Origin of the sequence: Burkholderia sp. Ac-20392 (assembly GCF_017104585.1) — a bacterium.
Classification (GTDB): Bacteria; Pseudomonadota; Gammaproteobacteria; order Burkholderiales; family Burkholderiaceae; genus Burkholderia; species Burkholderia lata.
This window is the reverse complement of record NZ_JAAGPB010000019.1, coordinates 1-49,567: the sequence shown is the minus strand read 5'-3', so window position 1 is coordinate 49,567 and position 49,567 is coordinate 1. Positions and strand designations below refer to the sequence as shown.

Genomic DNA, 49,567 nt, shown 5'->3' with positions numbered 1-49,567 from the left:
CCGAACTGTTCGTCGAGCTGAGCCCCGTCGACAACGAACCAATCGAGCTGGTGGCTGACGACAGACCCGTCGACGTCGAAGTCGACAACGAAGTAATCGAGCTGTTAGCCGACGACAGGCCCGTCGAGGTCGAGGTAGACAGCGAAGTCACCGAACTATTCGTCGAGCTGAGCCCCGTCGACAACGAACCAATCGAGCTGGTGGCTGACGACAGCCCCGTCGACGTGGAAGTCGACAGCGAAGTGATCGAGCTGTTGGCCGACGACAAGCCCGTCGAAGTCGAGGTCGACAGCGAAGTGATCGAGCTATTCGCCGAAGACAGGCCGGTCGATGTCGAGGTAGACAGCGAAGTCACCGAACTGTTCGTCGAGCTGAGCCCCGTCGACAACGACCCAATCGAACTGGTGGCTGACGACAGACCCGTCGACGTCGAAGTCGACAACGATGTGATCGAGCTGTTCGCCGACGACAAGCCCGTCGAAGTCGAGGTCGACAACGACGTCACCGAACTATTCGTCGAGCTTAGCCCCGTCGACAACGAACCAATTGAACTGGTGGCTGACGACAGCCCTGTCGACGTGGAAGTCGACAACGAAGTAATCGAGCTATTCGCCGAAGACAAGCCCGTCGACGTCGAGGTCGACAACGACGTCACCGAACTATTCGTCGAGCTAAGCCCTGTCGACAACGAACCAATTGAGCTGGTGGCTGACGACAGCCCCGTCGACGCGGAGGTCGACAACGACGTGATCGAGCTGTTCGCCGAAGACAATCCCGTCGACGTCGAAGTCGACAACGATGTGATCGCGCTGTTCGCCGACGACAAGCCCGTCGAAGTCGAGGTCGACAGCGACGTTACCGAACTGTTCGTCGAGCTGAGCCCCGTCGACAACGAACCAATTGAACTGGTGGCTGACGACAGCCCTGTCGACGTGGAAGTCGACAGCGACGTAATCGAGCTATTCGCCGACGACAAGCCCGTCGACGTCGAGGTCGACAACGACGTTACCGAACTGTTCGTCGAGCTGAGCCCCGTTGACAACGAACCAATCGAACTGGTGGCCGACGACAGCCCCGTCGACGTGGAGGTTGACAACGAAGTAATCGAGCTGTTCGCCGACGACAGGCCCGTCGAGGTCGAGGTCGACAACGATGTGATCGAGCTGTTCGCCGACGACAAGCCCGTCGAAGTCGAGGTCGACAGCGACGTTACCGAACTGTTCGTCGAGCTGAGCCCCGTCGACAACGAACCAATTGAGCTGGTGGCTGACGACAACCCTGTCGACGTGGAGGTCGACAGCGACGTGATCGAGCTGTTCGCCGACGAGAGACCCGTCGACGTCGAAGTCGACAACGATGTGATCGAACTGTTCGCCGACGACAGGCCCGTCGATGTCGAGGTAGACAGCGAAGTCACCGAACTGTTCGTCGAGCTGAGCCCCGTCGACAACGAACCAATCGAGCTGGTGGCTGACGACAGACCCGTCGACGTCGAAGTCGACAACGAAGTAATCGAGCTGTTAGCCGACGACAGGCCCGTCGAGGTCGAGGTAGACAGCGAAGTCACCGAACTATTCGTCGAGCTGAGCCCCGTCGACAACGAACCAATCGAGCTGGTGGCTGACGACAGACCCGTCGACGTCGAAGTCGACAACGAAGTAATCGAGCTGTTGGCCGACGATAAGCCCGTCGAAGTCGAGGTCGACAGCGAAGTGACCGAACTATTCGTCGAGCTAAGCCCCGTCGACAACGAACCAATTGAGCTGGTGGCTGACGACAGCCCTGTCGACGTAGACGTCGACAGCGACGTAATCGAGCTGCTCGCCGAAGACAATCCCGTCGACGCCGACGTCGACAGGCTCGCAAGCTGGCTGCCATTCACCGCATCCGTGCTCGCCGCGGACACCGTACCAGGAGCGAGATTGGTGATTTTCTGGTTGTTGAGGCTCGCGCCGCCGTTCAATGACGCCAGGCCCGACACCTGGACGGCCCCGACGATGTTGGTGCCGTTCGTCCCACCGTTGATGTACGCGCCATTCGACAGCACATAGAAACCATATGCATTTGCAGTTGATCCGCCTGCCGTCGTCGTCCCGCCCGTCGACGTCGGCAACCCGCCGATCGCGCCCGTGCCGTTCGTTCCACCCACGATCAGGCTGCCGCTGTTCACCATGACAGCGGTCTGGCTGGCTGTGTTGCACGCGGAACTCCCGCCTGTCTGCCCGACCAGGCCTCCATCGTTAATTCGATAACACCCGGTGTCACCGTTATCGTTAACGATGAACTGTTGGGCATAGGCAGGAACAACGAAGCACGGAAAAAGAATAACGGATATACCTATTATTCTCAGCGCGTCTGATTCATATAATTTCCCAGACTTCTCAATTCCGTCATTCCGTATCGACACTCCCCCGCGAGACTTTTTTCCGCGAGATTTAACGATCTCTGCAACTGCGACCCACGTTCCGAGCGCTTCGCTCCAGATGCTCCGATAGCTGCGATTCACTGCGATTCCCCCGAGAATAAATCGCCAAACCCATGGCGGGCACGGTATTCGATTGCCTCTTCAAAATCGATTCGCAGGCCGTATTGAATCCGTCGTTGGCCTCGTGGAATTTCACAGAATTAATACACATAATTTGAAATTTTTTGTTGTCGTTTTCTTATTTTTTACAATGATTGACAATTACCGTGCCTTTATCGGGATGTTGCGTCATCGATGTAAACATGTGAACCGCGAATTCATCTGATGAAATGAAAAAATTACGCAGGATTCCGATTTATCACCCTGCCCCGGATTGCTCGCGCGCGACTTCGCTTGAATCAGCGCGACGATAAATCACAGGCAAACGTTTGCTTTTCGAATGGCAAGTCGCCAGAGAAGTGAAAATGGAGAAATCAATCGAGGGCGACGATTGCCGGCGCCCCTCACGACATCACAGCAACGGCAACGCGTTCCGGATATGCTCGGCGAACGCCGCCGTCAGATGCGACGGCCGCTTGCGATCGAACTTCAGCGTAATGCCCACGGCCGGCAACGGCGGCAGTCGCGGATCGCCGGTGACGATCGCCAGGTCGGCCGGCACCGCCGTCTGCGTCATCACCGCGAACGCCTGCCCCGAACGCACCAGCGCGATCAGCCCCGCGAGGCTGCTGCTCGCATACGCGACGCGATATTTGCGGCCCGCGCGATCCAGCGCGTCGCAGGCCGCGAGGTGATCGAGCGTGTCGCGATCGGACAGCGCGAGCGGCAACGGATCGAAATGCGCGGGTTCGAGCCCCGGATAACCGATCCACACCAGTTGCTCGCGGCGAATGATGTCGTCGTTCGCGCCGTCGTCCGGCAATGAAATCATCGCCAGATCGACCGCGCGCTTCTCCAGTTGCTCGATGAGCCGCGGCGTCGGCCCGCAGACGACTTCGACGATCGCCTGTGGATGCTGGCTCGAAAACTGCCGCAGCAGCGACGGCAGCCAGACCTCCGCGTAATCGTCCGGGCAGCCGAAGCGGATCGTCCCCGACAACCCCGTGCCGCACAGGTCGGCCATCGCCTCGTCATGCAGCCGCAGGATGCGCTGCGCATGCACGAGCAGCCGCTCGCCCGGGTGGGTCAGCACCACGCCGCGCCCGGTGCGCTGGAACAGCGGCTGGTCGACGACCTCCTCGAGCCGCTTCATCTGCTGGCTGAGCGCGGACTGGGTCCGGCCGACGCGCGCGGCCGCGCGGCTGAGCGCGCGCACCTCCGCGATCACGACGAACGAGCGCAGCAGGTCGATTTCGAGCGAAAGCGCCAAGGTATTAGCTCCTTTTCTACCTTGCATAAGAACTATTCGTTTCCATCAAACCAGACGCGCGCCTAGACTGCAAGCGACCCTTGGCACTTTGCCCCTTGCCTCTTGTCTGGAGACGCCCGATGTCCCTGAACGACGACCCGACCTTCTGGCGCAACGCCAGGCAGCACCTGGTCCGCTACGGCGGCACGTTCGAGCCGCTGATCATCGAGCGCGCGAAAGGCAGCTTCGTGTACGACGCGGACGGCCGCGCAATCCTCGATTTCACGTCGGGCCAGATGAGCGCGGTGCTCGGCCACAGCCATCCGGAGATCGTGTCCGTGATCGGCGAATACGCGGGCAAGCTCGACCATCTGTTCAGCGGGATGCTGTCGCGGCCGGTCGTCGACCTCGCGACGCGCCTCGCCGACGTCACGCCCGCCGGGCTCGATCGCGCGCTGTTGCTCAGCACCGGTGCGGAATCGAACGAAGCGGCGATCCGGATGGCGAAGCTCGTCACCGGCAAGTACGAGATCGTCGGCTTCGCGCAGTCGTGGCACGGAATGACGGGCGCGGCCGCGTCGGCCACGTACAGCGCCGGGCGCAAGGGCGTCGGCCCGGCGGCCGTCGGCTCGTTCGCGATTCCGGCGCCGTTCACGTACCGGCCGCGCTTCGAGCTCAACGGCACCTACGACTATCTGGCCGAACTCGACTACGCGTTCGACCTGATCGATCGCCAGTCGAGCGGCAACCTCGCGGCCTTCATCGCGGAGCCGATCCTCAGCTCGGGCGGGATCATCGAGTTGCCGGAAGGCTATATGGCGGCGCTCAAGCGCAAGTGCGAAGAACGCGGGATGCTGCTGATCCTCGACGAGGCGCAAACGGGCGTCGGGCGCACCGGCACGATGTTCGCGTGCCAGCGCGACGGCGTGACGCCCGACATCCTGACGCTGTCGAAGACGCTCGGCGCCGGGCTGCCGCTCGCGGCGATCGTGACGTCCGCGGCCATCGAGGAACGCGCGCACGAACTCGGCTACCTGTTCTACACGACGCACGTGTCGGACCCGCTGCCCGCGGCCGTCGGCCTGCGCGTGCTGGACGTCGTGCAGCGCGACGGGCTCGTCGCACGGGCGAACGTGATGGGCGACCGGCTCCGGCGCGGCCTGCTCGACCTGATGGAACGCTTCGACTGCATCGGCGACGTGCGCGGACGCGGGCTGCTGCTCGGCGTCGAAATCGTCAAGGATCGCCGCACGAAGGAACCGGCGGACGGGCTCGGCGCGAAGATCACGCGCGAATGCATGAACCTCGGGCTCAGCATGAACATCGTGCAGTTGCCCGGCATGGGCGGCGTGTTCCGGATCGCGCCGCCGCTGACCGTCAGTGAAGCGGAGATCGATCTCGGGTTGTCGTTGCTCGAGCAGGCGATCCGGCGCGCACTGTAACGGAGCACCAGGCGCAACGCCGGGCGCCCCGAAACCTAGTCGAGCCGCCCGGCCCGAAACACGCTGCGCAATTCGTCGTGATTGTGTACGTTGAGCCGGCGATAGATCTTGCGAACATGATCGACGACCGTGCTGTCGCGCAGCGCGAAGTCGCGCGCAATCTCGCTGTGCGAGCGGCCCAGCACGAGCTGCACACAGAGTTCGCGTTGCCGCTCGGTCAGGCCGAACGCGAAACCAAGGCGTTCGACCGTCAGCCTGAGCGGCGGAAAGTGTTCGATGTAGATCACGATCGCGGCATCGCGCTGCAGCGCGGCCACGTCGGTACATCGATAGGCCTTGAAGCGGAAACGCCCCGCCTGGTTGCGATGCTCGAGCGTCGCGGGTGGCGCCGGGTAGCCGAGCCAGATCCGGTTGAGGTTCGACCGCAGCGGCGCGAGCCAGTCCGGCAAGCGTTCGTGATGGTAGAACGCGAGCGGCTCGCCGGTCGCGAGCGACAGCATCCGAATGCTGTCCGCGTTGTGCAGCAGGAGCCGGCCATCGTCGTCGACCACCATGATCGCGGACTCGCTGCATTCCGATTCGTGCAGCGTGGGCTGCACGGGCCGCGACAGTGCATGGGCCAGATGCCGCGCCACGGGTTCGATGTCGCGATGGTTCTTTTCCGAGAACGGACGGCAACCCGGTGCACGCGACAGCAGCAGACTGCCCCAGCCGCGCGTGCCGTCCGTCGCGGTCAGCTCGAGACAGTGGCGCATCGACACCGGCCGCCACAGGTCGGCATACATGTCGCTCGACAGCAATGCACGGTCGTAGTGCGCGCTGTTGTCGAAACCGCGCCCGCGGCGCATCGCATCGGAAAACGTGATGCCCAGCACCTCCTGCCGCGACGTGTTGTGGATGTTCGCGAAATACGTCGGCAACAGCGTATAGACCACCTCGTTTTCGCTGCACACGTCCGACACGGCGTAGTGTTCGTCGGCATAGAAGAACATGCCCCAATCGGCGCCGACGATATGCCGGGTCGCCTCAATCACATGAGGAATGACGAGATGCGGCTCGACGGCAAGCGAACAGAGCCGACGAATATGACTCGCAAGCGCGACGTGTTTGTCAGACATGACTGCGCTCCTCGAACATGCACCGGATTCGCTCGCGGGCCGCGGTGAGAAGCTCGACTTCATACGTTCCGCGATGTCTGTCCAGTGTAGGCATTCCACATGACAACGACGGCAATTGCCCCCTTTCAAGAGGGCGTTAAACCGGCATGCGGGTTCTATCATTTCGCCATTCCGGCTGCATTCGCGTGCCGAACCCACTCCTGCGTTCGGCATCGGGCATTTGTCCGGCGCGATGCCATGGCGGCGGAATGATCCGATTCACGATGCGCGAATCAAACGCGCACAGGACGACTCGACACGCGCGACAGAACCATCGCGCGAATCTGCGCAGGCCGGTGCGTCGGTCGCCGTAAAACCTTGGGGAATTGCCGGGGGAGGACCGACGTGACGCGTGCGGGCAACCGCACGCATGCGGAACGTCGACGTACGCGGACGATACGGAATCCGCGTCGTGGTTGTTGCATTGCTTTTTCATGTGAGGTGTCACGATGAAGAGCATGGTCAAGGCGGCACTGGCCGTCATTTGTGTGTTGGGTGCGTCAGGGCTCGCCCGGGCACAGGACGATGGCGCCGCGTCAACGTCGAGCAAGCCGTCCGACTCGGCGATCAGCGCGACGTCGATGGGCAGCATGCCCAGCGCCGGGTCGCAGGCGGGTGGGCCGACCGGGCTCACGCGCGCGCGAGTCAAGGAGGAATACCTGCGCATGCAGAAGTCGGGGGATCTTCAGCGTCTCAACCAGTTGTACGAAGGCGGTCAGTAGCGGCACATGTCCGGCTCGGCATGGTCGCTCGTGTATCGGGTGGGGGTAGCTGGCGCGACCATGCATGGCCGACGGATGGACCGGCAGCGAGCAGAAGCGCGCCCGGCGTTCTTTCATGCCGAGCGCGACCCGTTGAAACACACGGACGGCATCCGTCCGTGATGCATGCACATACGTGCATACCACCGCGCCGCCGGCCCGTTGCAAGCCGGTGGCATCCCGCCTCACTCGCGCAAACAAACCTGCCTGATCCGGTCGTCGGCCAGCCCGTTCGCGCTCATGCTGGCGAGCCTCAACCCGCTTCGGCCGCCCACGCGATGGCATCGGCGCCCGCCGGAATGCGCATCGGGCACGAGGGATCGGTCGCCGCACGCCACACGGCTTCGGCAACGTCCTGCGCATGGGTGATCGGTGCGGACTCGTCGACCAGGCGTGCAAAGGTCGCCGCGACGAATTCCGCATAAGCCTCGTGCTCGAAGCCGTGCATGTGCGCACGCGCGTTGTCGGCGAAACGCGTGTCGGGCGCACGGCCCGGCAGCACGAGACGCGCACGCACGCCGAACGGTTCGAGTTCGAGCGCCACCGATTCGGTGTACGCATTGACCGCCGCCTTGCTGGCGCGATAGGCGGCAAGCAGCGGCAGCACCTTCAACGTGACGCTCGACGTGACGTTCACGACCACACCGGCGCCGCGCCGGCGCAACTGCGGCAGCACCGCTTCCGTCACCGCGATCGTGCCGATCGTGTTGGTCTCGAACAGCGCGCGCACGGTGTCGATCGGCATCAGTTCGGCCGGTGCGGCCGCGCCGAAACCCGCATTGTTGACGAGTACGTCGATCGGGCCGGCGGCGTCGATCGCCGAGCGGATGCTGTCGGGGTTCGTGACATCGAGCGCCAGCACGCGCAGGTGCGCCGACGGCGGCAGCACGTCTTCGCGCGGCGTACGCATCGTCGCGACGACCTGCCAGTCGCGGGCCAGGAAATAGCGGGCAATCTCGAGGCCGAAGCCGGAGGAACAGCCGGTGATCAATACGGTCTTCATGCGAACTCACTCCTGTGACGTGTTGAGCATGTGTTCGTACGATAGATGGCCGGATCCGTATTCGCTACAATCGAAAATCCGATTTTCATTTGCGAGAGTCCGGCGATGATCGACCCGTTGACCGAAGTCGTGACGCTGCTGCAACCGGGCGCGCGGCACGCCAAATACATCCGCGGCGCGAGCCCGTGGTCGATCAGCCGCACGGTCGCGGGCGAGCCGTTCTATTGCGCGATCCTCGACGGCGGGTGCCGGATCGCGATCGACGGGCATGCGCCGATCGAGCTGCTGCCCGGCGATTTCATGCTGATTCCGGCGGTGTACGGCGTCGCGATGTCCAGCCTCGAACCGCCACCGCCCGGGGTCGAAACCGCCCCGCCGGTCGAAATCGACCCCGGCGAATTCCGGATCGGCGATCCCGCCAACCTGGTCGACACGCGGATGATGGCCGGCAACTGCACCTTCGGTTCGTCGGACGCATCGCTGCTGATTTCGCTCTTGCCCCGATTCGTGCACGTACGCGGCGAACCGCGACTGACCACGCTCGTGCAACTCGTGCGCGACGAATCGCGGGCCCAGCGCCCCGCGCGCGACATCGTGCTGGCGCACCTGCTGGAAGTGCTGCTGATCGAGGCGCTGCGCTTCACGTCCGGCACGAACGCGTCGCCCGGCCTCGTGCGCGGGCTCGCCGACAGCCGGCTGGCCGCCGCGATCCGCTGCATGCACGAACGCCCCGCGCATCCGTGGACGATCGTCGAGCTGGCGAAAGAGGCCGCGCTGTCGCGCTCGACCTTTTTCGAACGCTTCAGCCGCGCAGTCGGCCTCGCGCCGATGGAATACCTGTTGACGTGGCGCATGGCGCTCGCGAAGGATCTGCTCCGCCGCAACGAGGGCCGCATCGCCGAGATCGCAGGGCGCGTGGGCTACAGTTCCGCGAGCACTTTCAGCGTCGCGTTCACGCGCCACGTCGGCCGGCCGCCCGCGCAATATGCACGCGACGAACAGGCGGCGACGAACGAAACATGATGCGCATCCGCACGCCCTGCCCCGCGACCTGCGCCCCCTGTTTCCGGATTCCCGGATCGATCGACATGCGTCGGCGCCCGAGCCCGCTGCGGGAGACGAACAGGCAGGGCGCGTCGCTCAGGTCCCCGTCGACGTATATTTGCGCACGCCGAACCGCCACGCGACGAAGCACGCGCCCAGGAACACGAACGCGACCGCCGGCGCGAGCGGCAGGAACCAGCTCGGCGCGCCGAGCGGGTCGGGCTTGCCGAGGATCGCCAGCACCGGGAAATACGCGATGCACGCGATCGGCACGACGAACGTCAGGAAATGGCGGAGCCAGCCCGCATAGAGGCTGATCGGAAACTGCGCGGCCTGCACGCCGCCATACGTGACGACATTGACGATTTCCAGGCTTTCGACGGTCCAGAACGCGAGCGTTGCCTGCAGCACCATCAGCCCGAAGAACAGCGCGACGCCGCCGGCGATCGTCCACACGGCCAGCGCGATCGACGTGGCGTTCCAGTCGAAATCGAGCGCGCGCGTCGCGACGACCAGCACGACGACGCCCTGCAGCAACCGCCCGATCACGCGCAACCGGAAGTCATGGCCGATCAGTTGCAGCGTGGCCGTGCGCGGGCGCAGCAGCAGGCGGTCGAAATCGCCGGTCCGGATGAAATCGCTGCCGAACACGTCGAACCCGCGGCTGATGAAATCGGCGATCGCGAAGCTGACGCTGACCATCCCGAAGAACATGCAGATGTCGCCGAAACGCCAGCCCTGCACGTTGCCGAAGCGGTCGAACAGCGCCCAGATGCCGGCCAGTTCGATGATGGTCGTCAGGAACGTGCCCGCGCAAAGCATCAGGCTCGACGCCGGATACTGGAGCTGGGCGCGGATCGAGGTCGCGAAGTAGCGGGACAGCAGGCGAGCGGCATTCATCGGCTCAGCCTCCCTGCACGTGAAGCCGCGACATCACGCGGTGCAGCGCGATGCGCCCCAGCGTGACGAAGGCGGCGATCCAGAACGCCTGCAGCGCGAGCCCGGCCCAGGCGGCGCCCCCGCTCAGCGTGCCGATATAGATCCGCGACGGGATGTCGAGCATCCCCGCGAACGGCTGGGCGATCAGCAGCGGCTGCAGCCAGTCCGGAAACAGGCCGAGCGGAATCAGGTTGCCCGAGAACAGGATCACGAACGCGGGCGCGAGCGTGTTGATCCCGCGATCGGTCAGCGTCGCGGCGATGCACAGGTTGAGCAGCATCACGAAGGCGGCGGCGAGCCCGATCATCAGCAACACGGACACGACGAACAGCACGGCCCGCGCGGCATCCGCCGGCGGCTGCCAGGCCCATTCGCCGAAACCGGCAAGCGGCAGCGCGATCGCCGCCGCGACGAACATCAGCACGACGCGCGGCAACGCCCGCGCGCTCATCCACGCCATCGCCCGCACGTACCACCACGTGTAGGTATCGACCGGGCGCAGCCGGTCATAGCTGACCGCGCCGGTTCGCACCGCCGCCGCGACGTCGGGGTCGCCGGCCCACGGCAGCAGCGCGAACATCGCCTGCGCGATCCATGTGTAGGTCGTCACCTGTTCGAGCGTCATCGACGCGTGCGCGTGCGCGTGCGTGGCGTGACGATAGAACGCCGCGTAGATCATCACCTTGAGCGCCCCCCACCAGCATTGCGTGGTGAAGCCCGCGAGGGCGGCCGCGCGATACTGGAGCAGGGTCTTGAAGCGTGCCGAAAAGGCCGCGGCGTACGGGCGCAGGGCGTCCATCGGCTTACGCTTCCGTCGCGCCGTGCAGGCGATAGAAGCGCGCGATGACCTCCTCGATCGCCGGCTGCTCGACACGGATATCCTCGACCGCATGCTCGGCCGCGATGCGCGCGACGAGCGCGGGTGCACCGATGACGCCCGGATCGAACGCGAGCTCGACCGTGCGCCCCTCGCGTCGCAGCAACTGCGTTCCGGCGATGTCGAGTGCCGGTGCTTCGTTGGCGAAATCGACCAGGATGCGGCGGTCGGACAGCACGCCGGCGCGCAACGCGTCGAACGGCTGGTCGGCCAGCACGCGGCCGTGCCCGATCACGATCACGCGCTCCGCGAGCGCCTCGATATCGTGCATGTCGTGCGTCGTCAGCAACACGGTCACACCACGCTCGCGATTCAGCGTCTTGACGAACTCGCGCACCGCGAGCTTCGACGGCGCATCGAGGCCGATGGTCGGTTCGTCGAGAAACAGGATCGGCGGCTCATGAAGCAGCGCCGCGGCAATTTCGGCACGCATCCGTTGCCCGAGCGACAACTGGCGTACCGGCTGGTGGAGCAGGCTGTCGAGGCGCAGCATCGCGACGAGCGCGTCGCGTGTCCGCCGGTACGCGCCGGGATCGACGCGATAGATGTCGCGCAGCAGGTCGAAGCCGTCGATGACGGGCAGATCCCACCACAACTGGCTGCGCTGCCCGAACACCGCGCCGATGCGCGCGACGTGCGCGATGCGGTCGTCGAACGGCACGCGGCCGTCGATGATCACCTTGCCGGCGGTCGGCCGCAGGATGCCGGACAGGATCTTGATGGTGGTCGACTTGCCGGCCCCGTTCGGGCCGATGAAACCGAGCAGTTCGCCGCGCTGCAGGCTGAAGCTGACGTCCTTGAGCGCTTCGACTTCACGCCAGCGGCGGCGCAACAGGCCGAGCATGCCGGGTTGCCGCTCGGCGATGCGGTAGGTCTTCGCCAGGCCTTCGACGATGATCTGGGACATGCCATCCTCGCGGGTTCGTTGACCGCCCGCGGCCGTCGGGCAGACGGTGCCGGCGCGGAAAGCGCGCGATCTTATCATGGGGCGGGACGATGGATCGACAGGATGCCGCCGCTTGGCCGACCGCGACGTGTTTCGGGCAGGCTGTGCGGAGAATCCCGACTTCGTCAGGCTGGCGTTGCACGGGCCGGAGAAGGCCGTAGGAAAGGCGGTGAAGGGGCGCGCGTTGCACGCCTGACGCAGCGCGTTTCGACTACAAGATATCGCCCGTGCTGCCGATTTTGTATCGATTCGGAAGGATTGCCCGGATATAGCCCCTTTGGCTAGGCTCGAAGCCGATCTGGCTACACATTGACTGCGATCGGCACGCCGTCCGCCATGCCCAGGCGTTGCCGGTCACGACGCAGCCCACCACGATGCACGCCGGAATCACCGATGCGCCAGCACGTTGACGAGCTTGCCGAACGGATCGCGCACATAGAACCGCCGCACGCCCCACGGCTCGTCCGCCGGCCCGTATTCGACCGGAATCCCGGCCGCCTGCACGCGTGCGAGCACTTCATCGACGTCGTCGACCTCGATCGACAGATCGGGCGTCGGCGTGCCCGCCCCACCCTCCGATGCGAAGCTGATCTGCACGTCCATCTGCTCGGCGTTGCCGTAGGTCGCGATCCAGCCGTGATCCATCAGCAGGTCAAGGCCGAAGATCCGTTGGTAGAAACGCTTTGCGTCGTCGACTGATCGGGTGTCGACATTGGCGACGATCCGTTTGACTTTCATCGGGTTCCTTCGCGGGGCATGACAGTACCGCGACGCTACACCGGAACCGCGCGCGCGACCAGTGCGTCAGCGGCCGGCCGCCTCCATGTTCGCCCGCCGCGCCCGCGCGGGCCGCTCCACGTGCTTGCCGGCCAGCCACACGCCAATCGCGACGACCACGATGCCGAGATAAGTCGTCACCTCGATGCGGTCGCCGAACATCCACGCGGCCCACATCAGCGTCACGGGCGGCTCGAGATAGACGAGGGTCGCCACGCGCGTCGCGGGCATGCGCTTGAGCAGCGCCCACAACGACAGGTAGGCGACGAAGGTCGAGAACACCGTCAGCCACACGACGGAGACCCACACGTTCGGCTGGGTCGGCACATGCAGGTTGCCCGTGGCGATCCCGCACGCCGCGAACAGCACGAGGCTCACGCAGCCCTGCACGAACAGCGGCAGGAACAATCCGTCCTCGTTGCTGCGCGCGGCCGTCAGCGCGCGGCGCCGCTGATAGATCGTCGCGATCGACAGCCCCAGCGCGGACACCAGCGGCAGCAGGTACATGACGAGCCCGACCGACCCGGCCGGCAGCGCATATTGCCCGCCGATCACGATGCCCACCCCGACGAACCCCACGACGAGCCCGGCCCACTGTCGCGCCCCGCTGCGCTCGCTGCCCTCGACCGACGTCATCGCCGCGGTGATGAGCGGCTGCAACGCGGCGACGATCGCGGCAATGCCTGGCGGCAGGCCATGCTGAATCGCGATATACACGCAGGTCAGGTAGAGAAACTGCGACAGGAAGCCGATCACCGCGTGATAGCGAAGCTTCTCCCACGTCAGGCGCCCGAGCTGCCGGTTGAGGACGATCGCAAGACACAGCGTGACGAGCAGGAACCGCCAGAACAGCAGGTTGAACGCCCCGGCCGTCTCCGCGCCGAGCTTGGCGCCGATGAAGCCGGAACTCCACGACAACACGAAAACGAGCTGGAGCAGGAATAGCTGCATGGGGCGACGGGTCTCAGTAAGTTGCCGGGGACAGGCGCTGGTCTTCCAGATCCTCGGGGCGAATCGGTTCGAGCCCGAGGCGGAGGTACTGCAGTTCGGCGTCGTCCCGGAGCGCGCGCTGCAGCGCCAGCCAGTTGACGATCGTGCGCGGGATGCCGTCGTCCGACGCGAGATGCCAGAACCCGTTGTCGTCCTCCCGCGTATACGGGCAATGAAACGACAGCACCAGCGACATGCGGCGCCCCGACTCGACCGGTTCGACGCCATGGAACAGCTTGCTGCCGTAGATGAGCAGCGCGTCGCCCGCCGTGTCCAGATTCGCGGTCTTCACATGCCGGCGCTCGCGATCGTGGCGGTCGAACGTCTCCGCGGTCGATTCGTAGAACAGAAAGTTTCCGCCCTCGTAGTCGGATCGATCCGACAGCACGATGTTCAGCACGAAGCTGGTGCCGTCGGTGTGCCACATGCCCAGCTGCTCCTTGCCGTCGCGCTGGTCCATCGGGTAGTAGTAGTTGAACTGCGACCGCGCATTGACCATCGGATATGGAATCAGCGGCACGCCGGCCAGACGCGACATCCTCAGCAGGAACGCGCGGTCGTGCATCATGTCGTCGATGAACCGCGAGCGCTCCGTCACCGCACGCACGCGCTTCGAGATGATCCAGTTGCTGCTCGACGCGCTGCACTCCAGCGCGCGGCCGATCTCGCGCAACGCATGAACCGCTTCGTCGGAAAACAATCCGCGAAGATGGCACACCGCATTGAGCGCATCCGAGCGCGTGCCGCGCATCGGTACATCGCGATAGCCGAGATCGTCGAGGTTGCGCCGGTATCGCACTTCATAGCCATCGCGCAGGCAGGCGCTGCTCCAGCGCATCGGTTCCGTCACGGCATCCAGCGTGCCGTCGACGTTCGCGCCGCCGGACAACGACGTCTGCAGCGCGAGCCTCACCCGATCGAAGCCTCGCGCAAACACCGGCAATGCATTTCCCTTGTTCATCGCGTGCCTCGCTGTCGTGGTTGCGGCATTCAGCCCTTGAACTGGGCGATCTGGTACACGACGCTGCCGTCGCCGCTGTGCAGCTCGTCGATCACGCGGCAATTGGCGTGGCTGTGGCGGACGTGGCGGAATTGCTCCGGCGTGTATTTCAGGCAGACGTTGGTGATCAGATGCCCGTCGGCCCCCGCTTTCGAAACGGGTTGCAGCGTGACCGCCACATGGAACTGGTCGCCGAGCAGATTAAGCCGGACGATCGACACATGGTGCTTGCCGAGCGGCTCGAAGCCCTGCTGCCGGCTGACGACTTCGGAGAACCGCACCATGTTCTCGTTCTGGTAGAAGTTGTAGATGGGCTCTTCGCGCCCCTCGACCAGCAACTGCATCTCCGACACGACGTAGGTCGACTTGCCGCCGAGATTGCGGATGAGCCGGCCGATCGTCACCGGCAATTCATTGCCCTCCTGGAACCCGAGCATCGTGATGAACGTCACGTCCTGGCCCACGTCGATGTGGTTCCATTGCACGTTCCGGTAATCGTCGGCGATGTAGTTGAAACAGCCGGGCGTTTTCAGGAACGGCATGATCGCGTGCCGCATCGCGTCTTCCGACGACTCGTTGATGTCGACGGCCGTGTAGCGCAGATGGTCCGGGCCGCCACCGCTGACGGCCTTCACGAGTTCGGTCGTCTTGACCGGCTCCGGCCCGAGCTCGATGTAATGCACATCGCGGCCGCGCGACAACGTCGCGAGCCGCTCGCTCAACTTGCCGATCGCTTCGCGCAACGACCCGTTGCCGTCGCGGTCCGCGCACAGCGCGGGGCTCCGCACGCCCAGCTCGTTCAGGTTCCGCATCAGCGAAAACACCTCGCGCCCTGCTTCCCTTCTCCTCGCGTCATCGTCGCCGTGCTTGAGCGTCGAATATTTTTCGTGATTCTCGACCGTCCATACCGACTCGGCCTTCAGCTTCCTGTCCCGCACCAATGCATCTACAACGAAATCGTTGATCGACATGAATCGTTCCCCGGATACGTGCAACGCCCGGCCGGCTGCCTGCCGTTGTCTGCCTGTTGACCGAGAATATGGGATGCTCAATAATTCCGTCAATCGACATTACCTGAATCACTGATTCGGAAAAACCAAATCATGCCGCGCACCCTGGACGTCGACCTGCTGCGTACCTTCCACGCCGTCGCGAAGCTCGGCCGCTTCAAGGATGCGGCCGCTCATGTGAATCGCAGCCCGTCGTCGGTCACGGCGCAGATTCAGAAGCTCGAGGAAATGGTTGCGCAGCGCTTGTTTACGCGGAACAACCAGGCCGTCGAACTCACGCAGTACGGCCACAAGCTGCTCAGCGACACCACCGAGTTTCTGCTGAGCCACGACCGGCTAGTCGAATCGCTGTCGCCGCAGATACTGACCGGCAAGCTGCGGCTCGGCATCCCCGATTCGTACGCCGCGCACTTCATGGCGGAATTCCTGCCGCGCTTCGCCGCCGACCGGCCGCTGCTCGAGCTGACCGTCGAAGCGCGCTCCAGCGAAGAACTGCAGTCGCTGTTCTCGCGCGGCCAGCTGGACATCACGATCGCCGTGGTGCAGAAAGTGCCGCCGCACGGCGAGCTGCTCAGCAAGACCCATCCGGTGTGGGTCGCCGCACGAACCTTCAAGTTCAATCCCGATGCGCCGCTGCCGATCGCCGTGCAATTGCAGGGCTGCCCGTACCGCGACACCGCGCTGAGCGCGTTGAGGAAGGCGAAGATCGCGCACCGGATGCTGCTCGAAAGCGCCAGCTCGCCGGCGGTCGAAGCGTGTATCGCCAACGGCCTCGCGGTCGGCCTCATCGAACACGATCGCGTATCCGGCAACCTGACGAGCCACGTCGCCGGGATCGTGCTGCCCGATCTCCCGCCGCACCTGATCACCATCCTGACGGACGACAGCAATCGCGCCGCGCTGCATCTGCGCGACGTACTGAAAAGCACGTTCAGGATCGGACTGTGAAGACAAGGCCGGGAACCGGCCTTGCAAGAGAAAGCAAAACAGAAGCGCCGCCAGCCCGTTGCAGGCCGGCGGCTTTCGGCGTCAACCGCCGAGGTACGCCTGCTTGATCCGGTCGTTCGCGAGCAGGTTCGCGCCCGTATCGGCGAGCACCACGCGCCCCGTTTCGAGCACGTAGCCGCGATCGGCCACACCGAGCGCCTTGTTCGCGTTCTGCTCGACCAGGAACACCGTGACGCCTTCGTCGCGGATCGTGCGGATGATGTCGAAGATCTGCGCGATCACGAGCGGCGCGAGGCCGAGCGTCGGCTCGTCGAGCAGCAGCAGGCGCGGCTTGCTCATCAGCGCGCGGCCGATCGCCAGCATCTGCTGCTCGCCGCCCGACATCGTGCCCGCCCGCTGCGCCGCGCGTTCCTTCAGGCGCGGAAACAGCTTGAACACGTGCTCGATGCCGTCGTCGATCTCGTGACGGCTCGCGAAGAAGCCGCCCATCTTCAAGTTCTCGAGCACCGTCAGGCTCGGGAACACGCGCCGCCCTTCCGGCGAGATCGCCATCCCCTGCCGCATGATCTGGTGCGTCGACATCGCGGTGATGTCCTTGCCCTCGAACAGCACGCGGCCCGACGAGGCGCGCGGCGTGCCGCACACGGTCATCATCAGCGTCGTCTTGCCGGCGCCGTTGCTGCCGATCAGCGTGACGATCTCGCCCTTGTTCACCTCGATCGACACGCCCGCGAGCGCCTCGACCGCGCCGTAGTGCGTATGGACCTGTTCCAGCTTCAGCATCACTCTTCCCCCAGATACGCCTTGATCACGCGCGGGTCGTTGCGGACCGCTTCCGGCGTGCCGATCACGATCGGCCGGCCGTGCTCCATCACGAGGATGCGGTCCGATACGCCCATCACGAGGCTCATGTCGTGTTCGATCAGCAGCACCGATACGCCGAACTCGCGGCGCAGCTTGTCGATCAGGTGCTGCAGCTCGATCTTCTCCTGCGGGTTGAGGCCGGCCGCCGGCTCGTCGAGCATCAGCAGGCGCGGCTCGGTGATCATGCAGCGCGCGATCTCCAGACGCCGCTGGTGCCCGTACGACAGCGTGCCGGCCTGCCGGTTGGCCACCGCCGTCAGCCCCATCCGGTCTAACCACACGGCCGCGCGTTCGAGCGCCTCCTTCTCCGCGTGACGATATGCGGGCGTCGCGAACAGGCCGTGCAGCAACCCCGCCTTCACCTTGCGGTGCTGTGCGACGAGCAGGTTCTCGACGACGGTCAGCGACTTGAACAGGCGGATGTTCTGGAACGTGCGAACCAGGCCCTTCAACGCGATCTTGTGGCTCGGCAGCCCCGCGATCGCGTGGCCGTCGAGCACGACGTCGCCGCCGGTCGGCTTGTAGAAGCCGCCGACGCAGTTGAACACCGTGGTCTTGCCCGCGCCGTTCGGCCCGATGATCGCGAACACCTCATCGCGGCGCACGTCGAAATCGATGCCGTCCACCGCGAGCAACCCGCCGAAGCGCATCTGCAGCCCGGCGACCTTCAACAGTTCTGCATTCGCGCTCATTGCGGCAGCTCCACGTGGGGACGGCTCGCGGGCAGCAGGCCCTGCGGACGCCACATCATCATCAACACCATCACGAGACCGAAGATCAGCATCCGGTACTCGGCGAAGCCGCGCGCGACTTCCGGCAGCACGGTCAGCAGGATCGCCGCGAGAATCACGCCGAGTTGCGAGCCCATCCCGCCGAGCACGACGATCGCGAGGATCAGCGCCGATTCGATGAAGGTGAACGATTCAGGATTCACGAGGCCCTGGCGCGCCGCGAAGAACGCGCCGCCGATGCCGGCGAACGCCGCGCCGAGCGTGAACGCCGACAGCTTGATGCGCGTCGGGTTCAGGCCCAGCGAACGGCACGCGATCTCGTCGTCGCGCAGCGCTTCCCACGCACGGCCCATCGGCATGCGGATCAGGCGGCTCGTCACGAACAGCGTGAAGCAGACCAGCACCAGCGCGATCAGGTACAGGAAGATCACCATGTGCTCGCCGCTGTATTCCAGCCCGATCAGTTCATGGAAGGTCTTCGCGCCTTCGACGCTCGCGCTGCGCGCCATCTCGAAGCCGAACACCGTCGGTTTCGGAATGCTCGAGATGCCGTCCGGGCCGCCCGTGAGGCTCGTCAGGTTGTTCGCGAGCAGGCGGATGATTTCGCCGAAGCCGAGCGTCACGATCGCGAGATAGTCGCCGCGCAGGCGCAGCACCGGGAAGCCCAGCAGGAAGCCGAACGTCGCCGCCGCGATGGCCGCGATCGGCAGGCACTCCCAGAACGACAGCCCGAAGTACTGGTTCAGCATCGCGTACGTATAGCCGCCGACCGCGTAGAACCCGACATAGCCGAGATCGAGCAGCCCCGCGAAACCGACCACGATGTTCAGCCCGAGGCCGAGGATCACGTAGATCAGCGCGAGCGTCGCGACGTCCACCGCGCCGCGCGAGCCGAAGAACGGCCACACGAACCCGATCGCGAGCATCACCCAGATGATCACGCGCTGCTGCTGCGCGCCCATCGCGGGCACCGCCGGCAGCTTCACCGCCGCTTTCGCACGCACGAGCCACGGCTTGAACAACTGGAACAGGAACACGGCCGCGACCGCGATCCACACCGGGCGCCAGTGCGGCGTCAGCACGACCTGATAGCCGTCGAGCTTCAACTGCAGGCCGAGCACCGGAATCGTGAGGATCGCCGTCAGGAACGCGGCGGCCACGGCATTTTTCAGCGCCTGGCCGATCGACGCGTCGGCGGCCGGGCGGCGAACGGAAATGACTTGACTCATCTGCGTCTCCCTCAAACCTTTTCGATGTCCGACTTGCCGAGCAGGCCGGTCGGGCGGAAGAGCAGGATCAGCACGAGCAGGCCGAACGCAACGACGTCCTTGTACTCGGCCGGCATGTAGCCTGCGGCGAAGGTTTCAGCGAGGCCGAGCAGCACGCCGCCGAGCATCGCGCCCGGGATGCTGCCGATCCCGCCGAGCACCGCGGCGGTAAACGCCTTGATGCCCGCGACGAAGCCGATATACGGGTTCAGCTTGCCGATCGTCAGCCCGATCAGCACGCCGCCGACGGCGGCCAGCATCGCGCCGAGCACGAACGTGAACGAGATCACGCGGTTCGTGTCGATGCCGAGCAGGTTCGCCATCTTCATGTCTTCGGCGCACGCGCGGCACGCACGGCCCATCCGCGAATGCGAGATGAACAGCGTGAGCGCGATCATCAGCACGAGCGTCACGCAGACGATCATCAGGCGCGAATACGGGATGGTCACGTCGAAGTCGCCGCCGAGATGGATATCGAATGCGCCGGAGATCAGCACGGGCACGGACACGTCGCGCGCGCCCTGGCCGATCTGCACGTAGTTCTGCAGGAAGATCGACATGCCGATCGCGGAGATCAGCGGCACGAGGCGCGGGCCGCCGCGCAGCGGCCGATACGCGACGCGCTCGACCGCGAAACCGTACAGGCCGGTGACGATCACCGACACGATCAGTGCGGCGCCGAGCACGAGCGGCAGCGGATAGCCGGCGGAGATGCCGATTGCAGTGAGGGTCACGAGGCCCACGTAGGCGCCGATCATGTAGATCTCGCCGTGGGCGAAGTTGATCATGCCGATGATGCCGTAGACCATCGAATAGCCGATGGCGATCAGCGCATAGATCGCACCCAGCGTCAGGCCGTTGACCAGTTGCTGGGCGAATTGCGGAAAGAAGTCAGTCATGTGCGGGAAGCTCCCGTTGGCGTTGTGTCGCATGCCGCCGCCGGATCACGGCGTTCGGCCGCGCGCAACGCACGGTGTCGTCTCGGGCCGCCCCTTGGCTGCGCACTGGGCCGATGCGCAGCCAATACGCACCCGCCCCGTCCGGGTCTCGGACAGGGCGGGTGCGCAGGCGGGTACTCCGTATTACTTGGCGGCGGTCTTCGTCGCGTCCTTGTGCCACGTGTACACGACGAACTTGAACGCCTTCAGGTCGCCCTGTGCGTCATACGCGACCTTGCCGATCGGCGTGTCGAACGTCGTCTTGTGCATGTACGCGGCGACCTTGGTCGGGTCGGTCGTCTTCGCTCCCGCGATCGAGTCGGCGATGATCTTCACCGCTGCGTACGCCGGCATCTGGAACGGGCCGTTCGGGTCGCGCTTCTTGTCCGCGAACGCCTTCACGAGTGCCGCGTTGGCCGGATCGGCCGAGAAGTCGGCCGGCAGCGTGACGAGCATGCCTTCCGAGGCCGGGCCGGCGATTGCCGTCACGTCCTTGTTGCCCACGCCTTCAGGCCCCATGAACGTTGCCTTCACGCCCTGCTCGCGCGCCTGGCGCATCAGCAGGCCCATTTCCGGGTGGTAGCCGCCGAAGTAGACGAAGTCGACGCCTTGCGACTTCAGCTTCGTGATGATCGCCGAGTAGTCCGAATCGCCGGCGTTGATGCCTTCGAACAGGACGACCGGAATCTTCGCGGCTTCGAGGTCCTTCTTCACCGACGAGGCGATGCCCTGGCCGTACGACTGCTTGTCGTGCAGGACCGCGACCTTCTTCGGCTTCACGTTGTTGATGATGTAGTGCGCGGCGGCCGGGCCTTGCTGGTCGTCACGGCCGATCGTGCGGAAGATGAAGTGGCGCTTCTTGCCTTCCGTCAGCTGCGGAGCGGTGGCCGACGGCGTGACCATCACGATGCCTTCGTTCTCGTAGATATCCGAGGCCGGGATCGTCGAACCCGAGCACACGTGACCGATCACGTACTTGATCTTCTGGCTGACGATCTTGTTGGCGACGGCGACGGCCTGCTTCGGTTCGCAAGCGTCGTCCATCATCACGACTTCAAACTTGTTGCCGCCCGCACCGCCCGCTGCGTTGATCTGCTCGATCGCGGTCAGCGCGCCGGCCTTCACCATGTCGCCGTATTGGGCGACCGAACCGCTCATCGGACCAGCGATGGCGATCTTCACGGTTTCCGCTTGCGCGGCGGCGGCGCCGGCGGCGAACAGCACGGCGGCGACGGAAATGGACGTAAGACGGGACAGCGTCATCAGGAGCTCCTCGATGTTGTTAGTCATACGGGCAAAGGCGGCATGACTTGCGCAATCGAACAGCACCCGGGGCGAGGACATGGGACACGCCCGAGACACATAGAAGACGGAACTCCGGCGGAATGTTGCGTAGCGGGGCCCGGCTCTTGCAGTCCCCGAAGGGGACGTCTGGTTCGGAAAGACATCGTGATGCGTCTTGCATTGCGCAAGCGTTTCGCCTGCCCCGCTTGCCAAATCGCTTGTTCGGAGGGATGGTCCGACAGCCGTTGGCAAGGCAGTCGAAATTATATGGGCGTTTTTAAATCGTCTGTCAAAAATGCCGGTCGACCGAGGGAAAACACGGAGGGTTTTGTGGGGTGGTGGTGGCGATCGGGGCGCAACCTTGGGCCGGGCGAGAACGTTTGCCTGGGGTGCAATTGGGTTGCTATGGGGTGAGCTGAATTGGCTGGTTGCCTTGCTGCGCGTGGCGTTCGACGATTGTTGATTCCGCGCGACGTGCTTTCGGGCTGCTAAGGGTCTGATCGTTGAAAATTAATCAACTGATGATTACTTGGCTGGGCACCAACTCGGGGCGTTCGCTTGAGGCGGCAATTCCTTCTGTTTACATACAAAACTAAACATTTGGAAGCAAGTTGTTATTTTCATGAAATAATACGAATTCGCTTCTGCAATCCAGCCAGCCTTCCTGTGAGTCGCGTACGCCGCGCCTCGCAGTCGCTTCAGGGCCGCTTCGACGCCCGTCCGTCGCCCAGCCGCCAGCCAGTGATCTGCCGTTTTTTTCTCATCGCATATCACCTGCTTCGGAACGCTGATGAATCACCTCCCCCGCTTTTCTTCCACCGCCGCCGCGATTGCGTGTGCGCTTTCTGTTTCTGCTGTCGATGCTTCCGGGCGCGATTCGTTGGCCGATCGGTCGGCGGGCGCCAATGTGTTTCGGTCGGAGCGTAGGGCTGCTGCTCGGGATGACGGGCATGCGGCACGTATGGGCCATGGTCGCCTGGAGTACGCAGCGCCGGTGGAGCGCAGTCCGTTCGATACGCCGGATACGCGGCCGTTGAGGGTGACGGGCGATGCGCTTGTGGCGCCGACGCCTTCGGTTGAGCACGAGGCTGATTTTGTATTGCCGTCGAATCGCGTCGCGCTTGGTGCGGGTGGGAGCGACAGCTTTGGTCGCGCGGTGCCTGGATATGAACAGCGCGCGGAGAACTGGAATGAGTATCTGCGCGCTAACGGCTCAAGGTCGGCTGGTAGTGGCGGTTCGTATGCGCCGCAGCGGCCGTACGACGCTCCGCGCGGCCCGCATGGTGCGCCGAATCCGTTTGATCCTTCAGTGCCGCAGCCGGAAACTCGAACGTTCTATGACAACGGCGCGGGGACGAAGTGCACGGCTACCGGCGGTGCGGGGACGTCGCGGTCGTCTTGCAATATTGGTTGGTGATGCGCGGCAGCGACTGGTAGCGGCGGTCCCACCACACGCGCTGCGCGACATCGCGCAGCGCGGCCGCATCCTGCGGCGTTGCCTCTTACAACTGCGTGATGATCAGCCTGCCCGGCTCAATCGTGATCTGAGCCTTTCGGCCCGGAACAAATCCAGCATCGTTGACCAGCCACATTCCACCGATCTTCATATACGGATAAAACTTCTCGGGCCTGGGTTCCATCGTTTTCGGGGAACCCCACATTTCCTGGATCGTTACGAAACGTTCCGTCTTCGGCGGTCGTGCTTTATGATTCGGCTTAGCCATGGGCAACTCCTTACAAGTTGGCTGTGGTTAGCGGGTCGTGAGTGTTGGTAGCACTTGCGGCCCGCGCTCGTTTACTGCGGCACTTTAATGGTTCGGATTCCTCCTTTGTTGGTGTCTTTTGGAAACGATGCCTCGACAGGGGATTAGCACGTGTAGCGCATCCATTCACACGCACGGCTTGCATCCGATCATCGTTAGTTGGGCATTGCCTATTAGACCATCGTCGACACCATTTCGGCCACACGTTAGCCATCAGGTATAGGCACGCGGTCCCATCGCATGCTCATCATTGCACGCACTGATATTGACGGGGCGAAAGTCGATCAAGACGACCATCCATAGGACTCCCGGCGTGACGATTCGAAACAGTTCGAATGAATCTAACTAAATTGCGAGAGTACGTTCCGATACCACGTGGAATCTGAGTGTCACGGGTTGACTCAGCGCTCCCACCGAGGCCCACCATACGGCCGTCGGCCAGCCCGATCGACGGCACCATGCTGGACAAAATCTCGTCCTCGATACGACACACGCTACCCGCCTTGCGCGCCAGCGACGCGATGCCGATCAGCATCGCATCGCAGGTGTCGTGGACGACGCAGTCGTTGATATCCTTGAAGCGGTCGCAGTCGAGATACAAAATCGCGCCTCACTGCCCCGGCTTTGCCAAGGGCGAGCGCGAGACGAGATTCGAACTGCACACGGTTGTGCCAGGCCCGTGAGCGCATCGTGCATCGCCTTGTGTTCGAGCGACGCGCTCTCGTCGCGCAGCGTGTTCTAACAGTCTTCGAATTCGTCGCCGAGTTGGTTCAGTTCGGCGATCACGACCGGCTCGCCCCGTTGCGCAAACGCACACTCGTGCCACACCGCGCGTCTGAAGTGATTTTCCGTGCGCAAATCAAAGGTAGCCTCTACTTCTAGTTTCAATCACCTTTCTCGAAAAATCGAAATCATCTCCATAGACAACGATACCCCCGAGGAATAGATAATTAACAAAAAAATCTACCAACCTCACTTCGACAAGCTCATCAAACAAAATTGATACCCGCAAGTATTCATTCAAGAAGCAAGCATCCCTCCGAAATTCCAACCATATTTCACGAGGAAAAATCACAACCTGTTCCAATCCACCACATTGCGAGTTACCCTGGTCGTTCAACTCAACCATCGGCTCGTTCAATCTTTCGTCATCCTCGAGATAGACACAAGTCTGAATCGATAAATACCCACTCGTCAACTTGAACGTGACCGCGTTCGTATCTAGCTCATCGTAGACAAAATCAACCCATACCGGATGTATCTCGAGCTCCATCACACCCCTACCATCTCAAACATTTAGATTGTGCGCAGCCATGGAAATCACTCAATTTTTACAAGCCGCACCTGCTGAAAAACACGAATCTTATACCATCAATTAATTTCGCGGATCATAGAAGCCATCCTTTTCACGGTAATAGTTAATCGCAAATACGATATCCGCAACAGATGCATTTGAATTTCGCTTCCACTCAAAATTAACTATATCTCGAACCGTCTCCATATCGAACAGCTGCCGCATATCTCTGCTCTTTGCAATTTTTGGCAAATGCGTCCCCGGAACAACATCTTCGAGTTCATCATCTCCTTCCAGAAAAAGGATTTCCGCACTAAGAGGATCGGCCGCCCAGGCACTTTGATTTATAAAAAGAGCCGAATCCCAGTTGAGACCGTCCACCTCACCAAGAAAATCTTGAATCGAATGATAGATTTTCATAGATATCCCTCAAATTAACGACAACCTGTTCCGCCGCCCCATGTGCTTCGACCACCAACACCGTTTGCGTGGTAGTCGAGATGGCGTGAAGCATGATCCGCTCGATCAACCAATTGCAAAAGCCCGCCCACTTGACCGCGGTGATGCCAAGTTGTTCCGGTAAACGCTTTCCCTCTAAACGTGCCGAGCCTCGTCGGAGCGACGTACTCAGAAATTCCGGGATACCTAGCCTCGAGTGTCGATGCAAGCGCCGGGTCATTCTTTATCGCGTAGTAAAGCTGCCTGTTCATATCGGTAGCTCGTCGTGCCATAGCGCAGATCCCGCTTCTGGATCACATCTCCCGCAGCGACGTATTGCCATTGCTTCGCAAGCAGTTCGTCTGCGGCCCTGCCTCGCTGTGCAACTTGCCGAGCACGACGACCAACCGCGTCGTACCCGAAATGACTCGTCAGCTTGCCTTGCGTCCGCAGCACTTCCCGATGCAGATCATCGCGCTCTATGTCGGCAACTGCGGCACCGTCAACACGGATCTGGTGCACATGCCCCGACCCGTAATGCAGCCAGTCGATCGTGCGCTCGCCTGAGATCGTGGTGCTGACGCGGTTACCAAGCTCATCGTAGGTATGCGCAAGCCAGCCCGTCGGCGCGTATTCCTCGAGCACCTCACCGCGCGCCCCGTACTTCAGGCTGACCCGATTCTTCAGCGACGAACCACGAGCCCCCAGCGTGTACAACTCGGCCGACGCGATTCGGCTTGCCTTGTCATACAGGTATTCACAACGCTCATGCGTGGCTTGCTTCGCCGTCAGTCGTCCGATCGCATCGCGCTCGTATCGCGTCTCGATCTTTCCATCCCGCACGATCGTGCCTTGGCCGCACACGTCGTATTCGTAAGTGCGCTTGTGACCATCGAGCCCGATTTGCGCAGCGACCAAATCGCGACGGTCATACTGAAAGCGATACGACTCGCGATTATCGTTCGTCAAGCTAGTGTATTTTTCCCAAGGGAAACGACAAAGCCCCCCCGGTTGCCACGATCATCTACCACATGCGAAATAAAGGTTGAATGTTGCTGTGGCACGGCAGCCTTCCAGGCTGCGCTCGAAAGTCTCCTCTTTAATTTCATATTCTGGAGAAATATCAGGTTCCCATGAATCGAGCGCAACGAGAAAGAATGGCGTCCGCGACGGAAGCCGTACGATCGCATCGCGCTCGTACGTGGCCTGGAATTAAAATGCTCTCCGGCGCCCTTATTTTCCAAGAACTTCGAGCATGCAATTTACTTTGACGATTTTGCTACAAAATAGGCGAGCGTGTTGTTAGTTAGATAATTTGCATTGGAGCCATCAAACATCGCCGCAGCATCCGGCCCCGCGAAGAATCGAGTTTCCGGCTTCTCCCTAACAGCGCCAGTCTCGCGGTCGATCAAGTATGCCTTTACCGCAAACTTCTTGAATACTTTCCAGACCACCTTAACAAACTCGTCCGTTGCCTCATCTGTTTCGGGGTCATAGGACGCCGCTAAGCGGCCATCCCGTAGGCTACCTGGTGCATATTTGGCCTCATGCGACCGTAGGAACTGAATTGCCCCAGGCCCCTCCATAGACCCGATATAGCCCGACCCGCCCGGATGAGGAGCAACAAATTCACGCGTATAGCGCTCCACAGTGCAAATCGCCTCATCGAGAATCACGACATCGGAGAATGACTGTCCATGACACTCGGCCATGCTCTCATGCACAGGAGGAATGGGTGAATTCCAAATATACGAATCAATAAATTTGACGTGAGGAATATGCGCTTTCAGTAAATCTGAAAACACTGCTTCATCAACACTGGTCATAAAGGTCTGCAACGTCGGCATCTTTAACCGCGCACCATTCTTGACTCCGTTCAGATGAACACCTAAATTCTGCATTTTTTGTCGTAGTGTGACCATCTTTGGATCTTTCGAGTCGGACACCACAACAATCTCGCTGTGTCCGACTCGTCGTAGCTCAGATAAAAACGACAAGTCGCTGCTATTCGACTTACTTATCAAATCCACTCTCGTCGATTCGACTCCCACTTGCGAGAATTGACCTACGTCACTTGGATGACTGAGCTACAAAATAGACAAGTGCGTTGTTAGTTAGATAACTCTCGTTCGAACCATTGAATTTCGCTGCAGCATCCGGGCCGGAAAAAAAACGAGTTTCTGGTTTTTCACTTACCACTCCAGTCTCGCGATTGACCAAGTATGTTTTAAGTGCAAATTTCTTGAATATTTTCCAGACTACCTTAACAAAAGCATCCATTTTCGGCTCGGCGCTTGGGTCATAAGATGCCGCCAACCTGCCGTCGCGTAAAGATCCAGGAGCATAGTCAGCATCTCTCGATCGAAGAAACTGAATCATTCCGGGTCCGACATTCCCGCCCATGTAACTGCCGCCTCCGGGGTGAGGAGCAACATATTCTCGTGCATATCGCTCGACGGTGCAAATTGATTCGTCAATGATCACGACATTTGAGAACGGGTGCCCATGACATTCCGCCATATTGTCATGAACAGGGGGAACCGGCGAACTCCAAAGAAATGAGTCAATAAACTTGACACTTGGTATGTGCGCCTTCAGCAGCTCCGAGAACACTGTTTCATCGGCGGCGGTCATGAATGTCTGCAACGTCGGCATCTTATTAGTCAAAAACACTCTCCTTACTTTCATCGAGTAGTAACAGTTCCAGGCACCATCGTCGCCGTATTCAAGTCGCCGGGCTGTAAAGTTGCTCCCTTCACGACGGTAATAACAATCGCGCTCGGGTCTTGCTGCGTAATGCGATTCGCATTCGTCCATTCTCGTTGCGACATCCCATTCACCGGCCCCTTATCTACGGTTTGAACAAAGACACGCCGTCCCTGCTGATCCTCGAAAGTCAAATCCGCATACGAACTACCCTTGCGACCAACACCATTTAATGGCCGCAGATAGGTTTCACTTTGCTCCGCGCCAGTCAAGCGGTCCCGTCCTCCTGCTGTGTGCGTGTGAGTCGAATTATCCGCGAGATACTGATCTCTGACTCCATCCATGTGGTTCTTAGTCGCTTGGTTACCCCGTCGGCACCATCCCCATGGATCAATCCATATCAGTGGACTCTCAGCATACGCATAAAGATTATGCCCGCCACTCAGGCCAATCGGATCCGGATTAATGAAGCGTCCGATGTCCGGATCATAGAACCGGAACGTGTTGTAGTGCAGCCCGGTTTCCCGATCCAGGTATTGCCCTTGGAAACGCAAGTTCTGCGGCCGTGGCACGTGGGCAGGTGTTGCAGAAGCCAATTGCACCTCGCCCCATCCCGGCACCGACTGCTGCGGCGCCCGCGCGATCCACTCCTCCTGCACCGCATTACCCCACACCTTGTATCGCGCCTGCCAGATCAACTCGCCTTCAGCGTTAGTCAGTTCCTCCGGCAACCCCGAAACATCATTGTGGAAATAGTAAACCGCATCCCGCGCATTTGCGTCGTTAGCCGCCGCCTTACCCTGATCGATTCGTGCCAGCGGCACGTAGCTGTTCGACTCATACAAGTACGTCAGCGCTTCCTCGCCCTGACGGTCGTGGTACGTCTCCTGCACGAGCCGCATGCCGTCCCACAGGAAATCCGTGCTCGCATACCCCCCATTGAGCTTCCGAATCCGCCGACCGAACGCGTCGTATTCGAAGTGCGTCGTCCCGACACCAAGCCGGTCCTTCGTCACGACGGTCTTCAACTGATTCCAATCGTCGTACTCAAGCGCCAACTCTTTAGCCGGCCCGTGCCCACTCAACTTGCGAACCAGCCGCCCATAAACGTCGTACTCGAAGCGCTTGTCCTCGAACATCTTGAGCCGGTTGTGCTCTACGAAGCCTCCCGGATGATCGCTCGACACCAGGTTCGCCGCCGCGTCCCAGCGAAACACTTCCGACGGCAATCCCGGCCCGGACGCCTGTTCAATGCGACCGGTCGCGTCATAGCGATAACTCGTCGTGCCATAGCGCAGATCCCGCTTCTGGATCACATCGCCCGCAGCGTCGTATTGCCATTGCTTCGCAAGCAACTCGTCCGCCGCCCGACCTCGCTGTGCAACTTGCCGAGCACGACGGCCCACCGCGTCGTACCCGAAATGACTCGTCAGCTTGCCTTGCGTCCGCAGAACTTCCCGATGCAGATCATCGCGCTCGATGTCGGCCACTGCAGCACCATCAACACGGATCTGATGCACATGCCCCGACCCGTAATGCAGCCAGTCGATCGTGCGCTCGCCCGAGATCGTGGTGCTGACGCGGTTACCAAGCTCATCGTAGGTATGCGCAAGCCAGCCCGTCGGCGTGTATTCCTCGAGCACCTCACCGCGCGCCCCGTACTTCAGGCTGACCCGATTCTTCAGCGACGAACCACGAGCGGCCAGCGTGTACAACTCGGCCGACGCGATTCGGCTCGCCTTGTCGTACAGGTATTCACATCGCTCATGCGCGGCTTGCTTCGCCGTCAGTCGCCCGATCGCATCGCGCTCGTATCGCGTCTCGATCTTTCCATCCCGTACGATCGTGCCTTGGCCGCACACGTCGTATTCGTATGTCCGCTTGTGGCCATCGAGCCCGATCTGCGCAGCCACCAAATCGCGACGGTCATACTGGAAGCGATACGACTCGCGATTTTCGTTGGTCAAGCTCGCGAGCCGGAACGCATCGTCGTACCCGAATCGCACGACCCGATTAGCCGCGTCGGTACGCGAAAGCAGCAGCCCACGCGGATTGAGTTCATACCGCGTGCTGCGCTGATTCGCATCAACAACCTCAATAAGACGCCCAGCCACGTCATAAAAGAACGCCTGACGCGCACCATCTGCCGTCCCGATCCCCGTGACCCGCCCCATCGCATCCGTTTCGTACACGGTCGACTGTCCGGCCGCATCAGTCACACGTGCCAACGCACCACGTGCGTCATACGCAAACCGCGTGACCTTGCCGGAACAGTCGGTGTACGACGTCAACTGCGCACGTCCATTCCACTCGAGGAACTTGTACCCACCCCGCGCATCGCGAATCGTGTGCACGAGCCCACGCTCGTCCCGGTGATATTCGGTCGCAAAACCCGCCGGATCACGCGTCATCGTCAGGTTGCCGAGATCGTCGTAACGGTAAATCCAGCGCGAATTCGCCGGATCGGTTTCCGCTACAGGCAGGTCGTAGTACCCGTTCCACTCGGTCCGCTCGACCTGGCCAAGCGCATCGATACGCTGCGTCTGCCGCCCGCGCTCGTCGTATTCGAAGCGCGTCGTGTTCCCGGCGGGATCGGTCGTGCTGACCAACTGCCGCTTTGCGTTCCACTCCAACTGCCACACGTGGCCTTCGGCATCCATATGGCTCGTCGGCTGCTGATCCTCGTTCCACGTCCAGCGTGTCACACGACCGATCTGGTCGGTAATCGTCACCGAACGTTGCGCGAGATCTGCATTGAACGTGTACGCTTCGCCGTCGTTGGTCCAGTGGCGCACGACCCGCGCATCGCGACCGACACCTCGCCACTCGTAAAAACACTGCAGGCCGCCACGCAGCGTGTGCTGGACCATCAGCCCATGCTCGTACGCAAAGCGTCGCCCGATATGGCCGCTACGATCGGTAACGGCCACCAGCTCGCCGGCGTTGCTGTATGCGTACCGCACCAGCGTGTCGGGTTGTTCTCCGTCGACCCCACGGGTCAATTCGATCGCGGCAATACGTTGCGGATGCAACTTGTCGTAGGACAGTGTCAGCAAGCGACCGGCGCTATCGTGCAACCGCACGGGCCGCGCAACCTCATCGTGCGCTTCTCGCTCCACCTCGATCCAGTTACCGTTGCGATCTTCGAGACGCCATAGCTTGAGCGTCTCGCCATCCGCATCGGTACGAGCGCGGCCGAAATCGCGATACACACCGTCAACCGTTTCGACCACATAGTGGCCGCCTTCGGTGCAGATCAGGTAAATGCCTTCCGGCACGCTGAAATGGCTCTCACCCGGCAGCACAGCCGGAAACACGATGTCGCGCCCCTGCTCGTCCCAGTACGTGATCGACGCAACCTCGCCATGTTCACGCGCGAGCCGCAATTCGACGCTGATCGGCACGCTCCACCCCGTTCCGAACAAGCTGTCGGCACGATCATCGAGGCTGCTATAGAAACGCTGCCACACGATCGGCAGCGGTCCGGGCAGGACGAAGTCGGTATCGTCCGTGCCATCGAGCACCTTGCTGCCGGTAATGACGTTAACCGGATGCCCCGCCGACGGCCTCGCCAGACTGCCCAGCCAGGTACCGAACGCGCCCGCCGCAAAATTCACTGCAAGACACGGCAGCTTGCTCTTCAGGAAGTCGCCCCAGCTCATCTTCCCGCGGCCGCACACCGCCAGCGCGATACCAAGCGCCGCCCCCAGCCACCCAAGCCGCGTGGCCGACTTCACGTCCCGCACCCGCTGCGTCCCACCGCCGATGAAAACGTTGTCCGAGCCTTCGGCAATCGTCCCGTCGCACGTCGTCTTGTCTCCAACCCGCGCGGCCGGTTGATCGTTGATATAAACGTTCCCCGACCCGTCGGCAATCATCTGCGGCCCGGGATGATCGGTACACGCAACGGTATCGAGATCCCCCGGCTTCGCCGCCCGCGCCGCCGGCTTGTCGTTGACGTAGACGTTCCCCGACCCGCTCGCGATCTTGCCTTTGATCACGGGCGGCACGAGCGAATTGGCTACCGACTTCGCGCCATCGTCGATGGCTTCGTTCATGCCGCTCGCTTCCATCAGCGCGCCCGAGCCGACCGCCACGCCTACGCCGATCGCAATCACGAGCGGCGTCGCCAACCCCGCGGTGCCGATCTCGAGCGCAGCGAGGCCGGCGAAGATCAGCCCCTCCATCGCCTCTGCCACCAACGCACCGACGATGGCGCCGCCGACTACCGATCCGACCGTGCCGACAAGCTCACCCAGGAGCGACGTGTGCTGGATCGGATCTTCGAAGCGCGCGGCCGCGAAGTTCTCCGCGCTCACGACGCGTCACCCGGCCCGAGCAGGGACGGCCGGGCCGCGCGCGGCTGGAAACTGGCGAGCATGCGTTCGGCGATCGCCTGCTGTTCTTCGGTCAGCGGGGCCGCGCTGGTCAACGTCATCACCAGCACGCGGCCGGCGTCATCCGACGGAAACATCGTCTGCACCTGATGCCAGAGCCTGCCGTCGCGCTCGAGCGTGGAATCGATCTGAATGCCCGCACGGGAACCCACCGTTACCGGCCGACGCGCTTTCTCGGTCAGCATCCTGGCATCGCGCGACGCCACTTCCCATTCGCGTACGACGAACCCGTCGAGATTCTCCCCGTCACGCAACCGCCCGCGGGCGATCACGAGATTGAGGCCGCCGGGGCCGGCATTCATCATCAGGATGTTGACGGTGCGGTCGAGCGCCGCGTCCGGCAGTTCGAAGGTGCCTTCGTGGATTGCGTAGTGCATGGCTGGTTTCGTTCGAGTTATTTGTTGAGGTCGATGCGCGTGCCGTTGACCATCACGCCGTCGTCGGTCATCAGGATCACGGAGCCCTTGTGCTCGAGGCGGATGCCTTCCGGCGCGAGCGAGATCGAGCTGTCCATCACCTTCAGCAGGATGCCGCGCTCGGCCATGTGGACCTGCGTGCCGCCGCCGCCATCCTTGGCCGGCGTCGTCACCTCGACGGTGGTCGCGGTCGTGCTGCGCTTCTCGGCGATCGTCTCGGTCAGGTTGCCCTGCGGAATCTGCTTCTCCTCGCTGCCCGTCGCCACCAGCACGGTACGCATCGGCCCCAGCACCTTGTGCGTCTCGTTGTTCTCGACGATGGTGTTCATGTCCTTCTGCGCATGCATGAAGAATTCCTGCATGCCGTTCGTGTCGGTCATGCGGATCTCGTTCGACCCCTGCCCCTTGTGCGTCTGGCTCTTGATCCCCATCGTCTGGCCGGCCGCACCGTGGTACGGATTGCCCTGTTCGCCGTTGAACACGCGGCCGACGATCACCGGGTTATCCGGATCGCCCTGGTTGAATGCCACGAGCACTTCCTGCTTGATCCGCGGAATCGCGGCCGCGCCCCAGCCGTCGCCCGCCCACGGTTGCGACACGCGCACCCACATCGAATCGGAGCCGTCCTTCTTGCCGCGCCGGTCCCACGGGAAATGCACCTTCACGGCGCTGCCATTCGTGTAGATTTCCTCGCCTTTCGGCCCGACGACCATCGCCGATTGCGTGCCATGAATCACGGGCTTCGGCGTGCCGCGCGGCGCGCGATACGGCACCTTCTTCGGCAGCAGCGCGAAGCTGTTGCGGTACGGCAGCTTCGCGCTGTGCTGCGTGTAGTCGTTCACCGCCTCGTGACGCACCTGCAGGATCACGTATTCCTGGTTGTTCTCGAGCACCGGGTGATTCGCCACGGTGACGGCGCCCGCCGTGGTCATGCGCCACGCGTAGCCGCCGCCGGTAAAGCGATGGGCCTGCGCCTCCTCGGCTTCCATCGCGAAACGCGCGTAGCGGTTGCCGTCGTCGCCGTGGTCGTACAGCGACTGGTGCTCGAACCGCTCGGTCGCGTCGAGCCGCGCATGCTTGAGGTTCTGCGGCCCGGCCTCCACCAGCATCAGCGGCGACGACGGGTTCTGGTGGTTGAAGTCGCGGAACGTGACCTTGCCGACGCCGAAGCGCCGGCCTTCGTGCAGTTGATCGATACCGCTGTCCTCACTCGCCTCGGTGGCCGCGAACGGCACCGTCGCGAGCCCGTCGATCGGGCGGAACAGCAGGTTCGAATCGCCGATCACCAGGATGTGCTTGTCCTTCTCGTAGCGGTGCGTCCAGACCAGCCCCTCCTGCTCCATCAGCCGCGCGCAGAAGTTGAAGTAGCTCTCCTGGTACATCACGACATATTCGAGCGGCTTCTGGGCCGTCCGGATATCGAACACGAAATCGGAGAAGCCGTGCTCCTGGAAGATCTCGGTGAGGATGTCCTGCGCGGTCTTGTTCTGGAAGATCCGGCAGTCGGTCGAGCGCGTCAGGAACCAGAACCACGGCACCGCCGTCAGGTGATACTGCGTGACGTTGCCGGGATTGCCGGCCCGGTCGAACGACGCGACGTAGCCGTCGAAGTATCGGTCGTTGTCGGCGGCGCCCGATGCGACGACGCGCTCCAGCGTCGACAGGCGAGCCTGCTGGTCGAACCGGATCTTGACCTGCTGGCCGATCAAATCCTCGGGGCGCAGATCGTGGCGATGCGACAGCAGGTCGAGATGGATTTCCGGCAACCGGTTCACGTGCTCGTCGACGACGGCGGCGCTGACCAGCAGCACGTCCGGGCCGAGCGGCGTATCAAGTGTGACGTAACGGTTGAGCTGGGTCAGGCGCGCGGGGTTGGCGGCGCCGTTGATCGCCTCGGCGATCGCGCCGGGCGTCTTGTCCATCAGCGAGAAGCCGGTCTGCGCGAGCTGCATCGCGCGCTGGACGGTGTCGACGTGCCCGGCCAGGCCCGCGAGCGGCCCGAGGCTGCCGGCGACACTCGACGCAACCGGGCCGGCGAGACCGCCGAGCGCGCTCAACGAGCCGAACGCACTACCGCCCATTCCTGTGGGAATACCCCCGTTCGGAGCGAAACTCATGCTTGTTCCTTCTTGTGTTCTCAGGTTCCAGGTGCCGGCTGATCGGCCCGAAGCCCCGATAATGTAGGACAAAACCCGGACGCGTGAAAGACACCCGCAAACGTTTCCGTTCAGGCCCCCGATAATACAAAAACAGGCCGGCGGCCGGCCGCCCCGGCGCGGCTGCCCATGCGCGAAGCGCCGCGCCAACACGCGCGGAACACGACACAATCTGCATGAAACGTGTGACAGATCCGTACGGGGCGAGGCATCGCCCCTGTCACGATGAAATAGTGCGAACGCTCGGGAGGGAAACGCGCGCCGTCAGGCACGACAGCGCCGCTATGCTCTATCGATCATCGCGTTCGATAGCATGACTGCCGGTGCTTGCAAACGCCTTTCACGTGGCCCAGGGAAACCGCCCCCGTCACCGCGGCGACACCACGATCGCCGCCCGCCGGTTCTGCGCCCGCCCGCCTGGCGTCTTGTTGTCCCCGACCGGATCGCTCTTCCCCTTCCCGACGATCGCGATGCGCTTCGTATCGAGCCCGACGTCGACCAGTTCAAGCGCAACGACCTCCGCCCGCCGTTTGGACAACTCGAGGTCATACTCGTCTACGCCCTCCTGGTCGGAGTAGCCATAGACCCGTACCCCGTTAATCCCCGCCGACCGGAGCGTGCGACCGATCCTTTCGACGATCCGCCGCACATCGGGCTTGAGGTTGTAGCGATCGAAATCGAACAGGATCGGCCCGGTCGAGCCGAACTCGAAACCCTGCTGGGTTTCCTGGAAACCGGCCGACTTGAGCGCCGTGACCTGCGTCTGCGTCAATCCACGATGAAGCGGCGGCGTCTTGCAGCCTCCCAGCAGCATGCACAAAAGCAGCGCGCTGCCGACGCACAAGCGCCCAAAGCCCACCGGAAACGTGTTGTTCATCATTGACCCCTTCGATTGCACCCGCATCGCGAGCGCTCTTTCAACCCACTGCCGCGGCCTCGCCCGCAGCGTGAAACGATGAACCTCAAGCCGCCCCCGCGACCCCTTCCGCCAGTTGCCACGAGCCTGGCCGGGCGCGCTTGGCGCGGTACATCGCGGCATCCGCCGCCCGCAGCAAACCGCTCGCATCCGACGCGTGATCGGGATACAGCGCAACGCCGGCACTCATCATGGTGGCCACCACGCGGCCGTCGGACAGCTCGATCGACGGCGCCATGCCGGACAGGATCTCGTCAGCAATACGACATACGCTACCCGCTTCGCGCACGGCCGGCAGCATCACCGCGAATTCGTCGCCGCCCAGGCGCGCGACCAGGTCGGCCTCGCGCACCTGCGTGCGCAGCCGTGACGCGATGCCGATCAGCACCGCGTCGCCGGCGTCGTGGCCGAGGCAGTCGTTGATTTCCTTGAAACGGTCGCAATCGAGATACAGGATCGCGACCCGCTGCCCCGTGACCCCGGCTTCGCCGAGGGCGAGTGCAAGACGCGATTCGAACTGCACGCGGTTGGGCAGCCCCGTGAGCGCATCGTGCGTCGCCTTGTGTTCGAGCGACGCGTTCTCGTCGCGCAGCGTGTTCTGCCAGTCTTCGAATTCGTCGAGCAGCGCATTGAAGTCGTCGCCGAGCTGGTTGAGCTCGGCAATCGACGCGGGCTCGACGCGCTGCGCGAACGCACGTTCGCGCCGCACCGCGTGGGCGACGCTGGCCAGCGCGCGCAACGGCGAAACGATATTGCGCAACAGGCGCTTCGAGCTGATATATGCGCCGATCACGCTAACGGCCAGGCAACCGAGAATGCCGCCCACGCCGCCAAGCAGGAATCCGAAGAACTGATGGCCGCGGCCGCGTACGACGACGTGGCCGACGACGATGCCGTCATGCACCACCGGCGCGGTCACGGGCCCCGGCAGCGCGAGGTCGGCGACGACGCGTTCGAGCCGCGCGATCCCGCTGCCGGCGGGCAACTGCCACGTCGCGAACGGCTGGTCCTTGCTATCCGTCACCACCACCTGTGCGACGTCCTCGTCGCTGGCGATCAGCCCGATCGCCTCGGCCGCCGCGACGCGGTCGCCAAATACGAGCGCGGCCTCGACCGTATAACCGAGCGAGCGGGCCAGCAGGTTCAGGTTGTTGCCGGCATACGCACGCAATGCGATCACGGCCACCACGATCAACGACACGGCGGCCATCGCGACGGCGACGAACGCGAGGCGCAGGTGCGCGCGGCGCAGCACGCTTTGCAGCGTCGGGCGCGGCACGCGCCGCAGCGAAACGGGCGGGGCGGGCCGTGTCATGGCGCCCCCGGCCGCCGCGCGAGATTGAGCACGTTCGGATGCACGCGCACGCCGCTGCGTGCGACTGCGTCGAGATTGATGTCGAACGACACGCGTTCGCCGTCGACGTTGAGACAGAACATGCCGCCCGCGGTGCAGGATGGATCGTGTTCCGAAATCGTCAGCACCGGATGGCCGGCCACCGCAGCTCTCACGCGCGCTCTCTCATCTGCGCCCAGGTTGCCGAGATAGACGATGTCGCAGGCGATGCCGAGCGCGGGATCGTCGAAGCGCACACGCTGCACGTCGAGCAGTGTCGAGCCGGCCTGCAGCGTGTCGGTCAGGCCGCGCGCATAGTCGGGTCGGCCCGTGACGCACAGATGCAGGCGAACGGGTGTCGTCGGCCAGCGGGTGAAACTGACGATGCCCAGCACGACCTGGCGCACGGCCGTGTCGTGTGACGCAACAGCGGGATCGGCGGGATCGGCAGGGGTCGCGGCGGCAACCATGCGCACCATGTCGGCCGGATCGACAGCCTCGGCGGCCGCCCCGGCCAGCACGGCCTGCGCGGCCCCCAGAACGCAAACGATTGCGGCCAGCGCGTGGCGCAGCGGAGCGGTTCGACCAGGACGGCCGGGCACCGTTCGCGCGGCGATTGCCGCCGCGTCCGCTGGCGTCGCTGCAGTCGCGAGACTGGCAGCCGACGCGCACACTTTCGCATCCATGATGGCAACATCCGCTGGCGTCGCTCCGGCGCTGCCTCCCGCCTCCCTCCATGCGCGTGCAGGCACCGAATTACGCGCATGATGGCTTCATCTTAGGTAAAAATTCGCATCACCAACCAGTGGGAAACACCCGCGAGAAGCGGGGGAAAGTCTGCGGAATCGGCGTTTGCGCACGACACTGCCGGCGAACGCGTTCGCCGACGTCGATCCGGTTGCGACGTCGGCAAATTGATCAGCGGATTGGCGGCCGATGCAGGTCAAACTTCATACGTTCCGTCACGCTACGCGACCGCCGACAAATCGAAAGGCGTCTCCCGCAACCGCTTCCCCGTCAGCCGGAACACCGCGTTCGCGATCGCCGGCGTCACCGCCGGGCTCGACAGCTCACCGACGCCGCCCGGCTTCGCCGGATCGCCCTGCACGATATGAATGTCGGTCTCGGGCATGTCGTTCATCCGCATCACGCGATACGTATCGAAGTTCGACTGTTGCACACGGCCGTGCCGGAAATCGATGCGATCGGACGTCGCATGGCCGAGCCCCCACATCAGGCCGCCGTACAGTTGCTCGTCGACGCCGGCCGGCGACACCGCGATTCCGCAATCGGCGACGCACGTCAGCTTCTCCACACGCACCGCGCCGTCCTTGCGTACGACACGCGCGACCACCGCGACATAGCTGTCGTACGCCTGGTTCGTCGCGATGCCGAGTGCGACACCGTCCGGCAGCGGCTGCCCCCACCCCGCCCGTTGCGCCGCCTCGCGCAGCACGGCCGCATGGCGCGGCCGGTCGCGCATGTGCGCGAGCCGGAATTCGACCGGGTCGCGCCGTGCCGCATGCGCGGCCTCGTCCATCAGCGATTCGACTGCGAACACGTTCGGGATGTAGCTCACCGCGCGAAACCAGCCGGTCGGCACGCCCGTCTCCATCCGGATCCAGCCGATGTCGCGATGCGGCGCCGCATACGCGAACTCCCATTTCGTGAGCGCCTCGGTCGTGCTGAAATCCATCCGGTCGGTGCGCTCCAGATAGCCGGGCTCCCACTGTTGCGGCGATGCGGGCATCACGCCGCGCAGCCACAGCGATGCCAGATTGCCCTGCGCATCGAGCACGGCGCGCGCGCGGTGGTAACTTGCCGCGTGATAGAACAGCGCACGCATCTCGTCCTCGCGGCTGTTCATCAGCTTCACCGGCTTGCCGGTCTTCACCGCGAGCCAGGTCGCCTCGAACAGCCAGTACTTCGATTCGCGTGCGCCGAAGCTGCCGCCCGACACCAGCTCGTGCAGCGTCACGCGATGCGAAGGAATGCCGCCGATCACTTCGGCCGCTTCCATCGCGGTGGACGGCACCTGCAGCCCGCCCCAGTATTCGATGCCGCCGTTGCGCGCCCACACGGTGAGGTTGATCGGCTCCAGCGGATTCGCGGCCTTGTGCGGCATCGCATACGACGCCTCGATCGTGCGCGCGCCGGCCGTATGGGCCTTCGCCGGATCGCCGTCGGCAATCGTCGGCACGACGCGCGCGGCCGGATCGTCGACCCACGCGGCCTGGCGCGCGGCGAGCGTGCTGCTGTCGAACGTCTCGAACAGGCTGTCCTCCCATTCGATCGTCAGCGCGGCCTGCCCTTTATGTGCTGACCAGTAGTCGTCCGCGAGCACCGCGACGCCGGCCTGGTTGCCGCCGAGCACATCGGGGCGCGGCGGAATCTGCAGCACGTCGCGCACGCCGGGAATCGCGAGCGCCGCCTTCGCATCGACGCTGCGCACGCGGCCGTCGATCACCGGCGCGCGCGTGACGACCGCGACCAGCATCCCCGGCAGCGACACGTCGATGCTGTACGGAAACGAACCATCGGCCTTCTGCGCGGCGCCGCGCTTCTTGCGCAGCTTGCCGATGTAGCGGAACTGCGCGGGATCTTTCAGCACGACCTGTTTCGGCGCCGGCAACTGCGCGGCCGCCGATGCAAGCGAGCCGTACGTCGCCCGGCGGCCGCTCGCCGCATGCAGCACGGCACCGTCTGCCGTCGTACACGCAGCGACGGGCACACCCCATTGATGCGCCGCCGCCTCGACGAGCATCGCACGCGCGGTCGCGCCCGCACGACGCAGCCGGTCGTACTCCATCGCGACGCTCGTGCTGCCGCCGGTCGAGAACACCTTCCACAGCGGGTGGATGTAATCGGCGAAGAACGGATCTTCCGGCGTGATCACATCGACCCGGAACGGATCGACGTCGAGCTCCTCGGCCACGACTGCTGCGAGCGCGGTGCGCGTGCCGGTGCCCGAATCGTGCTTGTGCACGACGAGCTTGATCGTGTCGTCGGGCAGCACGCGCACCCAGGCGTTCGGTTCGAATTCGCCGGCGGACGGATGAGGATCGCCACTGGCGCTCTTGCCTGCGGCCACCGCGTCGGGCATCCGGAAGCCGATCGCGATGCCTGCGGCAAGCAGTGCCGAACCCTGCTTGAGGAAGCGCCGGCGCGGCGTGCCGTCGTCGTGCGGTGCGTCCGGTGCATCCGGTGCGTGGTCGTCGCGCATGTCACGCCTCCTTCGCGGGTTCGGCCGCGGCCTTCAGCGCCGGATCGCCGGACGCCGCACGCTTGATCGCGCGGTGAATGCGCGCATACGTGCCGCAGCGGCAGATGTTGCCCGACATCGCCTGCACGATCGCGTCGTCGTCCACCGGCTGCCCGCCCTTCAACAGCGCGGCTGCCTGCATCAGTTGCCCCGGCTGGCAATAGCCGCATTGCGGCACGTCCTCGGCCACCCACGCGAGCTGCAGCGGATGCCGCCCGTCCGGCGACAGCCCCTCGATCGTCGTCACGTGCCGCCCGTGCGCAGCGACGGCCGGAATCAGGCATGCGCGTACGGCCTGCCCTTCGAGATGCACGGTGCACGCGCCGCACAGGCCCTTGCCACAGCCGAACTTCGTGCCGGTGAGCTTGAGCCGGTCGCGCAGCACCCACAGCAACGGCATATCCTCCGGTACATTCTCGAGCGAATGGCGTGTATCGTTCACGACGATGTCGATCATGCGCTGTCTCCTGATTCGCATTCATGATGTCGGCCCGCGTCCGTCGCGCGGTTCCGGAGCATTATCGAAACGCGATGCACGGGTACGCCAGCGATCATTTCGTCGATTCCCTGTCAGTCGGACTAACAGATGCTCAAGCGATACCCTTCGATCCAGTCGATGCAGGCGTTTCTGCAGGCCGCGCGGGTCGGCAGTTTTTCCAGCGCAGCACGCCAGCTGGCGCTCACGCACAGCGCGATCAGCCAGCAGATTCGCTCGCTCGAGGAATTCATCGGCCAGCCGCTGTTCGCCCGCGCCGGCGGCCGCGTGATGCTGACCGATGCCGGCACGCTGTTCGCGAACCAGTTGTCGGACGGGCTCGAACAGATCGATCGCGCGCTGTCGTCGGTGAAGGGACGCACGACCGGGCCGTCGCTGCGGCTCGACGTCGATCCGGAGCTGATGCAGGGCTGGCTGCCCGCGCGACTGCCGGCACTGATGCACACGCTCGACGGCACGACGCTGACGGTACTGTCCGCGCCGCGCCACGACCGCGATGCATTCGATCGCGTCGATGTTGCGCTGCGCTACGGCTACGGGGAATGGGAAGGCGTGGACAGCGCGCTGGTCTGCCCCGACCGGCTGACCGCGATGGCCGCGCCCGCGCTGCTCGAACGTTACGGGCTGACCGCGCCGCTCACGCCCGAACAGGTGCTCGAACTGCCGTTGCTCGGCTACACGAAGCGGTCGTGGATTCCGTGGCTCGAAGCGGCCGGGCTCGAACCCGTCGAACCGGAAACGATCGCCGTGTTCGACAACGCGGCGGGGCTCGTCGCGACGCTCGCGTCAGGGCTCGGTGCCGGGCTGGTGCGCGGGCTGCTCGCCGCCGATGCGCGCCGCGACGGCCGGCTCGTCGAACTCTGCACGATCGCGATTCCGACCCACTACAACCTGCATGCGATCTGGCCGCGCGAGCGCCATGCGCGCGTGAAGCCGCTGATCGATGCGATCGGCGCGCTCGTCGCGCAATCGCTCGGGCACTGATACGCGCCGCTACGCGTTGAACTCCGCCGCGACCTCGCGCACGGTGTCGAGGAACGCGCCGAGCACCGCGGACGTATCGTCCGCGCGGTAACGCGCCTGCAGCGATACCTCGAGCTCCGGCGGCAGCAGCGGCACGAACGCGACGCCGCCCGTCGAGATCTGCCGCGACGACGCGGGCAGCAGCGCGACGCCCAGCCCTTCGCGCACCAGCGACAGCAGCGTGTGCACTTCGACGACCTCGTGTGCGATCTGCGGCGTGAAACGCGCGTCGACGCAGCTCTGCTGCAGGAAGCGCGCCAGTTGCGAGTGCCGCAAGCCGAATGACACGAACTGTTCGCCGGCCAGCTCGGCGAGCGCGATCGCGTCGCGCGACGCGAGCGGATGGCCGGACGGCAGCACGGCCACGGCCGTTTCGCGCACAACGATCTCGCTGCGGATCGACGGATCGTCCTGGAACAGCCGGAAGAAACACACGTCGAGCCGCTTCTCCTTCAGCGCGTCGATCTGCGCGGCCGGCGTCATCTCGTGCAGCGACCAGTGCACGTGCGGATGGCGCTCGGCGAACACGCGCAACGCACGTGGAATCGGCACGACCATCGCCGAGCTGATGATGCCGACCGCGAGCCGCCCCACTTCCCCGCGCCCCGCGCAACGCGTGAGATCGATCGCGCGATCGAACTGCGCGACGATCAGCGGCACCTGCTCCTTCAGTGTTTTCCCTGCCTCGGTCAATTCGACGCGATGCTGCGAGCGCACGAACAGAGCGGTGCCGAGCTGCTCTTCGAGCAGCCTGATCTGCTGGCTCAACGGCGGCTGCGAGATATGGAGCCGCGCGGCCGCGCGCCCGAAATGCAGTTCGTCGGCCAGCACCGCGAAGTAACGCAACACACGCATGTCCATATCGCAAACGTATCAAGAGCGTCAGTAAAAAATATTGTACAGAGCACATTCGGCTGGTGACACTCGATCCCAAGCAGCAGTGCACGTCGCAGTGTGTCACTCGATGCCGGCGAGGGGAAGGCGCAAAAAAATAATGCGCCTTGCAAAGGGCCGCATGAATCCGACCGACGGGTCGCTTCATCGACGTGCCTGCCCGCGATACGGCAACCGGCTTTTCCGGTTCCTCTCAAGGAGATCGAGTAGATGATCATCGACACCAGCTGTTACCCGACGAATCTCGTCGACCTCGCATGGCGTCACGACGGCCCGCCGTTCACCGGCGAGCGCCTGATCGAGACGATGAACGGCCCCTTCCTCATCAACGGCAAGCCGCGCCGCGTCGACAAGGCATTCATCCAGCCGCCGCAAGGCAACACCATCTATACGTACACCGACGGCGAGAAGTCGGGCGCCGAATCGATCGACGCGTACATGGCGTACACGGTCGAGATGGTGCGCAAGCACCCCGACCGCTTCATCGGCTGCTTCGTCTACAACCCGCGCTGCGGCGTGGAGAACGGCGTGAACGCGATCGATCACTACGTGCGCAAGCTCGGCTTCAAGATGGTGCAGTTCCAGGCCAACATGCATGCGTACCGGCCCGACCGCGCGCTCGACTGGCTGCGCCCCGCGCTGAAGAAGTGCGCGGAGCTCGGCGTGCTCGTGAAGCTGCACACCGGCGACGGCCCGTACAGCATCCCGACCGAGTGGGTGCCGATGATCAAGGAATTCCCGACGGTCAATTTCATCATGGCGCACTTCGGTGTGCAGACCGGCGGCGTCTACTGTTTCGAGCCGTTCCAGCTCGCGATGGACCTGCCGAACGTGTATTGCGAATCGGGCTGGTGCCTGCAGTCGCGGATCGTCGAATTCGCGAAGGTGCTGCCGAAGCACAAGATCCTGTTCGGCTCCGACACGCCGCCGAACGAACCGGGAATGTGGCTGCGGTTGCTCGAAGTGCTCTGCTTCGATCCGCCGCAAGGGATGAATCTCGACGAGGACACGCTCGAGGACTACCTCGGCAACAACACGGCCCGGATGATCGGTCTCGAACCGACGCCCGCGCCGCGCACCGTCGACGAAGCGAAAGCGCTGCTCGCCGCCTGACGCCCGCGCCCCTCTCTCCCGATTCCGGAGCATTGCATGATCATCGATACGCACCTGCACCCGACCAACCTCGTCGACGAGGCCTGACGCCACACCGGCGAACCGTTCACCGGCGAACGCCTGCTCAAGATGATGGACGGCCCGTACATCATCAACGGCAAGCCGCGCCGCATCGACATGGGCTTCATCCAGCCGCCGCCCGGCAACACCGGCTATCGCGACGGCAACCGTCGCGGCCGCGAAGGCATTCGCGACTACATGGCGTACATCGCCGAACTCACGCAGAAGTACCCCGACCGCTTCATCGGCAACTTCACGTACAACCCGCGCTGGGGCCCGGAGAACGGCGCGGCGGAGCTCGAATTCCACATCAGGGAGTACGGCTTCAAGATGGTGAAGCTGCACGCGAACATGCACGGCTACCGGCCCGATCGCGCGCTCGACTGGCTGCGCCCGGCGATGAAGGTCTGTGCGAAGTACAACATCGTCGTGCTGATCCACACCGGCGACGGCCCGTACACGATCCCGACGCAGTTCTACCCGATCATCCGCGAGTTTCCGATGGTGAACTTCATCATCGGTCACTTCGGCATCCAGACGGGTGGCAACTACTCGTTCGAAGCATTCTGGATGGCGATGGATACGCCGAACGTGTACTGCGAATCGGGCTGGTGCTACCAGTCGCGGATCGTCGAGTTCGCCCGCGAGCTGCCGCGCAACAAGATCGTGTTCGGCACCGATTCGCCGCCGAACGAACCCGGCATGTGGCTGCGCGAGCTGGAGATGCTGTGCGGGCCCGCGCCGCAGGGGATGGATCTCGACGAGGACGGCCTCGAGGACTACATGGGCAACAACATCGCCCGCCTCGTCGGCATCGAGCCGACCAGGCCGCCGAAGGATCTCGACGAAGCGCAGAAGCGCCTCACGTCGACCTACCTGTAACGCGCCGGCAGCCGGATCGCGTGCCGCCTCGAACACGCGCGCGATCCGGTCTTTCCCCTTCCGTATCCGACGGAGTGCATCATGGCGTCCAGCCTTTTCGCCGAGCAGCAGGATTTCCATCACTTCGCGAACGCGTATCGCGAACGCTTTCCGGACGACGTGCTGACGCTCGCGCAGCCGCTGTCCGCCGACCAGGACGTCACGGCCGTCGTCGCGTCGCTCGCCGCACGCGGGCGGCACGAGATGCTCGTCTGCGAGCGCGTCGACGGTCTTTCGACACCGCTCGTCACCAACGTGTTCGCATCCCGCACGCGCATCGGCCGGCTGTTCGGCGTCGATGCGAACGGCCTGTTCGACGCGTGGCAGCAGTGCGCGAACGCGCCCGTCGCGCCGGTCGTCGTGCCGCACGGCCCCGTGCTCGATCAGGTGACCGAAGGCGATGCGGTCGATCTCGCACAACTGCCGATGATCCGCCACTTCGAAACCGATCGCGGGCCTTACGTGACCAACGCGGTGATCGTCGCCGAAGATCCGGTGACGGGCGTCGCGAACCTCAGCTACCACCGCTCGATGCCGCATGCGCGCAACGCGCTGGCGACGAGCCTCCATTCGCGCGGCCATCTGTGGCGAATGCTGCAGACCGCGAAGGCGCGCGGCGACACGCTGAAAGTCGCGATGGTGATCGGCGCGCATCCGCTGTTCATGCTCGCGGCCGCCGCACGCGTGCCGTTCGGCGCGGACGAGCGCGCCATCGCCGGCGGGCTGTTCGGCGCGCCGCTGCAGCTCGTGCGCACGCCGCATCACGGCATCGGCGTGCCGGCCGCCGCCGAGTTCGTGCTCGAAGGCACGATCGATCCCGACGCGCATGCCGAAGAAGGCCCGTTCGGCGAATTCACCGGCTACTCGTCGGACCGCTCGACCAACAACGTGCTGCGCATCGACGCAATGATGCGGCGCAAGGACGCGTGGCTCGTCGACGTGGTCGGCGGCCCGTACGCGGAGCACCTGACGCTTGCGCGGCTACCGCGTGAAGCCGAGATGAGCGAAAAGCTGAAGGCGCGCTTTCCTTCCGTCACCGCCATTCACTATCCGAATTCCGGCACGCACTTCCACTGCTACGTCGCGCTGAAGCAGTCGCGCGACGGCGAAGCGCGCCAGATCATGCTCGCGCTGCTCGGCTGGGACCCGTACCTGAAGAACGTCATCGCGGTCGACAGCGACGTCGACATCTCCGACGACGCGCAGGTGCTGTGGGCGATCGCGACGCACTTCCAGCCGCACCGCGACCTGTTCGTCGTCGACGGCCTGCCCGGCAGCCCGCTCGATCCGTCGTCATCGGCCGACGGCACGACGTCGCGGATGGGAATCGACGCGACGCGCGGCTCGCGCTTCGACGGCGTGCGCGCACGTGTCGGCGACGCCGCGATGCAGCGCGCCGCGCAAGTGATCGCGCAACTCGGCGGAGCATCGCGATGAGCGCGCGGCGGCTCGTGGTCGGCATCAGCGGTGCGTCCGGCTTCGTGTACGGGATGCGGCTGCTCGCGCTGCTGCGCGAACTCGACATCGAGACGCACGTGGTCGTATCGCGCGCCGCCGCGCTGACGATGGCGCACGAGACCGACTTCCGGCTGTCGGACATCACCGCGCTCGCGAGCGTGCTGTACCGCAGCGACGACATCGCGGCGCCGATCTCGAGCGGATCGTTCCGCACGCTCGGGATGATCGTCGCGCCGTGCTCGATGAAGACGCTCGCCGAGATCGCGAGCGGTCTTTCATCCGGCCTGATCTCGCGTGCGGCCGACGTCGTGCTGAAGGAGCGCCGCCGGCTCGTGCTGCTCGCACGCGAGACGCCGTACACGCTCACGCATCTGCGCAACATGGCCACCGTCACGGAAATGGGCGCGATCGTCGCGCCGCCCGTGCCGGCGTTCTATGCGCGCCCTGCTTCGCTCGACCAGATGATCGACCACACGCTCGGCCGCGTGCTCGACCTGTTCGACCTCGATTCCCGCACCGTCCATCGCTGGAAGGACAGCGAATCCCCGCACAACCCGCAGCCCAACCGACTCAACGGAGACGCATCATGACCCACATCCACACCACCCACAGCGACGTCGAAAAGATTCCGGTCACCGTGCTCACGGGCTTTCTCGGGGCGGGCAAGACGACACTGCTGAACTACATCCTGCGCGAGAAGCACGGCCGCAAGATCGCGGTGATCGAAAACGAGTTCGGTGAAATCGGCATCGACGGCGGCCTCGTGCTCGAATCGACCGAGGAAATCTACGAGATGACCAACGGCTGCGTGTGCTGCGTCGGCGCGGTGCGCGAGGATCTCGTGCGGATCGTGCGAATGCTCGTCGCGCGCCCCGACCGGCTCGATCACATCATCGTCGAGACGAGCGGCCTCGCCGATCCGTATCCGGTCGCGCAGACCTTCTTCCTCGACGATCCGATCGCGAAGGAAGTCGCGCTCGACGCGGTCGTCACGATGGTCGATGCAAAGCATATCCGCGCGCATCTCGACGATCTGGTGCTCGACGGCCGCGACAACCAGGCCGTCGACCAGATCGTCTGCGCGGACCGGATCGTGATCAACAAGGTCGACCTCGTCGACACGCCCGACGTCGATTCGCTGACCGCGCGGCTGCGCGAGCTGAACACGACGGCCGAGATCGTCGCGTCGAGCTACGCGCAGGTCGACCTCGACCGCATCCTCGGGATCGGTGCGAACGAATTCGCGCAAATCCTCGTCGAGAGCGACGGGCTGCAGGCCGATGCGCCGCATGCGGACGAACATGCGCACGAGCATGAACATGAGCACGAGCACGACGGCCACGCTCACGACGCCCACGCCCACGACGACGATCACGACCACCACGAACACGACGAAAGCGTGTCGTCGGTCGGCATCGAAGTCGATGCGGATGTCGATCTCGATGCGCTCGAAGCGTGGCTCGGCGAGCTGCGCCGCGCCGATACCGCGAACCTGTTCCGGATGAAAGGCATCCTCGCCGTGCAAGGCCGTGCGCAGCGCTACGTGCTGCAGGGCGTACACGGCGTGATCGAACTGCGCGCCGCGCAGGCGTGGGGATGCGAGCCGCGCTCGTCGCGCATCGTTTTCATCGGCCGCGATCTCGATCGCGCCGCGCTGACCGACCGTTTCCATGCCTGTCTCGCCGCGGCGGTCGCGGCCTGACGGGCACGCCAGGCGGGCGCATCGCGCGTCCGCCCGATAACGAACCTCAGAGGACACGCCCATGAACGCTGCTTCACATCCCGTCGATCGGGTCCTGCCGCGCCGCCAGATGCTGACGCTCGGCCTGCAACACATGCTCGTCGCCTATATCGGCGCGATCGCGGTGCCGCTGATCGTCGCGTCGGCGTTGAAGATGTCGCCCGCCGACACGACCGTGCTGATCAGCACCGCGCTTTTCTGTTCCGGCATCTCGACGATCCTGCAAACGGTGGGCGTCTGGAAGCTCGGCGTGCGCCTGCCGATCCTGCAGGGCGTCGCCTTCAGCAGCGTCGGCCCCGTGATCGCGATCGGCCTGACGCCGGGCGTGGGGTTCGCGGGCGTGTGCGGCGCGGTGATCGGCGCGGGCATCATCACGACCTTCGCCGCGCCGCTGGTCGGCCGGCTGCGCCGCCTGTTCCCGCCGGTCGTGACCGGCTGCATCGTCACCGTGATCGGGCTGCAGCTGTTTCCGGTCGCGTACCAGTGGGCCGGCGGCGGCGACGCGGCGAAGCTGCAGTTCGGCGAGCTGTCGTTTCTCGCGGTCGCGCTCGTCGTCGCGGTCGTGATCCTCGCGGTCAACCGCTTCGCGAACGCGTTCCTGCGCAACCTGTCGGTGCTGATCGGGCTCGTCGCCGGCAGCCTGCTCGCGATCGCGCTCGGGATGGGCAATTTCACGAACGTCGCGGCCGCGCCGTGGTTCACCGTGCCCTACCCGTTCCACTTCGGAACGCCGGTGTTCGCGATCGTGCCGGTGCTGACGATGGTCGTCGTGATGATCGTGCAGATGGTCGAGTCGATGGGCCTGTTCGTCGCGATCGGCGACATCGTCGAGAAGCAGGTGAGCGAGGAGGACGTCGTGCGCGGGCTGCGGGCGAACGGCGTCGCGAGCGCGATCGCCGGCACGTTCGCCGCGTTTCCGTTCATCGCGTTCATGGAGAACGTCGGGCTCGTGATCCTGACCGGCGTGCGCAGCCGCTGGATCGTCGCGGTCAGCGGCGTGCTGATGTGCGTCGTCGCGCTGGTGCCGAAGATCGGCGCGATCGTCGCGTCGACGCCGTCGGCCGCGCTCGGCGGTGCGGGTATCGCGATGTTCGGCGTGGTCGTCGCCGCCGGCGTGCAGACGCTGGCGAAAGTCGACTTCGAAGGCAACCGCTACAACGTGCTGATCGTCGGCTTCACGATCGCGACCGCGCTGATTCCGGTGATGGCGCCGAAGGTGTTCGCGCACATGCCCGACTGGACGCAACCGTTCCTGCACAGCGGTGTCGTGCTCGCGTGCCTCGTATCGGTCCTGCTCAATGCCTTGCTCAATGGCGTGCCGGCGGCGGCGCCCGTCGAATCGCACGCGCATGCCGACGCCGCGCACCACAGCCCGATGGCGCGCGAGTGCGACTGACGGGCTTCATGCCGCGCGCGGCGTCGAGCCTA

41 protein-coding genes and 3 pseudogenes are annotated in these 49,567 nt (G+C 63.9%); 13 read left to right on the top strand and 31 right to left on the bottom strand.

Going from position 1 to position 49,567, the window contains the following annotated elements; genetic code table 11:
- Together G3N99_RS41775 and G3N99_RS04870 are read right to left on the bottom strand one after the other, a co-directional pair.
- Positions 1–2,506: ESPR domain-containing protein (locus G3N99_RS41775; protein WP_346778466.1), on the bottom strand; the 2,506-nt coding region annotated here is incomplete at its 3' end.
- Positions 2,507–2,936: 430 nt separating this feature from the next.
- The gene (locus tag G3N99_RS04870) at positions 2,937–3,821 is read right to left on the bottom strand and encodes a LysR family transcriptional regulator (RefSeq protein ID WP_206121779.1); all 885 of its coding nucleotides are present in this window, start codon (positions 3,819–3,821) and stop codon (positions 2,937–2,939) included.
- 92 nt (positions 3,822–3,913) lie between these two features.
- Here G3N99_RS04870 and G3N99_RS04865 point away from each other — a divergent pair, with 92 nt between their 5' ends.
- A complete protein-coding gene (locus tag G3N99_RS04865) occupies positions 3,914–5,215 on the top strand; it encodes an aspartate aminotransferase family protein (protein WP_206121778.1) in 1,302 nt (433 codons plus the stop codon).
- A gap of 35 nt (positions 5,216–5,250) precedes the next feature.
- On the opposite strand, the gene G3N99_RS04860 is transcribed toward G3N99_RS04865, so the two are convergent.
- Positions 5,251–6,333 (bottom strand): LuxR C-terminal-related transcriptional regulator, encoded by a 1,083-nt coding sequence (locus G3N99_RS04860; protein ID WP_206121777.1) that lies wholly within the window; start codon positions 6,331–6,333, stop codon positions 5,251–5,253.
- 488 nt (positions 6,334–6,821) lie between these two features.
- Between G3N99_RS04860 and G3N99_RS04855 the strand changes: the two genes are divergently transcribed.
- Entirely contained in the window at positions 6,822–7,094 is a 273-nt protein-coding gene (locus G3N99_RS04855) for a DUF4148 domain-containing protein (protein ID WP_206121776.1), read from the top strand.
- Between the two features lie 292 nt (positions 7,095–7,386).
- Here the strand turns inward: G3N99_RS04855 and G3N99_RS04850 are convergent, their stop codons facing one another.
- A complete protein-coding gene (locus tag G3N99_RS04850; protein ID WP_206121775.1) occupies positions 7,387–8,136 on the bottom strand; it encodes an SDR family oxidoreductase in 750 nt (249 codons plus the stop codon).
- Positions 8,137–8,181: 45 nt separating this feature from the next.
- Between G3N99_RS04850 and G3N99_RS04845 the strand changes: the two genes are divergently transcribed.
- Entirely contained in the window at positions 8,182–9,159 is a 978-nt protein-coding gene (locus tag G3N99_RS04845; RefSeq protein ID WP_206121774.1) for an AraC family transcriptional regulator, read from the top strand.
- Between the two features lie 117 nt (positions 9,160–9,276).
- Here the strand turns inward: G3N99_RS04845 and G3N99_RS04840 are convergent, their stop codons facing one another.
- From G3N99_RS04840 to G3N99_RS04830, 3 genes are read right to left on the bottom strand one after another with little or no spacing between them, the layout of a single operon-like run.
- Positions 9,277–10,080: an ABC-2 family transporter protein gene (locus G3N99_RS04840; protein WP_206121773.1), complete on the bottom strand. Its 804-nt coding sequence runs from the start codon at positions 10,078–10,080 to the stop codon at positions 9,277–9,279.
- 4 nt (positions 10,081–10,084) lie between these two features.
- Positions 10,085–10,918, bottom strand: coding sequence for an ABC-2 family transporter protein (locus G3N99_RS04835; protein ID WP_206121772.1), 834 nt, complete (start codon positions 10,916–10,918; stop codon positions 10,085–10,087).
- Positions 10,919–10,922: 4 nt separating this feature from the next.
- Positions 10,923–11,903 (bottom strand): ATP-binding cassette domain-containing protein, encoded by a 981-nt coding sequence (locus tag G3N99_RS04830; protein ID WP_174931341.1) that lies wholly within the window; start codon positions 11,901–11,903, stop codon positions 10,923–10,925.
- A 115-nt stretch (positions 11,904–12,018) separates the two neighbouring features.
- On the opposite strand from G3N99_RS04830, the pseudogene G3N99_RS41770 reads away from it, so the two are divergent.
- Positions 12,019–12,138: pseudogene (locus G3N99_RS41770) on the top strand (DUF2000 domain-containing protein); the annotation flags it as partial.
- Positions 12,139–12,329: 191 nt separating this feature from the next.
- Here G3N99_RS41770 and G3N99_RS04825 read toward each other — a convergent pair.
- From G3N99_RS04825 to G3N99_RS04810, 4 genes are all read right to left on the bottom strand, one after another.
- Positions 12,330–12,680: a VOC family protein gene (locus G3N99_RS04825; RefSeq protein WP_206121771.1), complete on the bottom strand. Its 351-nt coding sequence runs from the start codon at positions 12,678–12,680 to the stop codon at positions 12,330–12,332.
- A gap of 66 nt (positions 12,681–12,746) precedes the next feature.
- Positions 12,747–13,670 carry a DMT family transporter gene (locus G3N99_RS04820; protein ID WP_206121770.1) on the bottom strand — a complete coding sequence of 308 codons (924 nt, stop codon included), beginning with the start codon at positions 13,668–13,670 and terminating at the stop codon, positions 12,747–12,749.
- A 13-nt stretch (positions 13,671–13,683) separates the two neighbouring features.
- Positions 13,684–14,670, bottom strand: a complete 987-nt coding sequence (locus G3N99_RS04815) for a 2OG-Fe(II) oxygenase (RefSeq protein ID WP_206121769.1) — start codon at positions 14,668–14,670, stop codon at positions 13,684–13,686.
- A gap of 29 nt (positions 14,671–14,699) precedes the next feature.
- Positions 14,700–15,680: a hypothetical protein gene (locus G3N99_RS04810; protein WP_174936654.1), complete on the bottom strand. Its 981-nt coding sequence runs from the start codon at positions 15,678–15,680 to the stop codon at positions 14,700–14,702.
- A gap of 132 nt (positions 15,681–15,812) precedes the next feature.
- Here G3N99_RS04810 and G3N99_RS04805 point away from each other — a divergent pair, with 132 nt between their 5' ends.
- A complete protein-coding gene (locus tag G3N99_RS04805; RefSeq protein WP_206121768.1) occupies positions 15,813–16,667 on the top strand; it encodes a LysR substrate-binding domain-containing protein in 855 nt (284 codons plus the stop codon).
- Positions 16,668–16,748: 81 nt separating this feature from the next.
- On the opposite strand, the gene G3N99_RS04800 is transcribed toward G3N99_RS04805, so the two are convergent.
- From G3N99_RS04800 to G3N99_RS04780, 5 genes are all read right to left on the bottom strand, one after another.
- Entirely contained in the window at positions 16,749–17,450 is a 702-nt protein-coding gene (locus G3N99_RS04800; RefSeq protein ID WP_011354263.1) for an ABC transporter ATP-binding protein, read from the bottom strand.
- Positions 17,450–18,223 carry a high-affinity branched-chain amino acid ABC transporter ATP-binding protein LivG gene (livG, locus tag G3N99_RS04795; protein ID WP_174936649.1) on the bottom strand — a complete coding sequence of 258 codons (774 nt, stop codon included), beginning with the start codon at positions 18,221–18,223 and terminating at the stop codon, positions 17,450–17,452. Before livG ends, G3N99_RS04800 begins: the two co-directional genes overlap by 1 nt.
- Complete coding sequence (locus tag G3N99_RS04790) at positions 18,220–19,491, bottom strand: high-affinity branched-chain amino acid ABC transporter permease LivM (RefSeq protein ID WP_011354261.1); 1,272 nt, start codon at positions 19,489–19,491, stop codon at positions 18,220–18,222. Before G3N99_RS04790 ends, livG begins: the two co-directional genes overlap by 4 nt.
- Positions 19,492–19,502: 11 nt before the next feature.
- Positions 19,503–20,429 (bottom strand): high-affinity branched-chain amino acid ABC transporter permease LivH, encoded by a 927-nt coding sequence (livH, locus tag G3N99_RS04785; RefSeq protein ID WP_041493199.1) that lies wholly within the window; start codon positions 20,427–20,429, stop codon positions 19,503–19,505.
- Positions 20,430–20,612: 183 nt separating this feature from the next.
- Positions 20,613–21,731, bottom strand: a complete 1,119-nt coding sequence (locus tag G3N99_RS04780) for a branched-chain amino acid ABC transporter substrate-binding protein (RefSeq protein WP_006480712.1) — start codon at positions 21,729–21,731, stop codon at positions 20,613–20,615.
- A gap of 811 nt (positions 21,732–22,542) precedes the next feature.
- On the opposite strand from G3N99_RS04780, the gene G3N99_RS04775 reads away from it, so the two are divergent.
- Positions 22,543–23,169, top strand: a complete 627-nt coding sequence (locus G3N99_RS04775) for a hypothetical protein (RefSeq protein ID WP_174985807.1) — start codon at positions 22,543–22,545, stop codon at positions 23,167–23,169.
- Positions 23,170–23,254: 85 nt separating this feature from the next.
- Here the strand turns inward: G3N99_RS04775 and G3N99_RS04770 are convergent, their stop codons facing one another.
- From G3N99_RS04770 to G3N99_RS04700, 14 genes and pseudogenes are all read right to left on the bottom strand, one after another.
- A complete protein-coding gene (locus G3N99_RS04770) occupies positions 23,255–23,476 on the bottom strand; it encodes a SymE family type I addiction module toxin (protein ID WP_206121767.1) in 222 nt (73 codons plus the stop codon).
- 460 nt (positions 23,477–23,936) lie between these two features.
- Positions 23,937–24,346, bottom strand: a pseudogene (locus G3N99_RS41765) (GGDEF domain-containing protein); the annotation flags it as partial.
- 544 nt (positions 24,347–24,890) lie between these two features.
- Positions 24,891–25,229, bottom strand: coding sequence for a hypothetical protein (locus G3N99_RS04760; RefSeq protein WP_206121766.1), 339 nt, complete (start codon positions 25,227–25,229; stop codon positions 24,891–24,893).
- Positions 25,230–25,484: 255 nt separating this feature from the next.
- Complete coding sequence (locus G3N99_RS04750) at positions 25,485–26,216, bottom strand: hypothetical protein (protein ID WP_241011476.1); 732 nt, start codon at positions 26,214–26,216, stop codon at positions 25,485–25,487.
- A gap of 293 nt (positions 26,217–26,509) precedes the next feature.
- Positions 26,510–27,193: a hypothetical protein gene (locus G3N99_RS04745; protein ID WP_346778465.1), complete on the bottom strand. Its 684-nt coding sequence runs from the start codon at positions 27,191–27,193 to the stop codon at positions 26,510–26,512.
- A 124-nt stretch (positions 27,194–27,317) separates the two neighbouring features.
- Positions 27,318–27,881: a hypothetical protein gene (locus G3N99_RS04740; protein WP_241011475.1), complete on the bottom strand. Its 564-nt coding sequence runs from the start codon at positions 27,879–27,881 to the stop codon at positions 27,318–27,320.
- Between the two features lie 50 nt (positions 27,882–27,931).
- Positions 27,932–32,272, bottom strand: a complete 4,341-nt coding sequence (locus tag G3N99_RS04735) for an RHS repeat-associated core domain-containing protein (RefSeq protein WP_206121763.1) — start codon at positions 32,270–32,272, stop codon at positions 27,932–27,934.
- Positions 32,269–32,727: a DUF1795 domain-containing protein gene (locus tag G3N99_RS04730; protein WP_174936633.1), complete on the bottom strand. Its 459-nt coding sequence runs from the start codon at positions 32,725–32,727 to the stop codon at positions 32,269–32,271. The genes G3N99_RS04735 and G3N99_RS04730 overlap by 4 nt, the downstream gene beginning before the upstream one ends.
- A 17-nt stretch (positions 32,728–32,744) precedes the next feature.
- Complete coding sequence (gene tssI / locus G3N99_RS04725) at positions 32,745–34,883, bottom strand: type VI secretion system tip protein TssI/VgrG (RefSeq protein WP_174936630.1); 2,139 nt, start codon at positions 34,881–34,883, stop codon at positions 32,745–32,747.
- A gap of 406 nt (positions 34,884–35,289) precedes the next feature.
- Positions 35,290–35,799: an OmpA family protein gene (locus tag G3N99_RS04720; RefSeq protein WP_174937278.1), complete on the bottom strand. Its 510-nt coding sequence runs from the start codon at positions 35,797–35,799 to the stop codon at positions 35,290–35,292.
- A gap of 85 nt (positions 35,800–35,884) precedes the next feature.
- The gene (locus G3N99_RS04715; RefSeq protein WP_174936627.1) at positions 35,885–37,153 is read right to left on the bottom strand and encodes a diguanylate cyclase; all 1,269 of its coding nucleotides are present in this window, start codon (positions 37,151–37,153) and stop codon (positions 35,885–35,887) included.
- Complete coding sequence (locus tag G3N99_RS04710) at positions 37,150–37,857, bottom strand: YfiR family protein (RefSeq protein WP_206121762.1); 708 nt, start codon at positions 37,855–37,857, stop codon at positions 37,150–37,152. The genes G3N99_RS04715 and G3N99_RS04710 overlap by 4 nt, the downstream gene beginning before the upstream one ends.
- A gap of 281 nt (positions 37,858–38,138) precedes the next feature.
- Positions 38,139–40,394: a molybdopterin cofactor-binding domain-containing protein gene (locus G3N99_RS04705; RefSeq protein WP_206121761.1), complete on the bottom strand. Its 2,256-nt coding sequence runs from the start codon at positions 40,392–40,394 to the stop codon at positions 38,139–38,141.
- 1 nt (position 40,395) lies between these two features.
- Positions 40,396–40,890 (bottom strand): (2Fe-2S)-binding protein, encoded by a 495-nt coding sequence (locus G3N99_RS04700; RefSeq protein ID WP_011354249.1) that lies wholly within the window; start codon positions 40,888–40,890, stop codon positions 40,396–40,398.
- 129 nt (positions 40,891–41,019) lie between these two features.
- Here G3N99_RS04700 and G3N99_RS04695 point away from each other — a divergent pair, with 129 nt between their 5' ends.
- The gene (locus G3N99_RS04695; RefSeq protein WP_174936607.1) at positions 41,020–41,913 is read left to right on the top strand and encodes a LysR substrate-binding domain-containing protein; all 894 of its coding nucleotides are present in this window, start codon (positions 41,020–41,022) and stop codon (positions 41,911–41,913) included.
- 9 nt (positions 41,914–41,922) lie between these two features.
- On the opposite strand, the gene G3N99_RS04690 is transcribed toward G3N99_RS04695, so the two are convergent.
- On the bottom strand, positions 41,923–42,813 hold the full coding sequence (locus G3N99_RS04690) for a LysR substrate-binding domain-containing protein (protein WP_174939014.1): 891 nt from the start codon (positions 42,811–42,813) through the stop codon (positions 41,923–41,925).
- Between the two features lie 243 nt (positions 42,814–43,056).
- On the opposite strand from G3N99_RS04690, the gene G3N99_RS04685 reads away from it, so the two are divergent.
- The 6 genes and pseudogenes from G3N99_RS04685 to G3N99_RS04660 all read left to right on the top strand — a co-directional run bounded on the left by G3N99_RS04685 (position 43,057) and on the right by G3N99_RS04660 (position 49,535).
- Positions 43,057–43,959, top strand: a complete 903-nt coding sequence (locus G3N99_RS04685; RefSeq protein ID WP_174936600.1) for an amidohydrolase family protein — start codon at positions 43,057–43,059, stop codon at positions 43,957–43,959.
- Positions 43,960–43,995: 36 nt separating this feature from the next.
- A pseudogene (locus tag G3N99_RS04680) lies at positions 43,996–44,901 on the top strand (amidohydrolase family protein).
- 81 nt (positions 44,902–44,982) lie between these two features.
- Positions 44,983–46,377 (top strand): UbiD family decarboxylase, encoded by a 1,395-nt coding sequence (locus G3N99_RS04675; protein WP_206121760.1) that lies wholly within the window; start codon positions 44,983–44,985, stop codon positions 46,375–46,377.
- A complete protein-coding gene (locus tag G3N99_RS04670) occupies positions 46,374–46,988 on the top strand; it encodes a UbiX family flavin prenyltransferase (RefSeq protein ID WP_174936592.1) in 615 nt (204 codons plus the stop codon). Before G3N99_RS04675 ends, G3N99_RS04670 begins: the two co-directional genes overlap by 4 nt.
- On the top strand, positions 46,985–48,100 hold the full coding sequence (locus tag G3N99_RS04665; protein WP_206121759.1) for a GTP-binding protein: 1,116 nt from the start codon (positions 46,985–46,987) through the stop codon (positions 48,098–48,100). The genes G3N99_RS04670 and G3N99_RS04665 overlap by 4 nt, the downstream gene beginning before the upstream one ends.
- Before the next feature lie 61 nt (positions 48,101–48,161).
- Positions 48,162–49,535: a nucleobase:cation symporter-2 family protein gene (locus G3N99_RS04660; protein ID WP_174936587.1), complete on the top strand. Its 1,374-nt coding sequence runs from the start codon at positions 48,162–48,164 to the stop codon at positions 49,533–49,535.
- The last annotated feature ends 32 nt before the right edge of the window (positions 49,536–49,567 follow it).

Coding starts and splice junctions, on each gene's coding strand:
- tssI (WP_174936630.1), bottom strand. CDS start 34,883: ATGAGTTTCGCTCCGAACGGGGGTATTCCCACAGGAATGGGCGGTAGT.
- G3N99_RS04865 (WP_206121778.1), top strand. CDS start 3,914: ATGTCCCTGAACGACGACCCGACCTTCTGGCGCAACGCCAGGCAGCAC.
- livG (WP_174936649.1), bottom strand. CDS start 18,223: ATGAGCGCGAATGCAGAACTGTTGAAGGTCGCCGGGCTGCAGATGCGC.
- G3N99_RS04850 (WP_206121775.1), bottom strand. CDS start 8,136: ATGAAGACCGTATTGATCACCGGCTGTTCCTCCGGCTTCGGCCTCGAG.
- G3N99_RS04870 (WP_206121779.1), bottom strand. CDS start 3,821: ATGCAAGGTAGAAAAGGAGCTAATACCTTGGCGCTTTCGCTCGAAATC.
- G3N99_RS04820 (WP_206121770.1), bottom strand. CDS start 13,670: ATGCAGCTATTCCTGCTCCAGCTCGTTTTCGTGTTGTCGTGGAGTTCC.
- G3N99_RS04660 (WP_174936587.1), top strand. CDS start 48,162: ATGAACGCTGCTTCACATCCCGTCGATCGGGTCCTGCCGCGCCGCCAG.
- G3N99_RS04695 (WP_174936607.1), top strand. CDS start 41,020: ATGCTCAAGCGATACCCTTCGATCCAGTCGATGCAGGCGTTTCTGCAG.
- G3N99_RS04770 (WP_206121767.1), bottom strand. CDS start 23,476: ATGGCTAAGCCGAATCATAAAGCACGACCGCCGAAGACGGAACGTTTC.
- G3N99_RS04720 (WP_174937278.1), bottom strand. CDS start 35,799: ATGAACAACACGTTTCCGGTGGGCTTTGGGCGCTTGTGCGTCGGCAGC.
- G3N99_RS04790 (WP_011354261.1), bottom strand. CDS start 19,491: ATGAGTCAAGTCATTTCCGTTCGCCGCCCGGCCGCCGACGCGTCGATC.
- G3N99_RS04860 (WP_206121777.1), bottom strand. CDS start 6,333: ATGTCTGACAAACACGTCGCGCTTGCGAGTCATATTCGTCGGCTCTGT.
- G3N99_RS04710 (WP_206121762.1), bottom strand. CDS start 37,857: ATGGATGCGAAAGTGTGCGCGTCGGCTGCCAGTCTCGCGACTGCAGCG.
- G3N99_RS04675 (WP_206121760.1), top strand. CDS start 44,983: ATGGCGTCCAGCCTTTTCGCCGAGCAGCAGGATTTCCATCACTTCGCG.
- G3N99_RS04760 (WP_206121766.1), bottom strand. CDS start 25,229: ATGAAAATCTATCATTCGATTCAAGATTTTCTTGGTGAGGTGGACGGT.
- G3N99_RS04730 (WP_174936633.1), bottom strand. CDS start 32,727: ATGCACTACGCAATCCACGAAGGCACCTTCGAACTGCCGGACGCGGCG.
- G3N99_RS04835 (WP_206121772.1), bottom strand. CDS start 10,918: ATGGACGCCCTGCGCCCGTACGCCGCGGCCTTTTCGGCACGCTTCAAG.
- G3N99_RS04715 (WP_174936627.1), bottom strand. CDS start 37,153: ATGACACGGCCCGCCCCGCCCGTTTCGCTGCGGCGCGTGCCGCGCCCG.
- G3N99_RS04780 (WP_006480712.1), bottom strand. CDS start 21,731: ATGACGCTGTCCCGTCTTACGTCCATTTCCGTCGCCGCCGTGCTGTTC.
- G3N99_RS04840 (WP_206121773.1), bottom strand. CDS start 10,080: ATGAATGCCGCTCGCCTGCTGTCCCGCTACTTCGCGACCTCGATCCGC.
- G3N99_RS04685 (WP_174936600.1), top strand. CDS start 43,057: ATGATCATCGACACCAGCTGTTACCCGACGAATCTCGTCGACCTCGCA.
- G3N99_RS04830 (WP_174931341.1), bottom strand. CDS start 11,903: ATGTCCCAGATCATCGTCGAAGGCCTGGCGAAGACCTACCGCATCGCC.
- G3N99_RS04855 (WP_206121776.1), top strand. CDS start 6,822: ATGAAGAGCATGGTCAAGGCGGCACTGGCCGTCATTTGTGTGTTGGGT.
- G3N99_RS04670 (WP_174936592.1), top strand. CDS start 46,374: ATGAGCGCGCGGCGGCTCGTGGTCGGCATCAGCGGTGCGTCCGGCTTC.
- livH (WP_041493199.1), bottom strand. CDS start 20,429: ATGACTGACTTCTTTCCGCAATTCGCCCAGCAACTGGTCAACGGCCTG.
- G3N99_RS04690 (WP_174939014.1), bottom strand. CDS start 42,813: ATGGACATGCGTGTGTTGCGTTACTTCGCGGTGCTGGCCGACGAACTG.
- G3N99_RS04825 (WP_206121771.1), bottom strand. CDS start 12,680: ATGAAAGTCAAACGGATCGTCGCCAATGTCGACACCCGATCAGTCGAC.
- G3N99_RS04800 (WP_011354263.1), bottom strand. CDS start 17,450: ATGCTGAAGCTGGAACAGGTCCATACGCACTACGGCGCGGTCGAGGCG.
- G3N99_RS04740 (WP_241011475.1), bottom strand. CDS start 27,881: ATGACCGCCGCCGATGAAACAGTGTTCTCGGAGCTGCTGAAGGCGCAC.
- G3N99_RS04700 (WP_011354249.1), bottom strand. CDS start 40,890: ATGATCGACATCGTCGTGAACGATACACGCCATTCGCTCGAGAATGTA.
- G3N99_RS04815 (WP_206121769.1), bottom strand. CDS start 14,670: ATGAACAAGGGAAATGCATTGCCGGTGTTTGCGCGAGGCTTCGATCGG.
- G3N99_RS04810 (WP_174936654.1), bottom strand. CDS start 15,680: ATGTCGATCAACGATTTCGTTGTAGATGCATTGGTGCGGGACAGGAAG.
- G3N99_RS04775 (WP_174985807.1), top strand. CDS start 22,543: ATGAATCACCTCCCCCGCTTTTCTTCCACCGCCGCCGCGATTGCGTGT.
- G3N99_RS04845 (WP_206121774.1), top strand. CDS start 8,182: ATGGCCGGATCCGTATTCGCTACAATCGAAAATCCGATTTTCATTTGC.
- G3N99_RS04805 (WP_206121768.1), top strand. CDS start 15,813: ATGCCGCGCACCCTGGACGTCGACCTGCTGCGTACCTTCCACGCCGTC.
- G3N99_RS04665 (WP_206121759.1), top strand. CDS start 46,985: ATGACCCACATCCACACCACCCACAGCGACGTCGAAAAGATTCCGGTC.
- G3N99_RS04705 (WP_206121761.1), bottom strand. CDS start 40,394: ATGCGCGACGACCACGCACCGGATGCACCGGACGCACCGCACGACGAC.